46 protein-coding genes and 1 pseudogene (1 of these 47 running past the window's edge) are annotated in these 57,671 nt (G+C 60.7%); 16 read left to right on the top strand and 31 right to left on the bottom strand.

Translation table 11 applies throughout. From position 1 onward, the window contains the following. Positions 1 to 82: 82 nt before the first annotated feature. The 10 genes from OA90_RS00520 to OA90_RS00475 form a co-directional block, all read right to left on the bottom strand. Entirely contained in the window at positions 83 to 859 is a 777-nt protein-coding gene (locus OA90_RS00520) for an aldolase/citrate lyase family protein (protein WP_068405496.1), read from the bottom strand. Positions 860 to 862: 3 nt separating this feature from the next. After that, positions 863 to 2,302, bottom strand: a complete 1,440-nt coding sequence (locus tag OA90_RS00515; protein ID WP_156510338.1) for an NAD-dependent succinate-semialdehyde dehydrogenase — start codon at positions 2,300 to 2,302, stop codon at positions 863 to 865. 151 nt (positions 2,303 to 2,453) lie between these two features. Next, positions 2,454 to 3,275 (bottom strand): SDR family oxidoreductase, encoded by an 822-nt coding sequence (locus tag OA90_RS00510; RefSeq protein WP_068405493.1) that lies wholly within the window; start codon positions 3,273 to 3,275, stop codon positions 2,454 to 2,456. After that, entirely contained in the window at positions 3,272 to 4,273 is a 1,002-nt protein-coding gene (locus tag OA90_RS00505) for a Gfo/Idh/MocA family oxidoreductase (RefSeq protein ID WP_068405490.1), read from the bottom strand. The genes OA90_RS00510 and OA90_RS00505 overlap by 4 nt, the downstream gene beginning before the upstream one ends. After that, positions 4,266 to 4,586 carry a cupin domain-containing protein gene (locus OA90_RS00500; protein ID WP_082836764.1) on the bottom strand — a complete coding sequence of 107 codons (321 nt, stop codon included), beginning with the start codon at positions 4,584 to 4,586 and terminating at the stop codon, positions 4,266 to 4,268. Before OA90_RS00500 ends, OA90_RS00505 begins: the two co-directional genes overlap by 8 nt. Continuing rightward, a complete protein-coding gene (locus OA90_RS00495) occupies positions 4,583 to 5,206 on the bottom strand; it encodes an ATP-binding cassette domain-containing protein (RefSeq protein ID WP_068405487.1) in 624 nt (207 codons plus the stop codon). The genes OA90_RS00500 and OA90_RS00495 overlap by 4 nt, the downstream gene beginning before the upstream one ends. Positions 5,207 to 5,208: 2 nt before the next feature. Continuing rightward, positions 5,209 to 5,904: an ABC transporter ATP-binding protein gene (locus tag OA90_RS00490; protein WP_068405484.1), complete on the bottom strand. Its 696-nt coding sequence runs from the start codon at positions 5,902 to 5,904 to the stop codon at positions 5,209 to 5,211. Beyond that, positions 5,904 to 6,647 (bottom strand): ABC transporter ATP-binding protein, encoded by a 744-nt coding sequence (locus tag OA90_RS00485; RefSeq protein WP_068405481.1) that lies wholly within the window; start codon positions 6,645 to 6,647, stop codon positions 5,904 to 5,906. The genes OA90_RS00490 and OA90_RS00485 overlap by 1 nt, the downstream gene beginning before the upstream one ends. A 1-nt stretch (position 6,648) precedes the next feature. Then, positions 6,649 to 7,680, bottom strand: coding sequence for a branched-chain amino acid ABC transporter permease (locus tag OA90_RS00480; RefSeq protein ID WP_199823545.1), 1,032 nt, complete (start codon positions 7,678 to 7,680; stop codon positions 6,649 to 6,651). 4 nt (positions 7,681 to 7,684) lie between these two features. Then, complete coding sequence (locus OA90_RS00475) at positions 7,685 to 8,605, bottom strand: branched-chain amino acid ABC transporter permease (RefSeq protein ID WP_068405476.1); 921 nt, start codon at positions 8,603 to 8,605, stop codon at positions 7,685 to 7,687. Here OA90_RS00475 and OA90_RS28440 point away from each other — a divergent pair. Beyond that, positions 8,604 to 8,744 carry a hypothetical protein gene (locus tag OA90_RS28440; protein ID WP_156510337.1) on the top strand — a complete coding sequence of 47 codons (141 nt, stop codon included), beginning with the start codon at positions 8,604 to 8,606 and terminating at the stop codon, positions 8,742 to 8,744. The two genes, OA90_RS00475 and OA90_RS28440, sit on opposite strands and share 2 nt — an antisense overlap. Here OA90_RS28440 and OA90_RS00470 read toward each other — a convergent pair. Beyond that, a complete protein-coding gene (locus tag OA90_RS00470) occupies positions 8,714 to 10,003 on the bottom strand; it encodes an ABC transporter substrate-binding protein (RefSeq protein ID WP_068405473.1) in 1,290 nt (429 codons plus the stop codon). The two genes, OA90_RS28440 and OA90_RS00470, sit on opposite strands and share 31 nt — an antisense overlap. Before the next feature lie 174 nt (positions 10,004 to 10,177). Here OA90_RS00470 and OA90_RS00465 point away from each other — a divergent pair, with 174 nt between their 5' ends. Further along, a complete protein-coding gene (locus OA90_RS00465; protein WP_068405470.1) occupies positions 10,178 to 10,990 on the top strand; it encodes a MurR/RpiR family transcriptional regulator in 813 nt (270 codons plus the stop codon). A 110-nt stretch (positions 10,991 to 11,100) separates the two neighbouring features. On the opposite strand, the gene OA90_RS00460 is transcribed toward OA90_RS00465, so the two are convergent. The 9 genes from OA90_RS00460 to OA90_RS00420 all read right to left on the bottom strand — a co-directional run bounded on the left by OA90_RS00460 (position 11,101) and on the right by OA90_RS00420 (position 21,743). Continuing rightward, the gene (locus tag OA90_RS00460) at positions 11,101 to 12,069 is read right to left on the bottom strand and encodes a hypothetical protein (protein WP_068405467.1); all 969 of its coding nucleotides are present in this window, start codon (positions 12,067 to 12,069) and stop codon (positions 11,101 to 11,103) included. Continuing rightward, positions 12,044 to 13,468: an MBOAT family O-acyltransferase gene (locus OA90_RS00455; RefSeq protein ID WP_068405464.1), complete on the bottom strand. Its 1,425-nt coding sequence runs from the start codon at positions 13,466 to 13,468 to the stop codon at positions 12,044 to 12,046. Before OA90_RS00455 ends, OA90_RS00460 begins: the two co-directional genes overlap by 26 nt. A gap of 21 nt (positions 13,469 to 13,489) precedes the next feature. Then, a complete protein-coding gene (locus OA90_RS00450) occupies positions 13,490 to 14,476 on the bottom strand; it encodes a sterol desaturase family protein (RefSeq protein ID WP_068405459.1) in 987 nt (328 codons plus the stop codon). 103 nt (positions 14,477 to 14,579) lie between these two features. After that, complete coding sequence (locus OA90_RS00445; RefSeq protein WP_068405456.1) at positions 14,580 to 15,977, bottom strand: FAD-dependent oxidoreductase; 1,398 nt, start codon at positions 15,975 to 15,977, stop codon at positions 14,580 to 14,582. Beyond that, on the bottom strand, positions 15,958 to 16,824 hold the full coding sequence (locus tag OA90_RS00440; protein ID WP_068405453.1) for an isocitrate lyase/phosphoenolpyruvate mutase family protein: 867 nt from the start codon (positions 16,822 to 16,824) through the stop codon (positions 15,958 to 15,960). The genes OA90_RS00445 and OA90_RS00440 overlap by 20 nt, the downstream gene beginning before the upstream one ends. Then, the gene (locus OA90_RS00435) at positions 16,821 to 17,426 is read right to left on the bottom strand and encodes an isochorismatase family cysteine hydrolase (RefSeq protein WP_068405450.1); all 606 of its coding nucleotides are present in this window, start codon (positions 17,424 to 17,426) and stop codon (positions 16,821 to 16,823) included. Before OA90_RS00435 ends, OA90_RS00440 begins: the two co-directional genes overlap by 4 nt. Beyond that, positions 17,423 to 19,489 (bottom strand): hydantoinase/oxoprolinase family protein, encoded by a 2,067-nt coding sequence (locus tag OA90_RS00430; RefSeq protein WP_068405447.1) that lies wholly within the window; start codon positions 19,487 to 19,489, stop codon positions 17,423 to 17,425. The genes OA90_RS00435 and OA90_RS00430 overlap by 4 nt, the downstream gene beginning before the upstream one ends. Next, positions 19,486 to 21,183 (bottom strand): hydantoinase B/oxoprolinase family protein, encoded by a 1,698-nt coding sequence (locus OA90_RS00425; protein WP_068405443.1) that lies wholly within the window; start codon positions 21,181 to 21,183, stop codon positions 19,486 to 19,488. Before OA90_RS00425 ends, OA90_RS00430 begins: the two co-directional genes overlap by 4 nt. Then, positions 21,180 to 21,743: a nuclear transport factor 2 family protein gene (locus OA90_RS00420; RefSeq protein ID WP_068405440.1), complete on the bottom strand. Its 564-nt coding sequence runs from the start codon at positions 21,741 to 21,743 to the stop codon at positions 21,180 to 21,182. Before OA90_RS00420 ends, OA90_RS00425 begins: the two co-directional genes overlap by 4 nt. Before the next feature lie 141 nt (positions 21,744 to 21,884). On the opposite strand from OA90_RS00420, the gene OA90_RS00415 reads away from it, so the two are divergent. The 6 genes from OA90_RS00415 to OA90_RS00390 all read left to right on the top strand — a co-directional run bounded on the left by OA90_RS00415 (position 21,885) and on the right by OA90_RS00390 (position 27,802). Next, positions 21,885 to 22,688 carry a GntR family transcriptional regulator gene (locus OA90_RS00415; RefSeq protein ID WP_068405437.1) on the top strand — a complete coding sequence of 268 codons (804 nt, stop codon included), beginning with the start codon at positions 21,885 to 21,887 and terminating at the stop codon, positions 22,686 to 22,688. Then, the gene (leuC, locus tag OA90_RS00410; protein ID WP_068406528.1) at positions 22,688 to 24,091 is read left to right on the top strand and encodes a 3-isopropylmalate dehydratase large subunit; all 1,404 of its coding nucleotides are present in this window, start codon (positions 22,688 to 22,690) and stop codon (positions 24,089 to 24,091) included. Before OA90_RS00415 ends, leuC begins: the two co-directional genes overlap by 1 nt. Then, the gene (gene leuD / locus OA90_RS00405; protein ID WP_068405434.1) at positions 24,088 to 24,696 is read left to right on the top strand and encodes a 3-isopropylmalate dehydratase small subunit; all 609 of its coding nucleotides are present in this window, start codon (positions 24,088 to 24,090) and stop codon (positions 24,694 to 24,696) included. The genes leuC and leuD overlap by 4 nt, the downstream gene beginning before the upstream one ends. A 105-nt stretch (positions 24,697 to 24,801) precedes the next feature. After that, the gene (gene dctP / locus OA90_RS00400; RefSeq protein ID WP_068405431.1) at positions 24,802 to 25,815 is read left to right on the top strand and encodes a TRAP transporter substrate-binding protein DctP; all 1,014 of its coding nucleotides are present in this window, start codon (positions 24,802 to 24,804) and stop codon (positions 25,813 to 25,815) included. Between the two features lie 170 nt (positions 25,816 to 25,985). Then, positions 25,986 to 26,492, top strand: coding sequence for a TRAP transporter small permease (locus OA90_RS00395; protein WP_068406525.1), 507 nt, complete (start codon positions 25,986 to 25,988; stop codon positions 26,490 to 26,492). After that, complete coding sequence (locus OA90_RS00390) at positions 26,492 to 27,802, top strand: TRAP transporter large permease subunit (protein ID WP_068405428.1); 1,311 nt, start codon at positions 26,492 to 26,494, stop codon at positions 27,800 to 27,802. Before OA90_RS00395 ends, OA90_RS00390 begins: the two co-directional genes overlap by 1 nt. 95 nt (positions 27,803 to 27,897) lie before the next feature. Here OA90_RS00390 and OA90_RS00385 read toward each other — a convergent pair whose 3' ends face one another. The 8 genes from OA90_RS00385 to OA90_RS29420 form a co-directional block, all read right to left on the bottom strand. Next, positions 27,898 to 28,854 carry a FecR family protein gene (locus OA90_RS00385; protein WP_068405425.1) on the bottom strand — a complete coding sequence of 319 codons (957 nt, stop codon included), beginning with the start codon at positions 28,852 to 28,854 and terminating at the stop codon, positions 27,898 to 27,900. Between the two features lie 119 nt (positions 28,855 to 28,973). Then, positions 28,974 to 29,522 carry an RNA polymerase sigma factor gene (locus OA90_RS00380; protein WP_068405422.1) on the bottom strand — a complete coding sequence of 183 codons (549 nt, stop codon included), beginning with the start codon at positions 29,520 to 29,522 and terminating at the stop codon, positions 28,974 to 28,976. Between the two features lie 519 nt (positions 29,523 to 30,041). Continuing rightward, positions 30,042 to 30,851 (bottom strand): ABC transporter ATP-binding protein, encoded by an 810-nt coding sequence (locus OA90_RS00375; protein WP_068405420.1) that lies wholly within the window; start codon positions 30,849 to 30,851, stop codon positions 30,042 to 30,044. Next, positions 30,838 to 31,824: an iron ABC transporter permease gene (locus OA90_RS00370; RefSeq protein WP_068405417.1), complete on the bottom strand. Its 987-nt coding sequence runs from the start codon at positions 31,822 to 31,824 to the stop codon at positions 30,838 to 30,840. Before OA90_RS00370 ends, OA90_RS00375 begins: the two co-directional genes overlap by 14 nt. Continuing rightward, on the bottom strand, positions 31,821 to 32,870 hold the full coding sequence (locus OA90_RS00365) for an iron ABC transporter permease (RefSeq protein WP_199823543.1): 1,050 nt from the start codon (positions 32,868 to 32,870) through the stop codon (positions 31,821 to 31,823). Before OA90_RS00365 ends, OA90_RS00370 begins: the two co-directional genes overlap by 4 nt. Beyond that, positions 32,867 to 33,787 (bottom strand): iron-siderophore ABC transporter substrate-binding protein, encoded by a 921-nt coding sequence (locus OA90_RS00360; protein ID WP_068405411.1) that lies wholly within the window; start codon positions 33,785 to 33,787, stop codon positions 32,867 to 32,869. Before OA90_RS00360 ends, OA90_RS00365 begins: the two co-directional genes overlap by 4 nt. Positions 33,788 to 33,864: 77 nt before the next feature. Beyond that, positions 33,865 to 36,264, bottom strand: coding sequence for a TonB-dependent receptor (locus tag OA90_RS00355; RefSeq protein ID WP_082836761.1), 2,400 nt, complete (start codon positions 36,262 to 36,264; stop codon positions 33,865 to 33,867). A 527-nt stretch (positions 36,265 to 36,791) separates the two neighbouring features. Further along, a complete protein-coding gene (locus OA90_RS29420; protein ID WP_244274512.1) occupies positions 36,792 to 37,169 on the bottom strand; it encodes a hypothetical protein in 378 nt (125 codons plus the stop codon). Between the two features lie 138 nt (positions 37,170 to 37,307). Between OA90_RS29420 and OA90_RS29415 the strand changes: the two are divergent. Further along, positions 37,308 to 37,478, top strand: a pseudogene (locus OA90_RS29415) (HlyD family type I secretion periplasmic adaptor subunit); the annotation flags it as partial. 226 nt (positions 37,479 to 37,704) lie between these two features. Here the strand turns inward: OA90_RS29415 and OA90_RS00345 are convergent. The 3 genes from OA90_RS00345 to OA90_RS00335 form a co-directional block, all read right to left on the bottom strand. Next, complete coding sequence (locus tag OA90_RS00345; protein ID WP_156510335.1) at positions 37,705 to 47,070, bottom strand: Hint domain-containing homing endonuclease; 9,366 nt, start codon at positions 47,068 to 47,070, stop codon at positions 37,705 to 37,707. 718 nt (positions 47,071 to 47,788) lie between these two features. Next, positions 47,789 to 48,352 (bottom strand): hypothetical protein, encoded by a 564-nt coding sequence (locus tag OA90_RS28435; RefSeq protein ID WP_156510334.1) that lies wholly within the window; start codon positions 48,350 to 48,352, stop codon positions 47,789 to 47,791. 726 nt (positions 48,353 to 49,078) lie between these two features. Continuing rightward, a complete protein-coding gene (locus OA90_RS00335) occupies positions 49,079 to 49,624 on the bottom strand; it encodes a relaxase/mobilization nuclease domain-containing protein (RefSeq protein WP_156510333.1) in 546 nt (181 codons plus the stop codon). A gap of 332 nt (positions 49,625 to 49,956) precedes the next feature. Here OA90_RS00335 and OA90_RS00325 point away from each other — a divergent pair, with 332 nt between their 5' ends. The 7 genes in view from OA90_RS00325 to OA90_RS00295 are tightly spaced (at most 58 nt apart) and all read left to right on the top strand, a layout consistent with a single transcriptional unit that may run on beyond the window. Continuing rightward, entirely contained in the window at positions 49,957 to 50,955 is a 999-nt protein-coding gene (locus OA90_RS00325) for a Gfo/Idh/MocA family oxidoreductase (RefSeq protein ID WP_068405393.1), read from the top strand. A 5-nt stretch (positions 50,956 to 50,960) separates the two neighbouring features. Next, a complete protein-coding gene (locus OA90_RS00320) occupies positions 50,961 to 52,532 on the top strand; it encodes a CoA-transferase (protein ID WP_068406520.1) in 1,572 nt (523 codons plus the stop codon). Then, positions 52,529 to 53,296, top strand: a complete 768-nt coding sequence (locus OA90_RS00315) for an enoyl-CoA hydratase/isomerase family protein (protein WP_068405390.1) — start codon at positions 52,529 to 52,531, stop codon at positions 53,294 to 53,296. Before OA90_RS00320 ends, OA90_RS00315 begins: the two co-directional genes overlap by 4 nt. A 2-nt stretch (positions 53,297 to 53,298) precedes the next feature. Beyond that, positions 53,299 to 54,831 (top strand): aldehyde dehydrogenase family protein, encoded by a 1,533-nt coding sequence (locus tag OA90_RS00310; RefSeq protein WP_082836759.1) that lies wholly within the window; start codon positions 53,299 to 53,301, stop codon positions 54,829 to 54,831. Positions 54,832 to 54,877: 46 nt separating this feature from the next. Continuing rightward, complete coding sequence (locus tag OA90_RS00305) at positions 54,878 to 56,125, top strand: ABC transporter substrate-binding protein (RefSeq protein WP_068405386.1); 1,248 nt, start codon at positions 54,878 to 54,880, stop codon at positions 56,123 to 56,125. A 58-nt stretch (positions 56,126 to 56,183) separates the two neighbouring features. Further along, positions 56,184 to 57,089: a sugar ABC transporter permease gene (locus tag OA90_RS00300; RefSeq protein ID WP_068405383.1), complete on the top strand. Its 906-nt coding sequence runs from the start codon at positions 56,184 to 56,186 to the stop codon at positions 57,087 to 57,089. After that, positions 57,089 to 57,671, top strand: partial view of a carbohydrate ABC transporter permease gene (locus OA90_RS00295; protein WP_068405380.1) — the 5' portion only. Its footprint extends 290 nt past the window's final position; the window shows 583 of its 873 coding nt (coding positions 1–583); its start codon is at positions 57,089 to 57,091; its stop codon lies beyond the right edge, outside the window. The genes OA90_RS00300 and OA90_RS00295 overlap by 1 nt, the downstream gene beginning before the upstream one ends.

Genomic DNA, 57,671 nt, shown 5'->3' with positions numbered 1-57,671 from the left:
TGTGCCGGACTGGTTCCCGGTCCGCCGAGGTGGTCCACACGACGGGATCCGGTGACGAGGGTGCGGCCCGAAACCTGTCGTTTTACCTGGGATTGTCACCGAAAAAAGCGGAAACTGTTTCGGTTGCGCCGGCCTCGATGAAGCGTGCGTCGGAGCTGATGGTGACCATGTTCATGCCACGCTCCGCAGCACCCCTGGCATAGGATGCCGATCCGCAATGGAGGCAGCAGACGAGGTTCGCCGCTGCGGCCGTGCGGCGGATGTGCTCGATGAGTTCGAGCATTTCCGGTTCCTGGCGGTCGAACCCCGGGCCGAACCCGAACGCGGATCCGAGATCAGCCGGACCGATATAGACGCCGGTCAGTCCGGGCACCTTGAGGATCTCCTCAAGCGACTCCACCGCCGACTTTGTTTCGATCATCGCCAGGGTGACGATTTCCTCGTTCGCCCGCGAGGGGTAGTCCGGTCCCCAGGCCAATCTTGCGCGCACCGGACCGAAGCTCCGGTTGCCCTCCGGCGGATAGCGGCAGGCGGAGACGAAGCGCTCCGCATCCGCCACCGTCTCTATCATCGGGGCGATGAGGCCGAGGGCGCCTGCGTCCAGCGCCCGCATGATCGCCGGCTCGTCGACCCAGGGCACCCTGACCAGCGGTGTGGTGCCGGATTTCTCGATCACCGGCAGCAGCGACAGGAGGTCGGAATAATCCGCGGTGCCGTGCTGCATGTCCACGGTGAGCGCGTTCCAGCCGGCCACCGCCATTGCTTCGGCGCTAAGGACCGAGGGCACGGCAAGCCAGCCGTTGACGGCGGTACGGCCGTCCGCCCAGATACGGCGCAGCGGATTGGAAAAATGTGTCATGCCTCAGCCTGCCATAATGTGGGAGAGTTTGGTGTTCTGGTAGTCGCGAATGGCTTCGCGGCCACCCTCCCGGCCCATGCCGGAATGATCGACGCCGCCGAAAGGGGCTTCGGCATGGGCGATCATGAAGGTGTTCACGCCGACCATACCGGCGTGCAGGCGCTTTGACAACGCTTCTGCCTTCGCGTGACTGCCGGTAAAGGCATAGGCCGCCAGACCGTATGGCGTGGCGTTGGCGCGCGCGATGGCCTCGTCGAACGTCTCGAAACGGGCGATCGGGGCAACCGGCCCGAAAGGCTCCTCGCTCATGATCTGCGCCGTGTCCGGCACATCCGCCAGCACCGTCGGCTCCAGAAAATAACCGGTATTGCGGCCGGCTGGACGGGCACCGCCGGTGACCAGCGTCGCGCCCCGGGAAATCGCGTCCGCGATCAGCCGCTCGACCTTTTCCCGGCCGGAGTCCCGGGTCAACGGTCCCATGGTCACCGCCGGATCCTGGCTGTCACCGACCACGAGAGCCTCGGCTTCGGACTTGAAGGTGGCGATGAAACGGTCGGCGACGCTGTCTTCGACATAGAAGCGATTGGGCGCGATGCAGACCTGGCCGGCATTGCGGAACTTGAAACCGGCGCATTGCGCGGCGGCGGCTTCCACATCGGTGTCGGCGCAGACGACCACGGGAGAATGACCGCCAAGCTCCATAGAACAGCGCTTCATGGTCCTTGCGGCATCGGCCACCAGCATCTGTCCGACGCGCGTCGAGCCGGTGAGCGATATCTTGCGGACCTCGTCGGCATCCATGATCCGCGGTGTGATATCCTGCGTTCTTCCCAGCAGCAGTTGGACAACGCCAGAGGGAACACCCGCTGCGACGCAGGCTTCAACGATCAGCGTGGTGGTCATCGGCACCTGCTCGGACGGGCGCACGAGGATCGGACAGCCGGCTGCCAGTGCCGGAGCGATTTTCCGGCAAGGGAGGTTCACCGGGAAATTCCAGGCGGTGAAGGCGGCAGCGATACCGACCGGTTCGTGCTCGATCAGCAAGCGCCCGCCCTGGCGCGAGGGGACCGTCTCCCCGAAGAGCCGTTCAGCTTCGCCGGCATACCATTCAAATTGCTCAATCGCCGCACCGACCTCTCCGGCGGACTGGGTGCAGGGCCTGCCGATTTCAAGGGACAGGGCTCTGGCAATATCGTCTGTGCGCGCGCGCATCTCTGCGGCGATAGACCTGAGCACCCGCGCGCGTTCCCACCCGTGCACCAGTGGCCATGTCTCCATGGCCGCGCGTGCGTGCGACAGGGCCTCGGTGACTTCCGCTTCACCGCAGGACGGTGCCTCCCAGAGCGTTTCGCCGCTGCAAGGATTGATCACCTCAGTCGGCGCGGCGCTCCCGGACGTTCGAAATTCACCCCCGATCAGAAGTTTGGGCTGCATGTCGGTCATCTTTTTACCTGTTCATGATCGTGTGTCAGAGAATAACCGGTTCAGGCACTGCCGTGCCGAAACCGTTTCATGAAAGTCAAAATCGCAGATCTGCCCGGACTGGTTCAGGGCGAGGGGCCTCCGGGCCTGCGTGGACTCCGGAGCTTGACGGTCATTGCGAGGCCGTTACTCCGCCGTCCACATAAACAACCTGTCCGGTCATGTAGCTGCCTGCCTCGGAGGCAAATGTGATCACCTGCCCGGCGACTTCCATCGGGTCGCCGATCCGTCCGAGGGGATTGCGCTCAAGGATGAAATCCCGGAAGGCGGGCTTGTCGAGATGAGGCCGGATGCGTTCCGAGCGGATGAAGGTCGGGGCGACGCCGTTGACGGTTATGCCGTGCGGGGCAAGCTCCATGGCGTGCTGCTTGACCAGCATGGCCAGTCCGCCCTTGGTGGCGCAGTAGGCGGAGTAGCCGCGCCCTCTGAGGGCAAGTTGCGAGCGAACGGACAACAGGTGAATGTGCCGGCCCGAGATTCCGCGGCTGATCTGGTCGCGGGCCACCGACTGGGCCAGAAACATCGCCGATTTCAGGTTTGTCTCGTACATCTCGTCGAAAGTCTCTTCAGTCACTTCCATCAGCGCCTGTTCGCGCTGAATGCCGACGCAATTGACCAGAACGTCGATTCCTCCCATCAGCGAAACGGCTTCACGGCTGCAGGTCTCGATGGCGCTTACCTTTCGGGCATCGAGCACAAGTCCGTGGGCCCGTCCACCGAGAACCGCAATGCGTTCGGCGAGCGCGACGGCTTTCTCCAGCGTGGGGCCGGCGATTACCACTTCCGCGCCCAGCCGTGCCATGGCGATGGAGATCGCCTCGCCGATGGCACCGTATCCGCCCGGAACGAATACCCGCAATCCGGAGATGTCGAACAGGCGGTCCACGACCTTGAGATCGATTTCAGGCGTCAGGCTGCCTGCCGGATGGTTCATGACCCCACCTCCACACCGGCAGCGCGATAGACGCTTTCCATCAGCCGCAATGTCTCCAGATTGTCCAGCCGGTCCGTCTCGAAAGGCGTCTCTTGCTGCAGGCCGGTAACGAAAGCGGCCATGGTCAGATCGAAACATTCCTGATAGCGGCCGAGCAGATCCACCTCCTCGGCGCTGTCTTCCTCGCCGACCACGAAGATCCGGTTCAACTCCATGACGATGGTGCCTGTGGTGCCTATCACCTCGAGCCGGTCGCCATGCAACTGCGGATATCCCGGAGCGACAAGGCAGCCGTCTGCCGTCGCGATGAAACCGTTCTCGCCTTCAAGCAGGATCGAGGCGGTGTCCTCGCCGGGCAGCCCTTCGGCAAGCCGGTTGAGCCGGGCGGCGACCACCTTGAGCGGACCGCACAGGCACCTGAGAACGTCGAGATGATGGATCATCGTCTCGAAGACGAGATTGCGCTTGAAACCGGTCAGGTAGGGCTGCCGCTCCACGAGGAAGGGCACCGTGCCGTCGCGGGCGCACAGGCCGGACCCCCGGCAGGCAATGGCGGCATGACGGACACGGCCGATGCGGCCTTCACCGATCCAGCGCCGGACAGTCATGTAATGGGGACGGAAGCGATAGTTTTCATGCACCATGAACCGCACGCGCTCTCCGACATAATCGACGAGTTGTTCAGCCTCCGCGACAGTTTCCGTGAGCGGTTTCTGGCACATGATGTGGATGCCATGATCGGCGGCCAACCGTGCGACCGGCCCATGCGCACCGACGGAGGCGGCAATGTCGACGGCATCGATGCCACCGTCGCTGAACATGGCGGCAGCATCCGAATAGACCCGTGACACGTTGAATTCCGCCGCGCGGGCTTCTGCCTTGGCCGGATCCGTGTCGCAGAGGGCGACAAGTTCCACTCCGGCCGATTGCCAGGCCTTGAGATGATAGACGCTGATCATGCCGCAGCCGACCACGGCGACGCGAAGGGGATTAGGCATGGGCGCCTCCAAACGATCCGTAACCGTAATGCCAGGTCGATCCGTGCGGAGAAAGGGTGCGCAATGTATGGCTGGCATGCGCAGGAATGGGGACAAGATCCCCGGGCCCGCAGCGGGCGCTTTCCCCGGACACCTCGATGGTCAGCTCACCGCCGGCGACAACGACGAATTCGTCGGTATCGTGGACAAAATCCGCCCACACCTGGCCTGGAGGATCTTCAAAGGTCCCGAACGAGAATCCTGGGAAGTCCTCTCGGACCGCGTCCGCCATGACTGGCAGGGAATAGGCGTTTTTTTGAAAAACTGTGCTCATGCTGCACGCTCCGTCAGTAGATCGCCGAGATAAGCCTGTGCCGGTTCGTGCGCGAGCATGGTCGGGTAATCGGCGAAGGGGGTAACAGTTCCTTTCTCGACGAAGATGAAACTCTCGCAGACCTCCTGCACGATTTCCAGATGGAAGCGCTCGTTGGGATGAACGCACAGAAAGACCAGACGGCCTTCGGCCTGCAGCTTGCGAAAAAAGTCGAGCATGAAACCGATATAACCGTCCTGAGTGTTGAACTGGGGTTCGTCGAACAGATGCAGCATCGGATAGTTCGAACGGGCAGGCTCCATCAGCATGTTTGGTTTGAATGACCTGAAATGGCGCACCTGATAGGATTGATGATAATGAATCGCCAGCCGGTCGCGCTGGTCCGTACGGATCTTGTGAATGTTGCGTCCGGCCACCAGCACCTCACCGGAGGTCGGGGCATTCGAACCGGTGATGAGTTCGAAAAGCGTCGTCTTGCCCGAGCCGTTCGGCCCCATCATGCCCACCACGCGGGGGGCGTCAATGCTGAAGTCGGCCTGCAGACGAAAGGCCGGCGTCCGGTCAAGGCGGCTCTTTGTATAGATCTTCTCAAGACTTCTGACTTCCAGCATCCCGGTCATGGTTACATCCCGATCAATTGCCGCCTGAGCGGCGCATTGTGCAATAGGTCCCGGGCCGGGCCTTCATGAATGACAACGCCCCGGTCCATGACATAGGCCCGGTCGGAGACTTCCAGCGCGGCAAGTGCGTTTTGTTCGACGACCAGGCAGGAAACACCTTCCTGCTTCAGGCGCAGGACAGTCTTCAGAACATCCTGCACGATTTTCGGTGCAAGGCCCTGGCTCGGTTCGTCCAGCAGCACCAGACCGGGAGAGCCCATCAGGGCCCGGCTGATCGCGACCATCTGCAGCTCGCCGCCTGACATGTTCTCGCACTCGCGGGGCAGCAGATATTCGAGCGCCGAAAAGATGCCGCACATATCCGACTGGTTCCAGGAACGGAAGCGCGTCCTGCGGGTGCCGAGGGCGAGATTTCTCCGGCCGGTGAGGGTTGGAAATACCCGCCGATCGTCAGGTACCCAGCCGATCCCGAGCCGTGAAATCTTGTGGGTCGGCAAAGTGGTGATGTCCTTGCCGTCGAATCTGATCTGTCCGCTTCTGGGCTGCGACAGGCCGAGGATCGAGCGGATCGTTGTTGTCTTGCCGGCGCCGTTGGGACCCAGAAGGGCGACGATTTCGGCCTCGCCGACGCGGAGCGAGGGACCGAAGAGGGCCTGGGTTTCGCCGTAGAAGGTTTCTATCCTGTTGACTTCGAGCATCACGCAACATCCCCCAGGGCGGAGCGGGCGACCCATTTATTGGCTCTGAGGGCGGCCGGCGTGTCCTCGGCGATAACCTGACCCCAGTGTATGACGGAGATCGTGTCGGCCAGTTCGAACAGGAAACGCATGTCATGCTCGATTATGACGATTGTGTAGGCCTCTCTCAAATTCCGGATCAGCTCCATGAGCCGGAGGGTCGCCTCTGCGCCGAGCCCCGATGTCGGTTCATCGAGAAAGACGATGCGCGGGTCCGCCGCGAGCGCTACGGCGATCTCCAGAGCCCGCCTGTTGCCGTAGGACAGGGAGGCTGCCTTCTGCCAGGCGCGGTCGGCGAGGCCTACCCGGTCCAGCACCTCCAGGGCCCGGTCGACCAGCGTGATGTCGTCGAAAACGTTCCGGGTGACATTGAAGCTGAGGGCACGGAAGTCAGGCAGCGCCAGGATCACGTTCTCGATGACAACCGTATCGTCGAACAGGTTCATGATCTGGAACGATCGGGATATTCCCAGTCTGGCGATCTGGTGCGGCTTGCGGCCGGTAATGTCATGTCCCTCGAAGGTGATCCTGCCGTCATCCGGTGGGTAGAAGCCGGTCAGGACGTGGAAACAGGTGGTCTTGCCGGCGCCGTTGGGGCCCATGATGCCGTGCACCGTGCCTTCCTCCACCGACAGGGAGATATTCTCCAGAACGACACGGGCTCCGAAGCGTTTTTGTATGTTCCTGGCCTTGAACAGCGTCACGTCAGGCCCTCCCGGGGTGGGCGGCTGGTCCGACCGCTTTGCGGGGTCCGGGCGGCAGGCACGTGCGCAGCACGTGGAACAGACCCGCCAAGCCCTCCGGGCGGACCATCACCATGATGACGAACATCAGGCCGAACCACAAAAGCCACGTTTCCGTCAGGCCGCCGATAATGTCGCGGGCAATGAAGTAGAGAAGCACGCCGAACACCGGTCCCCAGAAGCTGACGAGGCCGCCGCCGACGAGCACCATCATGACGATCAGGCCGGACTGATGCAGGCTCATGACATCGGGATAGGCGCTTTCCTGGGCCATCGCGAACAGCCCGCCTGCAAGGCCTGCGAAGCCGGCTGACACGACGAATGTCAGCCACTTGATGAGCCAGACGTTGTAGCCGACGAAGCGGGCGCGGGTTTCGTTCTGCCGGATTGCCTGCAGGACACGTCCGAAGGGCGCGTTGACCAACCGCCAGAGCGCCAGAACGGCAACAAGAAGCACAATCGTTACGAACCAGTACAGCGTTCTGTTGTCGGAAATATCGAGTTTCAGAGGGCCGACGACAAGGTTGGGTCTTGGAATGCCGAGCAGTCCGTCCTCGCCACCGGTGACGCTGTGCAGCTTGATGGCGGCGAACCAGAAAACCTGTCCGAAGGCGATTGTCATCAGTGCGAAGTAGATGCCCCGGCGATGGGACACGAAGGCCCCGACAATGGCGCCGGCAAGTGTCGCGGCGGCGATTGCCGCCAGCAGCCCACCCCAGAGGTTGAGGGTGACGTTCTGCTGGAACAGCCCGAACGCATAGGCACCGATGCCGAGATAGGCGCCATGACCGAAGGAATGCAGGCCGGCATATCCGAACAGGAGATTGAAACCGAGGGCGAACAGGATCCAGATGGCGATCTCCATTCCGAGATACTGATAAAGGCCGATGGGCTCCAGCCAGAATGGCGCGGTCAGCAGCAGCAGCACGAACAGTCCCATCGATCGTGTGAATGGGGATCCGCCACGCGCGGGAATGTCGGAGAGGGAAATCACAGGTTCAATTCTCCAAGGCGCTCTTGCGACCCAGCAGACCGCGGGCGCGAAATCCGACAACGGCGATGAGCAGCAGATACATCGACATCATCGACCAGGCCGGTGCATAGGCTCCGGTGATGCCGACGGACATTCCGACGAGAAGGGCGGCCAGCACCGCGCCCCAGAAACTTCCAACGCCGCCGATCACGATGATCAGAAAGGCCGGGATCACCACGTCCAGCCCGATATGCGGCCGGAGTCCCCAGATCGGCGCCAGTATTATTCCGGCCAGACCGGCGAGGGCCGCGCCGAAGCCGAAGACCAGAAGCCGCAATTTGGACAGGTCGTATCCAAGTGCCCGCACCATTTCGCTGTCGTGGCTTCCCGCCTTGATGATCGCGCCATAGGGCGTGCGCTCCAGGAACACCCAGACCAGGGCGATGGCGGCAAGCGCGAAGGCTGCGGCGAAGAACTTGTATTTGGAGAAGATCAACCCGCCCATCAGGAACGCGCCGTTGATGGCTTGCGGAACGGAGAGGTTTTGTTCGCCGGTTCCCCAGACAAGGCGGATGACTTCTTCCACCACGAGGGCCGCGCCGAATGTCAGAAGCAGGCCGTAGAGCGGGGCCTTGCCATAAGTTGGCCGCAGGCAGAGTTCGATCGCCATGCCGGAAGCGGCCGCCAGAAGCGGACCCACCGCGAGCGCGGTGGCATAACGTGTTCCGATGGGGAGACCCAGCCACCAGATGCCGAATTCCGTACTCGCGAACCAGTCGCCACCTATGGTCGCCAGGGCGAAATAAGCGCCGAGCGCAAAGAGGGATCCATGGGCAAGATTGATGACTTCCATGACCCCGACGATCAGCGTGAAGCCAAGCGCAATGAGCGCGAACAGAAGTCCGAGGGTGAGGCCGTTGACGATGTGGGGCAGGAGCTCGATCATGTCGCCCGTATCTGAAGGCGTCCCGGAGACCGGACGCGAGGAGGTCTGGATTTCTCCCGGGCCCGAACAAGCGATGGTCCGGGCCGGGGATGAACTGCGCAGTGGCGGTCACGCGTCGAAGGTCGGCGTGTCCTCGTAGCTTTCCAGCTTGCAGGCTTCGAGAGCCCCTTCGTCGCGCACGTCCTGCGGGCTCGACTGCGTCAGGATCTTGAACATGTCGTTCTCATCCCTCGGCTCGTCGTTCGCCGTTGCCAGATAGATAGACTGCTGGACCTGGTGGGTGAGCGGGTCGATCACCGCGTCGTCGTGCTGCATGCGTTCGGCTGCCGGCATGACGTGACCTTCAAGCTCCTTGATGATCGCGATGTTGTTCGTGGATCCGGCGCGCTCAATGGCCTTCAGCAATTCGCTGGTCGCCATGTAGCCGTTGTAGAACACGTTGCCCGGAACACGCATCGAGGTGTCGGGGTACATGGCCTGGTAGCGTTCCACGAATTCCTTCACGCCGGGCAGGTCGAGGCCGTAGTACCAGGTGGTCCCGAACACGCCGAACAGGTTGTCGAGCGGCAGGCCGTAGACATCCGGCCAGTCCTGCTGGTTGTTGATCCAGGCGGGCTTGGCCCCCATGCCGAGCTGGGCGACCTGCTGGCGCAGGGCGATCTGGTCGTCTCCACCGACGGCGGCGGCAACCACGGCCGGGTTGTCCTGCTGGATCTTCAACAGGGCCGCCGAGAAGTCGCGGGTGCCTTGCGGGATCAGGATCTCGTCGACGATTTCACCGCCATATTGCTCGACCAGGGCACGGGTCGATTTCGCGGTGTCATGCCCCCAGACGTAATCATTGGTCAGCAGCAGAACCTTGCCGCCATAGGCGTCGATCGAATTGCGAACGGCGGCCTTGGCGAAGTTGGTTCCATTGCCGTCCCAGACGAATTTCACCCGGTGGCAGTTCTTGCCGCTTTCGGTTGGTGAGGACGAATTGGTGTTCAGGTAGATCACGCCGTTGCGCTGGGCCACCTGGCTGATGGCATTGGCGACGCCGGAACTGACGGCGCCGACCAGGAAGCCGCAGTCCTCGCGGCTGATCAGCCGTTCCGCCACACGCGAGCCGGTTGCCGGGGTGGTCTCCGTATCGATATGCGTGACTTCGATCTTGCGGCCGAGCACACCGCCACGGTCATTGACCTCGGAAATCGCCATCATCATGCCGCGGCGATCGCTCGCGCCGGAATTGGCGTATTGACCACTCGCATCGGACGTGATGCCGATCCTGATCGGCTTGTCTGTGGCTTGCGCCCAGACCCTGTTGTGTTTCCAGGGGCCGGCAAAGGCAGTCAAACCGCCGGCAGCGGCAGCCGTTCCCAGGAGCGCGCGCCGCGATATTCTCGAATTAGACATCTGATCCTCCCATCAGCGGCCCCGCAGGGCCGGGTGCCGGTGTTCGAACTCCTCCTCCAAGCAATTTGAACGCCGTGTCAAAAAGGGTGAAAATATTTTCAATGATTGTCAATGAAATAATTTTCTCCTAATTTGAAAAAAAATTCAAACATGTGAATCAGAGATTTACCGCACATGACCTATATGGCCCCAGAGACGTTCGATGCCCTCCGGCAACGGATTCGAGACCGTTTTTCAGATCTGAGCCCGCATCTTCAACGCATTGCGCGCGCCTCGCTGGAGGCGCCCAACAGCTTCGCGCTCAACACCACGCCGGTGATCGCGGAGTCGCTTGGCATCCAGCCTTCGACGCTGATCCGTTTCGCCAAGGAATTCGGTTACACCGGTTTTTCGGACCTGCAGAAAGTTTTCCGCCAGCGTCTCATCGAGGGCAATGCGGACATCCGCGAGCAAGTGCTGGAACACGACAGGGACGGGGCGCCGGGCGATATAAAGGCCGATCTTGGCCAGTGCATCGCAGCCCATCTGGAAAGCCTGAAGAACCTGGAAAAGGACTGTGATCTGGAGGCTCTTAACAAGGCTGTCCAGATGCTGCGGGGAGCCCGACATATCTATATCGCGGGTCTGCGCCGGTCGCGGCCGATTGCCGACTACCTGCACTATTGCCTGTTGCGGGGGGAACGGTCCTGCAGTTTGCTGGATTTCGCCGGAGGCATGGCCGGACCGCAGATCGCAACGCTTGCCAACAACGACATCCTGTTCGCGATTGCCTTTTCACCCTACTCCAAGCATGTGGTGGATGCGGTGCTGGACGCACATGTCTCGGGCCGCAGGATCGTCTGCCTGACCGACAGGAGCGAAAGTCCGCTTGCCAGATATGCAGAGGTCTCCCTGCTGCTGGGGGCGGACACCACGAGCCGCCTGCAGCCAATCTCCGGTGCTGTCGCCCTGATACAAACCCTCGCCGAAGGCGTGACCAGGCCATAAAGCCCTTTGCGTTCAGGTTGGCGAAGTGAAGGCTCAGGACGGCATCGATCCGATGTTCAACAAGGCTTCCGTCAATTGCGTCAGGTATAAACGCGATGGTTCATTCCGGCTTACGAGTCTGCCGCCGGGATTTCCGAGCATCGACGGTTGATTTCCTTCGAGTAGATAAGAGCGCCTCGTGAATTGAGGTGGTCCACGTCCCGGAAGAGAGCCCGGTCCTGCACCTCTGCGTGCAGGTTCACGTAGCGTCCGCCCACGCGCCTGGCCTCGGCGTCAAAAAATGCGAGGCTCTCGTGCCAGTCCGATCGTTCCTGATCTGAATAGGTCGCCTTCATGGCGCTCCGGTAATCGGGAGAAAGGGGAAAGGTGACGAGGCAGATTCGCGCTCCCTTTTCGGCAAGGTCGTCCAGCAAACGGCTAAAGATCCGCTTTTCCGCTTCGACCTGCTTGCTTGCGCCGGTCCTGTGCAACCTGACGCGGTCGCGACTTGCGTATGCCCGCCAACCGCTGTCTGGCGCGGACAGATCTCCAGGTGACAGCATGGCGCCATTCGGAAGGATTTCGACTTTCGAAACCAGTTCGCCCCCCGATAGCAAATAGCGCAGCCAAAGCTGGGCCAGCCTGCTGCGGTAACGCGGATCCAGGATGAGCAGTTTGTCCCAGGGCGGATCGGCAGAGCTGTTCAACTCGTCGAGATAATCGGGGTGCGGCCGGTTCTCGAGGCGGTAGGACGAAAACAGATGAGGATCTGCGGGGAGGAGGACCGTGGCGGGTGTTTTGTCAGCGAAGTAGGCACGTGCCTTCAGAGCGATATGGGCGATCCCTTCTGAGGGATATGCGAGATTTACGGCACCGGATTTCGGAACCAATCCTCTTGCGACATGACTGTCACCGAATGCGGCGTCGCGCTGGTCTGCGTTCTGGAACAGCCGTTTATGCGCCGAGAAATCGTCTTGCGGCAGAACTTCCCGGCGCAGCAGCCATTCGCTTGCAACAGCAAGCAGCAAACCGGAAAGGAGTACGGTGAAGAACACCGTCAGAGACGCACGGGCATCAGAATTGGAAATAGAGGAATTCATATGTCCCCTTGGAAAAGACGCTGAATACGGAGAGTATCGCAAGAATTGCTGCCGAAATCGTGAATGCCCGGGACTGCAGCCAGGTCATCCGGTTCCCCTCCAGTCTGGAGACGAGTTCAATCGAATTGGGCACGAACCAGACGACGGCAAAGCCGGCCAGCAAATAAGGCACTATCCAGAAGAAGTCCCTGAAAACGGAAAAGCTTATCGCAGGCACCGTTCCGAAACCGCTCATGACCGCAAGGATGTTGGAGGCGCTGGAGAAACTGTCGGCGCGAAAGAAGACCCAGGCAATCAGGACAGCAAGAAAGGTCACCGATACCGCGACCGGGTGCGGTAGAGGCAGCCTCGTATAGTTGCGCCATGCATGATTCACGCAAAGATAAAGGCCATGCAAGCCGCCCCAGACGACGAATGTCCAGCTACCGCCATGCCAGAGACCTCCCAGCAGCATCACGATGAACAGATTGACGTATCGCATCACGCGGCCGTGTCGGTTTCCGCCGAGCGGAATATAGAGATAGTCCCTGAGGAACTGCGACAGGGTAATATTCCAGCGCCGCCAGAAGTCGATGATGCTGCTCGCCTTGTAAGGTGAGAAGAAGTTTATCGGAAGGCGTATCCCGAACATCCTTCCCAGTCCGACAGCCATGTCCGAATAGCCGGAGAAGTCGAAGTATATCTGGAAACTGTAGCAGACCATGCCCAGCCAGGCCTCGGCGAGACTGGGTTCGAGCCCCAGAGCGTCGACGTCGAAAAGACGATCCGCACCATGACGGAAGGAATCGGCCAGTAACACTTTCTTTGCCAGACCCAGCGCGAACAGAAGCATGCCCGCAAGAAGGTCCTGGCTGTGGAACCGTGCGAACGCAGGCAATTGCAGTTGTGGAATGATCTGCTTGTGATGGACAATCGGTCCGGCGATAAGCTGCGGGAAAAAGCAGATGAAGAAGGCGTATTCCAGCACATTTCCCGGACGGGTCTTCCCCTGGAACACGTCAACCAGATAAGCGATCTGCTGGAATGTGAAAAAGGAAATGGCAAGCGGTAGCAGGATATCCGGAAGGTTGAAGGGATGGCCTGTCAGGACAGCCAGCGTTTCCGTGAAGAAAAGAGCGTATTTGAACCAGCCGAGCAAACCGAGATTCAAGCCGATGCCTAACCACAGGAGGGGCTTGCCCGGGCGCGTGGACAGCTTGCGGGCAAGCAGGTAGTTCGCCAGGACCGACCCGGTCAGCAGAAAAAGATATGCCGGGAACATCCAGGAATAGAAAACAAGTGACGAGACCAGCAGGAACAGCAATACCGTGCCTGTGCCCGCGAAGCGGCGCAACAGGAACGTCCCGGCGAGCACGATCGGAAGGAAACCTGCCAGAAAGGTTAGAGAGCTGAATAGCAAGGGGGACCCGACATCCGGCTGTTACCGGTTTGAACTGAAATAGGTCAGCGACTTGCGGATCGGAGACAGGTAGACGCCGCCCAGGGAACGGAAGTCCTCCATTTCATCCTCATCGATGCCGAAGCGGACGCGCTCTTCGTGCCTCGGCAGATAGAGCGTCCCGAACATGGCGTCCCAAAATGAAAAAATGTGCCCGAAATTCTTGTCGTAATGCATCTCTTCGGTGCTGTGATGAATCTGGTGCTGTGCCGGCGAGATGAATACCCTGTTCCAGAAATCGCCGTAGGAAATCCAGATGTGCGAATGGCGCAAATTGTAACCGAGCAGCCGCCAGACATAGATGCCTGCCCAGGCACCGAAAATCGTGATGGCCTCGGTTCCCTTTCCTACGGTCACGAACCAGAGCCCCGTGGCAACGCCAAGCGACAGGGTCGTCACCAGACTGCCGACGAGCATGTCGACCGGGTGACGGCGCAGAGCGGTGACGGGGGTCATGACTTCCGCGCTGTGATGGACCTTGTGAAACTCCCACAACAGCGGAACCTTGTGTTTCAGATAGTGGGCGTAGGTCGCACCGAAGTCCCAGGCGAGGACCAGGACTATCGTGAAGGCGATCCGGTGCGCCAAGGTTGTCTCACCCGTCGCCGATATTCCGCCGAATTCATTTCCCGCCCAGAATATTGTTTCCGCTATGAAAGCCGGCGTCAGCACCAGCGATAGAGTCAGGAAGAACAAAAATCCGTTGTTGATCAGAAGAACAAGGTAATCCATCCGGGCCGAATGGTGGAAAAAGATCCGTTTCGGGAACAGCATCCGCAGCATTTTCACAGGGTTCACGAGCCAGTTGCCCGCCCGCAAGGCCATACGCACGTAAACAACGGCAAACGCGATCAGAAAAGCAACAATCAGCGGTCCGGCACTGAGAAAGCTGCTCGGCGTGACGAATGTGCTCAGCAGACTGGTGAAAGCCGTCACGACGTAATTGTACGTTAGTTCGATGACATTCATAGGACCGGGTCCGGACGCCGATGACAGGAACCGGGCAATTATCGTTGGTAACAATCAAGGAAAAGTTACCTATGTTTGCAATCTTCCGGATCTACCGGATCCTTTAACGCTCAAATTGAACAGACACCTGACTTGCGCCCGCAGCACGTCCCAGAACAATTGCGCTGAGGAGGCCATTGCCGGAGAGGTAGCCGCTGTCGGCGCTGCCCGATACGCCGCTGGCCGCGCCGCCGGCTGCATAAAGGTTCGGAAACAGTGTGCCGTCCGTGCCGCGTACCTGTCCGTCGGGAGCGACGTCCAGTCCGCCCTGGGTGTGGAACAGGGCTCCGGTGACCTTCACAGCGCAATAGGGCGGTGTCAGTGTTGGGCCGGTGAAGTGGCGGCCGAATTTGTCTTGGCCCTCTTTTGGCAGAGAGGTTAGCGTGGCCTCCAGCACGTCGGGATCGAGGCCGCAAGCCCGGGCCAGTTCGGCGATTGTCGCGTCCTGCCTTATGGCTCCCTGGGCTTCGGCGTTCTTGAAATCGGCGAACTGGCGGGCGATGTCGGCGATGCGGCCATCGAAGATCGTCCAGGCAAGGCCGCCGGACTGTGACAGCACCCGGCGCGCGGCTTCGGAATATCCCAGGCTCTCGTTCCAGAATCGCCGTGCGTTGATGTTGACCTGAACACCGCCCGCGGTGATCACGGCCCAGGTGATCAGGATACCGTTCGGATGGGCGACATTGCCATGTCCCTGGTAGGCGCCGAGATGCCGGGTGGCCGCGCCCAGTTGCGAGGCCCAGCCCAGAACCTCGCCCCGGTTGCCTTCGTGGCCGAACCAGAGCGCGTCGGCGATGTCGGGCATGTGCTCACGCACGAGCTTGCGGTTGCCGCCGAAGCCGTTGCAGGCAAGGATCAGGCGCCTGCAGCCGATGCGCTCCTGGCCGCCATCGCCGCGTGTCGCGATGACGCCGGTGATCCGGCGGCCGTCGGCAAAAAGTGTCCTGACGCGCCGCTTGCAGATGATGTCTATCTCCCGGCTTTCGCAGGCGCTGCGCAAACGGTCCACGAGTTCCTGACCGGACCGGGTCGGCAGGCCGTGCATGCGGCGGCGGGAATGGCCCGGATAGTCAAAATCGGAGACGACGGAAAAGGGCAGGCCGTATTGCTCCGCCAGCCACTCTATTGCAGGGGCCGACCCTTGCGCCAGTGCATCGACAAGCGCCTGATCGTTCTCGCCCTTGGCCTTGGCCTGAATGTCCTCAGCGAAATGTTCCGGCGTGTCGCCAATGCCGGCGTCTGCTTGAAAGCGTGTGCCGGCGGCCGGAATCAGGCCGGCGGAAAGCGCGGTGGAGCCGGAGGCGGCCGCGTCGGCTTCCAGAACCAGAACCTCCTGACCGGCCTCTCGGGCAGCAAGGGCCGCGACCATGCCGCAGGCTCCGGCGCCGATGATCAGTGTTTCGACATCGAAGTCCGTTTCCTGCGGCGGCAGGACGGCGGGCTCAGTCTCCGGAGCCGTCATAGCGCTTGCCTGTCTCCAGCATTTTGTCCGTACCGATGAGACCGTTCAAACCTGCAAAATCGAACATCCGGTCGGAGAACGGGCGGTTGGAGCCATGCTGGTGCAGGCTCTCGTAGTAGGCGACTGCGGTGCGCGCCAGGGCCCTGACGATCCCTCCGGGGAAGATGACGATCGAAAAGCCGGCAGCCTCAAGGTCCTGAGCGGACGAGATCGGCGTGCTGCCGCCTTCGACCATGTTGGCAAGAAGGGGTATCCGCTTTGCGAAACGGGCGGCGACTTGCTCCAGTTCCGCGCCTGATCGCGGTGCCTCGATGAAGAGCGCATCGGCTCCTGCCTCCACGTAGCGTTCGGCCCGTTCGATCGCTGCCTCGAAGCCTTCGACCGCGATTGCGTCGGTACGGGCAATGATCAGGGTTTCCTCGCTGGCGCGCGCATCGGCCATGGCCGCGATTTTTCCGGCCATTTCTTCCGTGGAGATCAGGGACTTGTCCGCCAGGTGCCCGCATCTCTTGGGAGAAGTCTGATCCTCGATCTGGAGTGCGTTGGCACCGGCGCGTTCATAAAGGCGCATGGTGCGCTGCGCGTTCAGCGCATTGCCGAACCCGGTATCGGCATCGATGATGACCGGCAGGTCGACCCGGTCGCGGATCAGGGCCATCGTGTCGGCCATTTCCGTGACGGAGGTCAGACCGATGTCCGGCCGGCCCAGGCGGGTGTAGGCGACCGCTGCGCCAGACAGGTAGAGTGCCTCGAAGCCGGCTTCCGCGGCTATCGCGGCGGTCAGCCCGTCGTAGACACCGGGGGCGGTCAGGATCCGGTCCTGGTGAAGTCGGCGTTTGAGACTCATGAGAGCATCTCCACTGCCTGGGCGCAGGTCATGACGTCGGTGACGGACCCGAGGGACACAAGCGTTGCCTCATGGACTTCCTGCCTGAAGGCCGCGCATCCATCGCTTAGGAGGATTGTGTGAATGTTGCGAAGATGCGCATCGCGGACGGTCGACGCGACCCCTCCGTTGGTGACGATCCCGCCGATGATCAGCGTGTCGATCCCAAGTGCTCTCAGGATATATTCCAGACGCGTCTGGTAGAAGGCCGAATAGGCCACCTTTTCGACCACATAGTCGGCCGGTACCAGGGCATCCACCAGGGAGTGGCCGAACGCTCCAGGAGCGAAGTCGCCTTTGCCGAGGAAAGGGCGCAGTTTCTTCAGGTGCGGCGCGATCAACGGTTCGCCGCCGGGTCCGGGCACAAGGGTGAACTGCGCGGAGACAAAGGTTCCTTCGCGCGCCCTCAGGGCATCCACGACGGGGCGGACCCGGGCGGGCAGGGCGGTGATGCTCTCTGCGGTCTGTCCGGCGCGGCCATAGGCCCCTTCGGGATGCAGGAAATCGTTCTGCAGATCGATGGTCAGCAGAGCGGTCCGGGAGGGATTGAGGGTCTCTGTCATGCGCTCTCCTCCACACGGGTGATGATGGTGTTGCCGTAGTCATCGACACGGCCAGTCAGACCCGGTTCGATGAGCACGGTGGTATCCGGCTGTACCAGAATTGCGGGCCCGTCGATACATTCACCGACGGGCAGGGCAAGCCGGTCGTAGATCTTCGTGTCGTGCCATGTGTCACCGAAATGAACGCGGCGGGTGCCGGTGCAAGTCTCTTCCGCGTCTCCGCCGGTAGTTGGGGCCAATGTGGCCAGATCGAATTTCGGACGCCGCCCGATGACCGAACTGCGAAGGTTCATGAGGCGGCGAACCCCATCGGGCAAAAGCCGACCGTAGGTGCCGTGATAAGCGGTGTCGAATGCGCTTTCGATCTCTTTCCTTGACGGGGTGACGACCTTGCCATTCCGGATTGCGACTGGCAGCGGGACGGCCACGGTGTGGGTCTGGCCGACATATGCCATGTCGAGTTCGAACACGGTTTCCCGTGCTTCGAATTTGGTTCCTGCGGCGTCCAGCAGGGCCATGCCGTCGTCCACATGGCGCTGTATGATTTCGGTCAGCGATGCCGGGTCGACCGCCGAGATCAGCGTATTCACCGTCTGGACGAAATCCTGACGCATGTCCGCGATGACGCAGCCCAGAGCGCTCGTGACGCCGGGATAGCGCGGTACGATGGCCCGGCCGATACCGACCTCGTTGAGCATGGCGCCCGCATGAAGGGCCCCGCCACCGCCGAAGGGCATGAAGGCGAACCGCTTCGGATCGAAACCGCGCTCGATGCTGACCAGCCGGATCGCTCCGGCCATGCGGGAATTGGCGACCGTCAGGATGGCTTCAGCGGCTTCCAGGGTGCCCAGTCCCAGCGGCTTGCCGACATGTTCGTCAATGGCTTTCGCAGCGGCTTCCACATCGAGCCGGTCGAGCTTGCCGCCGATCGGGCGATCCGGATCGATGCGGCCGAGGACGACATTGGCGTCGGTCACGGTGGGACGGGTGTTGCCCTGGCCGTAGGCGACCGGGCCGGGTGTCGAGCCGGCACTTTCCGGCCCGATGTTCAGGAGACCGCCCTTGTCGACCCAGGCAATGGAGCCACCACCCGCACCGATCGTGGTGATCTCGATCATGGGCGTGCGCACCACCATGCCGAAGTCGATCGATGTCTGCGGGCTGAGGACGCTGTTGCCACCGGCAATCAGGGAAACGTCGAAGCTGGTTCCACCCATATCCCCGGTGATCACATCCGGAAAGCCTGCCGTCTGGGCGATGTAGCCGGCTGCGATCACACCTGCCGCGGGACCGCTGAGAGCGGTGCGGACCGGCAGGCGGCAGGCCGTGGCCGTGTCCATCACCCCGCCGTTGGACTGGACGATCATGAACTCGCCGGCAAAACCGCCCTTGCGCAGGGCAGTGTCCAGACGGTCCAGATAACCGCTCACTTCCGGCTGAAGGTAGGCATTCAGCGCCGTGGTCGAGAAACGCTCGTATTCCCGGATTTCCGGCAGGATTTCGGAGGAGCAGGACACATGCGGGTTCGGCCACAGATCCCGCACGGCCGCGACCGCGCGGGCCTCGTTTTCCGGGTTTGCGTAGGCGTTGGCGAACAGGACCGCGACCGCCTCGCAGCCCTTGTCCAGAAGCTCGGTTGCGGTGGCACGTACGGCCTCAAGATCGACCGGGGTGCGGATCGTGCCGTCGGCAAGGGTCCGTTCGGGAACCTCCAGCCGAAGATCGCGGGATACGACCGGTTCGAAATTGCCGCGCAAGCCCCAGGTTCTCGGCCGGTCGCGGCGGCGCATTTCGAGGACGTCCCTGAGACCTTCGGTGGTGATCACGCCGATCTTCGCGCCTTTGCGTTCCAGAAGGGCATTCGTTCCGGCCGTCGTTCCGTGAACCACCGCGCCGACATCCGCCAGATCGGTGACCTGTCGGCCGATGCCTTCCAGAAATCCGCCGGACTGGTCCGGCCGCGTGGTCGGGACTTTGGCGACCCGGGCGGCGCCGGTGGTTTCGTCGAGCAGGAAAACGTCGGTAAAGGTGCCGCCGACATCGACTCCGATCATCTTGCTCATTGCTCCGCCTCCTGCCAGGCAGTGCCATAGATCTTGTTGGCCGCTTCGGAGCTGACATAGCCCTGCGCCACGTCGCGGGCGACGGCCGCGGGATCGCGTTTATCGGGCGGTCCGTAGCCGCCGCCACCCGGGGTCATCAGTTGTACCCTCTGGCCCTTCTTCAGCCTGATGCCGCGCATTTTTGAGGCCATGGGCGGGTGATGCCAGCCATCTTCCTGCTCGTAACTGAAGACATTGGTGGCGGCGCTTGCGCCGCCGGCCACGCCTTTGGGAGGGAAGCGTCCACGTTCACCGAACAGGAACGCTTCGGCTTGTTCCTCAAGCAGCTCGATCTCGTAGGTGGCGCCCAGTCCGCCGCTGTGCGTGCCGGCGCCCGCGCTGTCCGGGCGCAGGGCCCATTGCCGGAACATGACCGGATAGGCAGCCTCCAGGATTTCCAGTGGCGGGATGGTCGCGGTCGAGATCGGTGCGTTGCCGTGGTTCAGGCCGTCGCCTTCTGCCGATCCTCCATGGCCGCCGCCATAGAAACTGAACATCACCCAGGGCTGGCCGTTCGCCCGCTTTCCTGCAATCGACAGGGCGTTGATGGTGCCGTAGGCATTGGCGACGACCCGTTCTGGAACGGCCTTGGCGGCAGCGGAAAAGATCACGTCGATCATCCGCAATATGGTTTCCGTGTAGCCCCCGACAGGTGCGGGGAACTTGGCGGCCAGCAAGGACTCGTCCGGGACCTTTATCTCGACCGGACGCATGACGCCGGCATTGGCCGGCAGGTCCGGAAAGATGTGCTTGATGGCGACATAGCAACAGGCCACGGCCGTGGGCAGGGCAATGTTGACAGGCCCGGCGGTCGCCGCAGCCGTTCCCGCAAAATCGAGCGTCAACCGGTCGCCCCGGATTTCCAGGGCGACACGGATCGGAAGCGGTGTGTCCATGATGCCGTCATTGTCGAGGAAGTCTTCCGCCTCCCATCGGCCGTCTGGCAAGGCCGCGACTTCCGAACGCATCAGGGTCTCCGCGCGATCTCCAAGGGCGTCAAGCGCTGCGGAGACGGTGCCGGCCCCATATTCGTCGAGAAGTTCGTCAAGGCGTCGTGTGCCCAGATCGAGCGCGCCGAGCTGACCGTTGAGATCGCCCATGGCGGATTGCGGCAGACGGGTGTTGCGCATGAGGATGTCGATGATGTCCTGCTGCAGGACCCCTTTGCGGGCGATGCGCACCGGCGGCAGGATGAAGGCTTCCTGGAAGGCCTCCGTCGCTGCCGGATTGTAGTTGCCCGGAACGGCCCCGCCCACGTCATGCCAGTGTCCGACGGAGGCGAGATAGCAGAACAGCCGGCCATCACGGAAATAGGGACGCACCAGACGCATGTCGCTCAAATGGGTGCCACCGAGATGGGCGTCATTGAAAATATAGATGTCGCCATCGGCAAGATCGCCGTCGGCGGCGGCCTTTTCGATCACCGCCCTGACCGCGAAGCTCATGACGCCGACGAAGATCGGCAGACCCGACTTGCCCTGTACCAGAGTGTCGCCGGTGGCGGCGTGATAAAGGCCATGGCTCGCGTCATGGGCTTCGGCGATGATCGGATTGAAGGCGGCGCGAAACAGGGTCGCGTCCATTTCGTCCGTTATCTGCTCCATGCGCCCGGCGAGAACCGCCAGCGTGATCGGGTTGATGGCCTGGTCTGTCATGCTTTGCCCTTGGTTTCGGCGATGTCGTTCCACACGTCCTGTCGTGTGATCTTGTTGTCTGTCACCTCGAACCGGTCGATGAAACGAATGCCGGAGAAATGCGAACTGTCCGGCCATTCGCCTGACAGTGTGCCGCGCGTATAGACGATTGCGCCGGTCTCGCCCTGAAAGGCCTCGACGCCCTGGTAGGTCTTGTTAACGAAGCGATAGCGCGGCTTGGCCCAGTCGATCAATTCCGCGATTGTCTCCATTTCTCCGGTACCGGGAAAGACCATCCTGAAGTCCGCGCCGAGATGGGCCTGCGCCTTGTTGAGGTCGCGTGCTTCCATGGCTTTCAGATATTCCAGAACGACCGCCGCGGGATCCTGAAGGGCAGGGGCCGGTGTGCGGTGAGTGCCGCCGCGCATGTAGTCGGAGGCGGGAACCTCGTTCAGGAAAACGCTCACGGCTTCGGGCGCGGCAGGCACCACAAATCGGACCGCTTCACTCAGGGCTTTCATCAGGCGGGTTTTATCGGCAGGTGTGTATCCCGCCATAAGGTGCACATGAACGCTCGGCACGGTCGTCTCCCGTTTATTTGTATTTTTTGTAATACAGATTTTGAATATTAAAAAGACAAATTTTTGATAGATTAATGGTCTTTGTTCTTGCTTTTCCATAATCTGCGGTTACCGTTAGCCCCTGATACGAGGAGATTTTTCGTGAGCGAGCAACAACAGACATGTTTGCCGGAAGGCGGCAAGGCCCGGAGGGTTTACCTGTTGTTGCGCGATGAAATGGCGAGCGGCGTTCTCGCCGAGGGTGCTCCCATTCCGGCCGAGCAGAAGCTGGCGGAAATCCATAGCGTGTCGCGGGTCACCGTCCGCAGGGCGCTTGAAGCTCTGGCCGCCGACGACCTTATAGAAAAACGCGTCGGAGCGGGCTCGTTCGTGCGTCCGCGTTCGCAATCCGCTGCTCCGATCACCGGTGACATCGCGTCCCTGATGCCGCAACTTGTCGAAATGGGGCGCAATACCACGGCACGCCTCCTGTCCTTCGGTTATGGGACTGCGCCGTCCGCGGTGGCTGCCGCCCTCAATCTTGCGCCCGGAGCGCGGGTCCAGACGGCCACGCGCGTGCGTCTGGTCGACGGTTTGCCGTTTTCACATCTGACCACACATGTTCCCGAGGAAATTGCCTCTCACTATGACGAGGCCGATCTGGCGACCACGGCACTCTTTCAGTTGCTGGAGCGCAGCGGTGTGCAGGTGGATAATGCTCACCAGAGCGTCTCTGCCACTCTGGCAGCCCCCGAGGTTGCCGAAGCGCTCGGGGTGTCCGTCGGTGCGGCTCTGCTGTCGTTGAAAAGGGTGGTGCGCGACGCATCCGGTCGTGGGGTCGAGTATCTGTCCGCCTATTACCGGCCCGACATGTTCCGGCTTGAGATGTCCCTGACCCGCGTGGGGGCGGAAGACGCGCGTCACTGGGAGCCGGTCATCGGACCCGATGCGCAGGAAGGGTCATGATGTCCGCACGAGCCACCCTGTTCGACAAGGTCTGGGACCGACATGTCGTCGTGGCGGGCACGAACGGCTTGGCTTTGATTTGGGTGGATCGGCATTTCGTTCACGAAGGTTCACATCACGCTTTCGCGAAATTGGCCGCGCGCGGGCTCAAGGTGGCGGAGCCGGAGCTGACCTTTGGCGTTGTGGACCACTATGCGCCGACACAAGGGCCACTTTCGACGGCTTCCGAGGATATCCAGCGCATGGTGCGCACGGTGAAGGAAAACACCAGGGCGCATGGTGTCGAGTGTTTTGATCTGGATGACCCGCGTCAGGGGATCGTTCATGTGATCGGGCCGGAGCAGGGGCTGACGCTTCCCGGACTGACCATCAATTGCGGCGATAGCCATACTTCGACGCATGGTGCATTCGGGGCGATTGCGTTCGGCATCGGCGCGACCGACGTCGCGCATGTTCTGGCGACGCAGACCATCTGGCAGTCGAAGCCGAAACGTATGCGGATAACGATCGACGGCAAGCTTGGGCCCGGTGTCGGCGCGAAGGACATGGCGCTCAGCTGGATTGCCGAGCTGGGAGCCGATGCAGCCCAGGGCCATGCGGTGGAATATGCCGGCTCAGCCGTGCGTGACCTGACCATGGAAGGGCGCATGACGCTCTGCAATCTGTCGATTGAGGGCGGGGCGCGGTGTGGAATGGTGGCACCCGATGAGACGACCTTCGCGTATCTGCGCGACCGGCCGCGCGCGCCCAAGGGCGAGGCGTTGTCGCATGCAATTGAGGAATGGTTGCGGCTCGCAAGCGACGATGACGCCGTGTTCGACAGGGACGTGGTTCTTGACGGAGCTGAAATTGCGCCGACGGTAACCTGGGGAACAAGCCCCGAGGAGGCCTTGCCGGTGACCGCTTCGGTACCTGACCCCGAGCGCCTGCCGGAACACAAGAGATTCCGGGCGCGTGAGGCACTCGACTACATGGGCCTGGTGCCCGGCCGGCCGATTTCGGGCACGCCGGTGGATCAGGTTTTCATCGGATCGTGTACCAATGGCCGGATCGAGGATCTGCGCTCCGCCGCGGCCGTGCTTAGTGGCCGCAAGGCAAAGGTGCCTGGCATTGTCTCGCCAGGGTCACGCAGTGTGAAACTGCAGGCCGAGCAGGAGGGGCTCGATCGCATCTTCACCGCTGCCGGCCTGCAATGGGTTACTTCGGGCTGTTCCATGTGCGTCGGCATGAACGGAGATACGGTCGGCGCAGGTCAGCGTTGCGCGTCGACGACGAACCGGAATTTCAAGGGACGGCAGGGGCCCGGCGCGCGCACGCATCTCATGTCGCCCGTCATGGTCGCGGCGGCTGCCGTTACGGGAGAAATCACGGACGTGCGTCCCTTTCTGGAGGGGCGATCATGAGCGGATGGACCCGTCACGATGGCCTTGCGGTCGCGTTGCCGCTGGACAATGTCGACACCGATCAATTGATCCCCGCGCAGTTCATGTCTGTTCCGCGCAGTCAGGGGTATGGCCCCTATCTGCTTCACGGTCTCCGGCATCGGAGTGACGGCACGCCGATTGCGGAATTCCCGTTGAACAGGCATCCGCAGGCCAGTGTGCTTGTCGCCGGGCGCAACTTCGGCTGCGGGTCCTCCCGCGAGGGGGCCGTCTATGCGTTGGTCGATCAGGGCATCCGGACAGTTGTCGCGCCGAGCTTCGGAGACATCTTCTTCGCCAATGCGATCAACAACGGTCTGCTGCCCGCCCGCGTGGACGCCGAGGTGGTCGAGGAACTGATGGCCGAGCTCGGCAGCGAAGCGGTGATGGCGAGCGTGGACCTGATGGCCGGGACCATTCTCATTGCCGGCCGGGAGATCGAACTGGAGCTTGAGGCAGAAAAGGGCGCGAAGCTGATCAATGGCTGGGACGACATCGACCTGACCCGGTCGCATGCGCAGACGATTGCCTCCTTCCGGAGCAGTCACTTTCAGCGCGCCCCGTGGGTTCGACCCGCGAATGCATAGAATTTCGCGAACAGATTACGCGCGAATACAAGAGGGAACGGGATCTAACCCGTTTCGCAAAAGTGGGGTTGGCCTTCCAGCCCCGGGGAAAAAGTGGAGAGACCGATGAAGAAACAAGTGATCGGCGTACTTGTCGCCGGATCGGCCCTATTTGGGGCGAATGCCTACGCTGAAGAAACCGTGACCGCAGTGCACGCGTTTCCGGAAACGCTCATCTATACAAAGAGCTTCCTGTCTTTTGTCGACAAGGTCAACGAAGCCGGCAAGGGCGTGGTTCAAATCGAGGTGCGCGGCGGCCCCGAAGCAATCGGCATGTTCCAGCAACCCGACGCGGTTCGCGACGGCGTTGTGGACATGGTCTATACGCCGGGGTCCTTTTACGGAGGCTCGTTGCCTGAAAAGGATGCGATGGTCGCATCAAACCTTACAGCAGTCGAAACCCGCTCCAATGGCGGCATCGAGCTGATCGATCAGATTCATCAGGAAAAGATGGGACTGAAATATCTCGGCTGGTTCGACAGCGGCGTCTGCTACAATTTGTGGACACGTGACGCACCCGATTTCGACGATGACGGTCATCTGAAGGTGGAAGGCCTGAAGCTTCGCGGCAATTCGGTCTATAACGCTTTCTTTTCGAACTATCTCGGCGCGCAGGTCATCGATCTTCCGACCGGTGATGTTTATGCGGGTCTGCAGCGCGGGGTTGTCGATGCGACCGGCTGGACACAGATCGGCCTGATCGACCTGAAGTGGAACGAATTTCTGAATTACCGGATCGAACCGTGCTTCTTCTCAACCGATCTCGGCGTGATCGTCAATCTCGAGAAGTGGAACAGCCTGAGCGACGAAGCCAAGAAAATCTTGCAAGACGTCGCGATCCAGCATGAGAAAGACAGTGTCGAAGCTCTGGGCGCCAAGCGCGACGAGGACTTCGCCAAGCTGGCCGAACAGGGCATGCAGGTGGTGAGCCTCGAAGGGGATGCGAAAACCGAATATCTGCTTGCCGCCCGGGAAAAAACCTGGGAGCGCATGAAGGAACTCATGGCCGAACAGCCCGGCGGCACCGCCAACTATGACACGCTGATCGAGTTGTTCTACGATCCTGCTGCCGACAAGTAACAGGTAACTTCCTGGCCCGGCGCCTTCAGGCGCCGGGCCGTTCCACGTTCTGGAGCACTTTGAAGGAATACGGGAACGCCTGACGGGCGGGTCAGGCTCGTCGAAGACCTGAAAATCGGGTCAAGCGGTTCCGTATTCATTTGGAGTGCACCATCGCTCCCGAGGCTGCGATGCATTTGTTGACGCGTTTGTATAACAAGCTGGTTGAATTCATGGGCCTTGTGGCGGCCTTGATGCTTGTCTGGCTGATGGTGTCGATCGTCATCTCCGTGGCGATGAGAAACATAGGTATTCAGCCCTTCGCCTGGCTGTTCACATCCGCGGAATATGCGCTGCTCTACATGACCATGCTGGGCGCGCCCTGGCTGGTCCGCAAGAAGGGACATGTGCATATCGAACTGGTGACCGCCAAGCTTCCACCAATGGGGAAGGTCGTCGTCAGCCGGCTGGTCGCGCTTCTGTGCGTGCTGGTTTGCCTTGTTCTTGCCTGGAAGGGTTTCGACCTGTTCCAGACCAATATCGCGCGCGGCGATTATGACGTGCGGGCCTATTTCTTCCCCCGCTGGATGCTGACGATTTCCTTCCCGGTCGCCTTCGGTGTGATGGCGATCGAGTTTGCACGTTTCGTCTTTGGTGAAGAGCTCATGCATTCGGGCGAGGCGGGGATACACGAATAATGGAATGGTACGAAGCGCTCGCGGTTCTGCTCGGCAGCATCGTCTTTCTCATGGCCATCGGCATGCCGGTGGCGCTGGCTTTCCTGGCCGCGAATATCATCGGTGCCTGGATCTTCATGGGAGGTGAGCGCGGTGTCAGCGCACTCCTGAACAATGGTCTCGGCTCGCTGACGAAGTTCGCACTCGTTCCGATACCCCTGTTCCTGCTGATGGGAGAAGTCTTCTTCCAGACGGGCCTCGGAGGGCGGATGTTCAACGCCATTGACCGGCTGCTGGGCAAGCTGCCGGGGCGCCTGAGCTATGTGACGGTTCTGGGCGGAACCGGGTTCTCGACGCTGTCGGGATCCTCGATGGGGTCCACGGCGTTGCTTGGCAGCCTGATGGTTCCGGAGATGAAGGCGCGCGGCTACAAGAGCCATATGTCGATCGGCCCGATCCTCGGGACCGGTGGACTGGCGATCATCATTCCTCCATCCGCATTGGCCGTCCTTTTGGCGACCCTTGCCCAGATCGATGTCGGCGCTCTGCTGGTGGCCGGCATAATCCCGGGACTGATACTGGCCGGCCTTTATATTCTGACGATCTGGCTGCAAACCAAACGCGATCCCCAGGCTGCCCCGGCCTATGATGTGGAGCCTATGGGAGCAGGTCAGAAACTGTCGCTTCTCCTGTCCGATGTGGTGCCGCAGATCGGCTTGATGGCCGTTATCGTGGTGCTGATGATCAACGGCTTCGTCACGCCCTCGGAAGCAGCGGCCTTCGGCGCTCTGGGCGTGTTCATTCTGGCCGCGCTCTACCGTTGCCTGACCTGGCAATCGATCAAGGCGTCGGTCTGGGGGGCGTTGCGGGTGACGCTGATGGCCTATCTGATCGTATTCGGATCGGCCACCTTCAGCCAGCTTCTGGCGTTCTCCGGCGCGTCCCGGGGACTGATTTCCTGGGCCACGGGCTTCGAGCTGGAGCCGATCTACATGTTGCTGGTGATGTTCGCGGTGCTGCTCCTGCTCGGGATGTTCATGGAGCAGATTTCGATCATGCTGCTGACCGTGCCGATTTTCTTTCCGCTGGCCACCAGCATCGGCTTCGACCCGATCTGGTTCGGGCTGGTGATGTTGCTTGCGCTGGAGATCAGCTTCACCACGCCGCCCTTCGGCCTGTTGCTGTTCGTGATGAAAGGCGTCGCGCCCCCCGGAACCACCATGAAGGAGATCTACAGCGCGGCGATCCCCTTCATCCTGTGCTCGCTTCTGGTGGTGGTCCTGCTGATCCTCTTCCCGCCCCTGGCCACATGGTTGCCTTCCCGGGGGTAAGCATCATGTCAACCTGAGTGGCTCACCGCATCCGGTCGACATCGGTTCGCGGGCGGGCTTCGGAGGGAGCTTGAACGGTATCGGAACCTGAGCAGTCAGTCTCGCAACAAGATGGCGGGACCGACGCTGATGGATTTCAAACCCAGGGCCTGTTCGAGAAAAGCCAATGCCGTTCGCGTGTCCGAGATCGCCATTGTTCCGCTGATCTTCCTGTTGGCGAGAGCGGCGCCGGAAATGAATATCCGGCCGTGAAAATGCCGCTCCAACTCCTCGACCACATAGGAAAGCGGCGCATTGTCCAGGACGAGCATTCCGTTGCGCCACGCCAGTGCCGCATTCGCATTCGCATCGACCACGTCTCCCAGGACGCCGTCGCTGTCAAGGCCGACCCGCTCTCCCTCGTTCAACTGAAGGTGCGCCTGTTCGGGGTTGTCGAAGGTCAGCAGGACCGAGTTATGGGTGACAGTCACATCCGTTTCGCTATCGCCCAGGCGGACATCAAAGGCTGTTCCAAGTGCTGTGACCTGCATCGAGCCTGCCGTCACGGTGAAGGGACGCGCGGGATCTGCTGCGACTTCAAAGAAGGCTTCGCCTTTCAGCAGGCGTATGGTCCTGGTCCGCTCGGAATAGTCGAAGGCGATAGCCGACTCCGCATTCATGTGGACCGTTGACCCATCTTCAAGTTCAACGACGGGCAGATCGCCGGTGCCGGAAATGACGTCGGCCTGAAAATAAAGCGGCCCATCAAGATAAAGGAACACACCCGCGGCGACTACCAATCCCAACAGCGTGCCCGCAGTCGTTTTTCCGCTTCGGGCGGGTTCGACCTCGAAGCTGTTGAGTGCAGCGTCCGAGCGGATTGCTGTGCTTGAATCGCCCAGCAATTGCTCGGCTGCGTCATAGGCACGCCGGTTGTCCGGGTCGCGCTGAAGCCACTCGTTGAATGTCTTGAGCTCTTCGGGCGACAGCCCGGCTTCACCAATCCGCAGGACCCAGTCCGCGGCTTGCTGATGGCGTTTGCGCTGTGCTTGCGTAAGCCGCCTGTTCGCCATTACCTCTCCCAAGAGTTTCCTGTCTCACCCAATAGACGAATAAGCCGGGCGGATTGGGACCCCAATACCAAAGAACGATGATTCCGGCCCGCACAACGAGTCGTCATCGCTTTTCGCTATTATTCCATTTCCAGCATACGATCCAGACAATGAGCCAGCGCGCGCCGAAGATGCCGATCGACCATATTCCGCGAAATGTTGAGTTTCGAGGCAATCTCATCCGGTGTCTGCTGATGGAGCCGGTGCAGGATGAACACTGCCCGCCGCCGTGCGGGCAACTCGCCGATGGCATCGCGCAGAACGCGAATGCGGGCCTTTGCCTCAAGTCCGTACTCCGGAGTCACGTCGGAGATCACAGTGTGCGTTTCACCGTCGAAATGCGAGAACAAGCGAGCTTCGAACTGTTCGCGCCTGTGCCGGTCGATGCCCAGATTGATGGCGGCCCGGCACAGGAAGGCCCGGATCGATTGCTTGTCGTGGAGCACTTCAGGGTGTGCGGACAGTTTGACGTAGAGGTCATGAACGATGTCGAACGCGCTGCCCTGCGTAGCGCCACGAGCGCCAACGGCTTTCACAACGTCTTTGTAGTAAGCTTCCATGGCGCGATTGAGCAGCTCTCTGCCATCAAGCTCGGAACTGTCGGAGATCGTATTGGACAGGCTTGACATGGACACTAAACACCCGTGGATTACTCCAGCAAAAAACAGCGTTAGTGGCCAAGAATTCGGAAGACCGCCCATTCTGGCGTTCGACCCATCTTTCATGCTTCCAAGTCGCCGGCTTTCGCCGCATCTGAGATCCGGGTTCCTACTGGAACCTGCGGAAGGCCACTTAAGGCAATCTGGAAAAGTTATGCAATAGCAATTGGTTAGAATGTCTCTAAGGTCGAATGGGACTGAAATGACAAACAGGAGTATTAAACTCATGTTTTTAGCCGTTTTTTAATGCACCAATTCCCCTCCGGGGTGCCTTCGGGAAAAACTGGCCGTCGCGGAAACCTTCAGAATTGTGTTTTTTGGGTCACAGTGAAGCCGGGAGAGAAAGTCAGGGGGCAAGACGTGCAGCGGCTCCCATGGTGCGGAGGCTGCTCCATTCCGATCTTCCGCAGCTTGAAAGAACGGGTGTCGTCGTCAAAAGTCGGTCACTCTTTCTTGCGACACACAGGCAAATTTCGACTGGGTTTGTGTTCAGCTTCTGTTTGGCAAAGGTATGCACATTGGTGTGTGCGTCACGGGGTCGGCGATGATTGTCGAGCTGACATCGAAAACCTCCCGGATAATATCGGCCGTCATGACCTCTTTCGGCGGGGCCGACGCAACGATCTTTCCGGCTTTCAGCATGATCATGTAATCGGCATAGCGGGCCGCCTGGTTCAGGTCGTGCAGAACCGCAACAATGGTTTTTCTCCTGTTCCTGACCAGATCTACAGCCAGTTCCATGACTTCGATCTGATGGGCCAGATCCAGAAATGTGGTCGGTTCGTCCAGAAGCAGGACCGGGGTCTGCTGCGCGAGGGTCATCGCGATCCAGGCGCGTTGCCTCTGGCCTCCGGACAGATGGTCGATCTGCCGCTCATGCATTTCCGTCATGCCGGTCAGGGCAAGGGCCTCGTCGCAGGCGGATGTGTCCTCTTCCGACCAGCGGCTGAACAGCGGGCGGTGTGGATACCGCCCTTGCTGTACGAGTTCGCGCACGGTCAGGCCTTCCGGTGCGGCGGGCCCCTGGGACAGGACGCCGACCTTCCGTGCCATTTCGCGTGTCGAGAGCCGACTGATAGACTGTCCGTCCAAAAGGATTGCTCCCTGCGAGGGCCTCAGAAGGCCCGACAGCGTCCGCAAAATGGTCGATTTGCCGCTGCCGTTCGGCCCGATCAGCGCAGTCAGTGCTCCCATGGGCACAGAAAGGTCGAGTTGTTCCACAACAAGTGCGGAGCCATAGGCGACAGACAGGCCGGCTGTCTTGATACACGGGTGCTCACAGGTCTCAGGCCGCAGCATGGCGATGCCTCCATAGCAGAAACCCGAAGAAGGGAGCGCCGATCAGGGCGGTGACGATCCCCGCGGGCAATTGAGCCGGAGCCACGATGGTGCGTCCCAGGAAATCGGCCGCCGGCACCAGAACGGCACCGATCAGTGCCGACACCGGCAGCACCCTGGCGTGCATCGGTCCGACCAGCCGGCGGGCAAGATGCGGTGCGACCAGTCCCACGAAGCCGATCAGGCCCGCGAGCGAGACGGCCGCTCCGGAGATGAGCGTGCAGAGCACAATCATGAGCGCTCGCACAAGAGTCACCCGTTGTCCGAGACCTTGGGCAGTTGTGTCTCCCAGGCGAATGAGATCGAGCTGGCGACAGGACAGGAATGTCAGGGCCAGGGGCAGGGCTAGCCAGAACGCCAGGATGCGCACACCGGCCCAATCGGCATGATAAACGCTGCCGGAAAGCCAGATCAGAGCCCGCTGGACATCCATGATCGCGCCGAAGGCTGTCAGCGTCGTGGTCGCGGCTCCCGCCAGCGAACCGAGGCCGATACCGATGAGGATGATGCGCAGCGAAGACGTTCCGTTGTTCCAGGACAGCGCGTAGATGGCGGTTGCCATCGCACTCGCCCCGAGGAAGCCGACCCAGGGCGTCAGTGAAGCCGGTACGTCGTCCAGCCCCACAATGACGATCATGATCGCAAGAGACGCACCGGCATTGATGCCGAGTATGCCCGGCTCGGCCAGAGGATTTCGCATGACCGCCTGGGCGATGGCGCCGGCGACGGCCAAGGCCGCGCCCACAAGGATACTCAGCAGCAGCCGTGGCATGCGCAGGTCGAACACGATCATGCCGATATGCGGGGGCGCTTCCTGAGGCTTCAGCAACAGGGCAATGAGCTCACCGGGAGGGATCGGATAGTCGCCATGGGCGAGCCCGGCAATCATCAGAACGGTCAGCAGTCCAACAAGCAATACGACGATCCGCGTCATGAGGTCTCCCGCGCCCTGGTTCGCACCAGCCAGATGAAGAAAGGAGCGCCGATCATTGCCATGGTCACACCGACCGGAAAGCTCTGGCTGGCGAAAAGAATGCGGCTCAGGGTATCGGCGGCGAGGACCAGAAGCGCGCCGCCGACCGCGGCAAAGGGGATGATCCACTTGTGGTCGGTGCCGACGGTCAGGCGGATGACATGCGGTACGACCAGCCCGACGAAGCCGATTGGGCCAGCCAGGGACACGGCACCTCCGGCAAGCAGGATCACGATGAGAGCGGCCAGGCCGCGCCATATGACCGGGTTCTGCCCCAGCGACTTCGACACATCGGCGCCAAGGCTCAGCACGGCAAGCTGCCTGGGAAAGAGAAGAGCTGCCGCGAGCCCGGTGAGCATATACGGCGCAATTGTCCGCACCTGGTCCATCGTGCGGCCGGTCAATGATCCGGCCGTCCACAGACGCACGCCGTCGAGCGCGCCCCGGTCGAATATGAGGATGGCCGTTGTCAACGAGGTCAGAAAGGCTGTCAGGACGGCGCCCGCCAGAACCAGTTTGATCGGCGCTCCGTGTGCCGGCCCGACCGAGCCAAGGAGAGAGACAATGCCGGCAGCGCTTGCTGCGCCGGCGAAGGCGGCCCAGACGAAGGTTCCGTGCGCGCCCGCTCCGTAAACACTCATGGTCAGAACAACGGCGAACGCGGCTCCGGCGTTGATGCCGAGCAGGCCGGGCGAAGCCAGAGGGTTGTTGGTGATCGCCTGCATGATCGCGCCGGCAATCGCAAGAGCGCCGCCGGCAAGCAGACCTGCCAGAACGCGCGGCAGTCGTATCGTCGCGATAACCAGATGTTCGCGGGATCCGTCGAAGGAAAGGACGGCATCGACAATGTCCCGCACGGGGACCGGGGTCGGGCCGAGCCTGACAGACCAGATGGCGGCGAACGGCAGAGCGCAGCAAAGTATGACGAGGGCGGCCAGCCTGAGCCTGTCCGCCCTCGATGAAATCCGGATCGCCATCGCGGTGGTGGCCGCTCCTTTCCCGCTCACGGCTCGGCCAGGATGATGCGCTCGACGTCGTCAAGTACGCGGTGCGCCGACGCGATTCCGTGGAAGCCCATCCATGTCGCCCGGTCGATGCGATACGCCCGTCCGGCCTTTACGGCCGGCAGCGTTTGCCAGATAGGGCTTTGTAGCGTTCGTGCTGCCAGGCCCTCGTCCGGACCCGGATCCATGCCGCTGGCGACGACATAGAGAAGGATGTCTCCGTCGAGCGCGCCGAGTTCCTCCCAGTCCGGACGTTTGGTCATCGTGTCGTCCGGCGTCGTTTCATAACCGGTTCGCCGTATGCCGGCCTCGCTCAACACCTGGTAGGGCGCGTAGGCGCCGGGCCCGTCGAGATAAACCTGGAAGCCCTGGGGAGCGATGCGGACCACGGACACCTTCAGGCCCTCCGGCACGCGTTCGCGGATGGCGGCCGCGCGCTTTTCGTAGTCTGCAAGCACTGCCTGCGCGTGTTCGAGCCGTCCGACGATCCTTGCAAGCAGAAGAAACTGTTCCTTCCAGCCCATCTGCTCAAGCAGGAGCGTCGGCGCCACACGCGACAGCTTTTCGTAAATCTGTTCGTGGATATATGCACTGCCGACAATCAGGTCCGGCTGAAGGGCGATGATCCGCTCGATGCTGGGCTGCATGGGATGTCCGACATCGGCGACGGAGGCGTCCTCCACCTCATCGCGCAAAGTCTGGTCCTGTATTCCCAGCACCGGCACGCCGACAACGGGAGCATCAAGTTCGACAAGCGTTCCGAGCGACAACCATGGTTCGAGCGTGACGATCCTGCCGGGGGGAGACGGGATGCAGACCGGATCACCGTGGATTCCTGCAGAGATTGTCGGGCCTTCACATCCCGCGAATGCTGGCGGGGCGAATATCGTCAAGCAAACAATGAAACCGATCAGTCGCACGGAAACCCTCTCTCCTTTGCGGCACTTTTCCCGCATCCGGCCCCTGTCGCGGGCCGGATGCGGGTCATTGGAGCCGATCAGAATTTGGCCTTCACGTTCAGGCCGAACAATCTGCTCGGACCGGCCTGGGCGAAGGTCGGGTTCACGCCGCTTCCCTGCAATTCCAGTGTCGTGAAGTAGCGCTCATCGAGAAGATTTTCGACAAAGGCATTGATCTCCCAGTTGTCTCTGCGAATGCCTGTCTGCATGTTCACGAGGAAGTGGGAGTCCAGCTCCTCAAGAGGCGCGGCGACATTGAACCGGGCATTGTAGTCAGAGACGAACTTGGCATCCCCGCCGACGTAGAAGCCGTTGTCGAAGGTATAGAGACCGCCGAAGGCAAACGTCCATTCCGGCGCTTCCGGGAAGCTTTCCCCGGTGAGGTCTCCATAGATGCGATGGTTGAAATCCTCGAACTCCGTGTGGAGATATCCCAGGGAGGCGAAAACCGACAGATTGTCGTTGACGTTGAAAGTCGGTTCGAATTCAAAACCGAGCGCATAGGACGAGGCCGCATTGCTGACGATGGTGCCGCCGCCTATGCCGGGAGCGATGGATTCCACCTGCTGATCCCGATAGCGCGTGTAAAACACGTTTGCGTCGACCCTCAGTCTCTCGTCCAGGAATTTGCCCTTGTAGAAGAGCTCGTAATTGTCCGCATACTCCGGATCGTATTGCACCGACTGATTGTTCACCGTGTCGACATAATATCCGCCCGTACGGAAGCCCTGTGAGTAGGTGAAACCGGCCGTGTGATAGTCGTTGAATTCCTTGGAGAGACCGATTTTGGGGACGATATTCACTTCATTGATGCCGCCGCCGGTGACGGTGGTCGTGGAACCGGCTCCGATTGTGGTGCTTATGCTCGTGTCTTCCGTCGTTTCCTTGATGTAGTCGACGCGGCCGCCCAGCGTTGCCTTCCAGCCCGGAAGGAACTCATATTTTGCCTCGCCGAAGGCTGCCAGGTTCGTTGTTCTGCGATTGTAAAGGGACCGCTGCTGCAGGCTGAACTCGGTCGCCCGCCAGAACAGGTCGGAATCCTGGTATTCGTAGCTGCCGAAAAGTCCGGCGACCCAGCTCCATCGATCCTGATCGAAGTTCAGGCGCAGCTCCTGCGAGGCAAGGGTATCCTTGTATGTTCCATACCAGGCGTTCGCGACATTGGCTGTGCCGTTGTCCATGGACTCGCGTTCCGTCAGCCCGTAGCTGATACCGGTTTGCGAAGTCAGCCTGAGGGACGGCGAGATGTCATGGGTGACTTCAAGACCTGTATTATGCGTCTGGATTTCCCGGAATTCCGCCAGTGTGGGCAGAAGATAAATGTTGCCGTCCCCTGTGGCCGGGTCGACAAGGCGTTCGTTCGGCCGGTCTTTCGAGAAGGCATAGCTGAACAGGGCACGCGTGTCCGGCAGCTCGGACGGTTCGAACAGCAGTTTGGCGCGGATGTTTGCGCTCAGCTCGGTGCGGAAATCGTCGTAATTGTCATAGACGTCATATGTCGGATAGTCGATTTCCGTTGTGAGCTGCTCGTAGGAGCCGGCGATCCTGAGCGCAATGCCGTCCTCTTCACTGACAGGCGCGTTGACGACGAATGCACCGCCACCCAGGTTCTTGTTCCCTGCGGTTGCCGAGAGCACATACTCCTGTTCGAATGTCGGGTCTTTCGTCTTCAGATAGATCGCACCCGCCGTCGCTGCCCGGCCGCTCAATGTGGATTGCGGGCCGCGGTAAACCTCGACCTGCTCGGCATCCCAGAGGCTGCGCGCGCCGAAGCGGGAATTATACCGGCTCTGCAGAATGCCATCGACATATATCGATCCCATAGGCGCGCCGGCCGGAGAGAACCCTTCGAAGTTCATGCCACGGACGACGATGCCCGTGTTGTTGGTGGCTCCTTTTTCGACGTTGGCGAGACGGCGCAGCGCTCCGGGCAAATACTGTATCTGGCCGTAGTCGATGGCTTCGGAATTCACGATACCGATGCTCGCGCTGGTATCTTCCAGTGTGGTCGCGTCGCGCGCGCCGTAGATAAGAATGGGGTCGAGGAGCGTGCCCTCATCCAGGCTCGTGTCTCCTTGTGTCGCAAGGGCGACCTGGTCCTCACCGGCAAAACTTGCGGTGACGCCGGTTCCGGCCAGCAAGGTATCGAGTGCCTGGTTCGCCGTCATGGTGCCGCTGACGCCACTCGTGCTCCTGCCGTTCGCAAGGTTGGCGTCGAAGATGATCTGCAGGCCGGTTTGCGCGGTAAGTTCGTTGAGCGCGCCCGTCAGTGTGCCGGGCCCTATCGAAATGACCTGTCTTGTCGCCTGCGCGAAAGCAGGGGGCGTCGATACAAGAGGAAACGCCGTGCCAAGAGCCAGCATCGTGCTTGCGAGAATGGCGAGCTTCCGTTTTCCGGCCCGCCTCGTCTGCTTTTTGTCCTGTCTTTCTCTAGCCATAAAGACCCCCGTTCGCCCGGCCCTGGAAGTGCCGCGATGTATTAAATGCAGCGCATGCTTTTGCGCCCGCTCACTTGTGTGACGTCTGGGTTCGGGGGATTGGGACTCTGATCGTTAAAAAAATTAACTTTTTGACTCAGGTTTTTTCGCGGGGTGGGATTTGCATCCGCCTTGCGCGGTGTTTCCAGCACGATGAAGATCGGGAATTGTGTGCCGAAAGACAGGGCCCAAAATCAGTTGCCTCTTTGAACAGGGCTCGGCCATTCCGTGCCCCCTTCAGCAATTCAGCGCCGGAGGGCCATGCCGAAACCATGAAGCCCGCCCGTCAAAGGCAAAAGCAACCACATGGCCAACTGGCTTCACGTCGATGACTTGAGGGGAACGCCGGGAGGGACTTTCCAGGGCGCCAGGTTTTGGCGGTGATCGTTCGGGGCCTTTTTCAACCACCCCAATCTGAAGCCTGGACCGGGATTCCGCCTGAGGTTTGTCGTTGTCTGACAAAACCCAGGCGCCTCAGCATCGAACGATCAGGTAAACAGGAAATCTCCCCGGTCGAGTTCGGACAGATCCACGCCCTGAAGGACGATTGTCGATCCGTCGAACCGGACAAGCGCATCGGTACCGGATGCCTCCAGAACAAGGTCCTCGAAGGTGAGGGCGCTGCGTTCTATCCTGATAAGATCCTCGCCATCGGTGAAATCGGTTACCCGGTCTGTACCGCTTGTCTCGGTGAAGACGAATGTGTCCGCTCCACCTGCGCCCGTGAGGAAATCGTCGCCAGCTGTCCCCGCGATCCAATCGCTGCTCGAAGTCCCGATCAGTTCGGCAAAACCGTCCTGTTGAAATGCGATTTGCGAAAGTCTTGTCCCATCAGCGAATTCGAACCGTTCGATATACTGGCCCATGTGAGCCAGACGCAGAACACCCGAATAACCATCCTTGTTCCAGGACAGTTCAAGCTCATCTCCGTTGATGAAGCCATCGGCATTGTCGATCTCGGTGAGTGTCAGGTCGGAAAGACTTAGATCCTTGAACCGGACAATTACGTTGCGCGGTTGATCATCGACGACGACGAACTCGTCAAGCTGGGACAGCAGACACTGGTTCCCGGAATGCCGGTAGAGGCTTTCATGAAGACAGGTGACCGAACGGTTCTGAGCTACTTGATCAAACCTATCTCCGATCAGATAGCCCATGCGTTCCGCGAGCGGTGAAAAGGGATGACTGGGCCGTGTGGACAAACCGCGGCGATCTCAATCATTGAAAATGCTTTATTCGCAAAAAAACTGCGCGCCATTCGAAGTTGCGCGCTACATCGGTACAGGGAAAGCTCTCTAGATACGCCACGGGGCATCTTAGAGAGTGAACCACACCTTGGATTTGCATTCAGGCCAGAGCGTTCCGTTCCATGACAAAACTATACGCCTGCGCTTGGAAGGTTCAGATGAACAAAAAATCATCCTGATCCAACGCCGACACTAGTACACCTTCCAATGTGATCACCGTGGACCCAAACCGCACCAGGGCATCTGTGCCAGCTGTTTCCAGAACAAGATCCGCAAAGCTGGAAGCCCCGCTTTCGATCTGGATCAGGTCGTCACCGTCCGCAAAGTCGGTGACCCGGTCGATGCCGGCTCCCTCAGCGAAGACGAACGTGTCGTTACCTGCACCGCCCGAGAGGATGTCGTTGCCAAGACCGCCAATCAGCGTGTCATTGCCTCCGCTTGCCTTCAACGTGTCATTCCCCTTGCCACCATTGAGATTGTAGTTGACGGACGCATTGTTGCCGGTGACGGCATCGTTTAGCTCGGCGCCGACAAAGGCTTCGAATCCGTACCAGGAGAGGCCACCTGTGCTGAAGCTGGAACCGGCCTCTACTATCAAGGTGTCATAACCATCTCCGCCAATGTTGCGTGCAATTCCGTCGTTCCAGAACAGGTCGTCATTGTCGAAGTAGATTGTGTCATTGCCGGCACCACCAAAGACATCGTCGCTGCCGACGCCGCCACGGATGATATCGTTTCCGCCGCTGCCCTTGAGGATATCGTTGCCGGCACCGCCTTCCAGGCGATAGTCGACACTCGTGAGATTGCCAATCACGCTGTCATTTTGGTCGGCGCCGACAAACTCTTCAAAGCCGTACCAGGACAGATCGTTTGTGCTGAAACTTGACCCGGTTTCAACGATCAATTTGTCACGACCGTCGCCACCAATGTCGCTTGCGATTCCGTCAACCCAGAAGAGGTCCCCGTCCTCATAATAGATCGTGTCATCACCGGCTCCGCCAAAGACCGTATCTTTGCCGGAGCCACCCCTGATGACATCACTGCCAGCGCCCCCATTCAGAATGTCGTCGCCGGCCCCTCCGAGAAGGAATTCGTCAACATCCGATCCATAGATGAGGTTGTCATCCGAACCACCAGTCAGACCCAATCGACCGTCTGCACGCAACTCGATCGCTTTTAGGCTGGAGCCATCGGCAAACTCGAACCGCTCGATATGCTGGCCGCCATTGGCAACACGCAGTTCACCAACGCTGGAGCCGTCATTCCAGTAGAAGCTCAGCGCCTCACCGTTCAAATCGGTCCGTGTTCCACCTTGCGTATAATCGTAGATGCCGATGGTCAGATCCGACAGGATAAAGTCCTTGAATCGGATCGTATCCGTGCCATCACCTGCACCCTCATGATAGTTCACCAGAACGTGGCCGCTGTTCTTGCCATAGAGGAACACATCGTCCCCGCCATAGCCGAACAGGTGCTGCCAGTTGCCGGCAGTGCCGCCAGCATCCAGAACATCGGCACCTGAGCCGCCAAAGACATAATCGTCATGGGACGTACCGGTGACAATCCGGCTGCCGTCAGCATTGGCCGCGCCATAAATCTGGTATCGGCCATCGTCGCGAATGATGATCTGATTAAGGGCTGCGCCATCGGCAAACTCGAAGCGCTCGATATGATCTCCCATGTCAGCAAGGCGTAGCTCACCGGAAGCCCCATCCTTGTCCCAGGAGATTTTCAGTATCTCACCCTGCCCATCGTAAGCTTCACTGTTGAAAGCAAGGTCAGACAGCGTCAGATCCTTGAAGCGGACCGTATCATTGCCGGACGCCTCGCTCTCCCGCATGATCCAGACATTGCCGGCTTCGGAGCCAATCAGATAGGTATCGTCACCGCTCTGACCACGAGCGTGCTGCCAGAAGGAAGCCGCGCCGCCGACATCAATCGTATCATTGCCAGCACCTCCGTATATCTGGTCATCCTTGTCGGTGCCGACGATCAGATCATCGCCGTCCGTTCCTTCAAGGTGCATTCGGTCGTGGCTGGAGAACGCAATCTTACCCAGCGTTGTGCCGTCGGCAAATTCGAAGCGCTCGATATGATCTCCCATGTCAGCAAGGCGTAGCTCACCGGAAGCCCCATCCTTGTCCCAGGAGATTTTCAGTATCTCACCCTGCCCATCGTAAGCTTCACTGTTGAAAGCAAGGTCAGACAGCGTCAGATCCTTGAAGCGGACCGTATCATTGCCGGACGCCTCGCTCTCCCGCATGATCCAGACATTGCCGGCTTCGGAGCCAATCAGATAGGTATCGTCACCGCTCTGACCACGAGCGTGCTGCCAGAAGGAAGCCGCGCCGCCGACATCAATCGTGTCATTGCCAGCACCTCCGTATATCTGGTCATCCTTGTCGGTGCCGACGATCAGATCATCGCCGTCCGTTCCTTCAAAGTGCATTCGGTCGTGGCTGGAGAACGCAATCTTACTCAGCGTCGTGCCGTCGGCGAATTCGAAGCGCTCGATGTGCTGGCCCATATTGGCGATGCGTAGTGTACCAGGCTCAGAGCCGGACAGATTGAATTCGAGCCCTGTCCCGGCTGGCGATTGCACCGTACCGCCGTGGGTGAAGTCGTAGGTGCTGAAAGAGAAATCGCGTAAATTCAGTTCGTCAAAGACGATCGTATCCGTGCCGGTATTCGTTGTTTCAGTATGATCGATATAGACTTTGCCGTCTTCTTTCCCATAAAGGTAGGTGTCGTTGCCCTGCTGACCATAAAGATACTGCCAGCCACCGGCAGTGCCCCCGGCATCGAGAACATCATTCCCGTCGCCTCCATAGAGCCGGTCATCCCCCTCTCCCCCGAGCAGTGTGTCATGGCCTTCTTTGCCATAGATGATGTCGTTTCCTGCGCTTCCGACGATGATGTCGGAGCTTCCCTGATTGCTCGTATGTGCATCAGGTGCGCGACCGTCGGAGGTGAAGGTGTCATTGCCGTCTGTCAGGCGGTAGTAGAGGTTATAGTCGACGCCAGAACCGCCGAAATTCCTGATGTCGCCGATCCAGACCCTTTGACCGTTTTCGAATGCAAGCCACTCAATGGGTCGTGTGTCGGCGTCGTTCCAGTTGTGGATGGTTATGGAGCCAGTAAGCGGTGCAAGACCTTGCGCCGCAGCAGCAGATGCATCCGCCGCGCTTTCGGAATAGAATTCCAACCTGACTTCGTTTCTGCTCACATGATAAAAACGAAGGTCTTCTATGCTGATGCCTTCTCCGAAGAGAAGCGTGTCGCCAATTGAGCCGCTGCCGCTATCGTCGATGACATCATTGCCATCGCCACGATTGTAAACATAGGTATCGTCGCCCGTTCCGCCTTGAAGCGTGTCATTGCCCTTGCCGCCAATCAGGAATTCGCTGCCTGAGGTGCCGTAGAGCGAGTCGTTGCCGGCCTTGCCAAAGACAATGCCACCGCTTGCGGCCGTGAGCGTGTTGCCTGCGTCGGTTCCGACCAGCACCTTCGCCTCATCGGTGACGATATCGATACCGCTGACGCCGAAGGAGGCCCGCAGATCGTCTTCCGCGACCACCGGCAGCAGGAACACATCGTGGTTGTTGGTCTCGCCATGGCCGTTGCCGACGACGAGATGCTCGGCGCGTTCCGACAATTCGGCGATGATCCCGGCCCTTGTGGTGCTGCCCGCCAGTTCGGACAGATGGCCGCCGAGTTCCTCCAGCGTCGGCTCGCGGCCGAAGGTGTTCTGGTAGGCCCGGGCGATGAAGCCGGTGTCGGTCAGGGAGCCGTAGCGGGCGGAATATTCGTCTGAAGCGAGCAGGGCGGTCGCCAGGCTGACGAGATCGAGCTGGCTGTTGTGGGCATGGCGGACCAGCACTTCGATCTCGGAGGCGTCCATGTCGCGGTCGAGCACGCTGTCATAGACACGGGCTGCCTCGTCCATGAGCCGGGCCCTGGCGGCCGCATCGAGGCGCGCGCTATGGGTCGTCGTCGTGCCACCCTTTGTGGAAGCCATCTCCCAGGTCTCGATGCCGGTCGCATCCACCTTGTGGGACACGGTGATATGCGTGGCGGAGCCGGATGCGATCACGCCGTTGTCCCAGTCGTAGCTGCCGTTGCCAAGCTCCGAGCGGGTGAAGGTCTGGGTGACCCCGTCCCGCAGGACCGTGGTCGTCAGCCCGTCGGACGAGGTCGTGGTGACCGCCCGTTTCTGGGCGCCCATCTCCGCGTAGCCGGTTTCCGTGACGACCTGGCTGCCGTCCGCGGCGACAACGCTCACCCGGGTCTTGTCGGTCACATGGTCGCCGTCGAAGTCGAAGACTTCCGTGACCGTGCGCCCGTCCGCGCTGACGGTCTCGGTGTAGCTGGAGCGCAGCGTGCCGTCTTCATGCCAGTCGCGGCTGGTCGTGGTGCTGCTGCCGTCGGCATGGAACACCGTCTGCGTTTCCGCTCTGGTGTCCATCTCGCCGTCACCGTCGCTGTCGGTCTCGGTGGTTGAAGTCAGGCCATTGGCGGAGGTCACGGTGGTCGACCTGAACGCGAGACCGCCGACCGCCTCCGTTTCCTCGAAGACCCGGATCTCGTTGCCCGAGGCGTCATGGGTGACGGTGGTCTTCCGGGTGATGTCGGTGGACCCGTCGCCGTCGATATCGAGCTTGTAGACATCGCTGGTGCCGTTGGCGGCGGCCTGGCGGGTGACGATCGCTTCCGTGGAGCCGTTGGCAGCGAGATCCTTCCAGGTGCTGGTCTCGTTACCACTCAGATCGATGCTGGTCTGCGTCCGGATGTCCGTATCGCCGTCGCCGTCCCGGTCGATGTTCGTCGTCCGCTGGCGTTCATCGGCGCTGATCACGGTGGTCGCGGCGCGCAGCAAAGTCGTGCCGCTGCCGTAAAGGCGGGACGTCTCGGTGCTGCCCCCGGAGGCGCCAAGCTCCAGCGCGGTTTCGCGGTCGATGTCGCCGTCGCCGTCGAGATCGCTGTCCGTCGACACCTTCAGACCATCGTCGCTGGTCGCGCGGGTGGCGCTCGCCTTCAACCCGCCCGGTCCACGTGTGGTCCAGGTCTCCCCGGTCGAGCCGTCATGGCCAAGTTCAGTCACCCTGGTGGTGACAAAGTCATTGCCGCCGATGCCATCCAGATCGAGCGCCGTCGTCACGCTCAAGCCGTCATCGGAGCTGATCACCTGTTCGCGGGCCAGCAGCCGGCCGCCGCCGGTTTCGTGGGTCAAAGTGCGGCTTGTTGTGCCGTCCGCGGCAATCTCCGTGATGTCCTGCAGCGTGCGCTCGGCAAAGCTGTTGCCGTCAAGGTCGAAGGCAACGCGGGTTTCCAGGCCGTTGCCGCTTTCCGTTTCCGTGACATGGGACAAAAGCACGCCCGCATGGGAATAGGACGACACCGTGGTCGTCGTCACGCCGTCCTCGCCGACCGTGGTGAAGGTCACTCTGTCATCGGTGCCATTGCCGTCGGCATCGAAGGCAAGCGAGGACGAGCGGCCGTCGCCGCTGACTGTCTCGACGGACCTGGACAGCAGGGAGCCGTCGCGGGCGTTGACCGTCCCGGTGGTGGTCAGCGTTCCGTTGTCGGCAATCACCGTCTGGCGCTGCGCGACCTCGTCCACATTGCCGTCGCCGTCAAAATCCTCACTACGGGTTGTGGTCAGGTCGTCGGCGCTGACGGTTTCCACCGAGCGGCCCTGCAGCGTGCCGTTCTGGCCCTTGTGGCTTGTGGTTGTCGTCGTCGAGCCGTCGGCGTTCAGCACAAGGGCGGTCTCGGTCCGCGTCTCATAAACGCCATTGCCGTCGGCGTCCCGATGGGTCGTGGACGTCAGGCCGTCGGCGTCGGTCACCGTGCGGCTCTGGTGCTTCACCGCGCCGCCTACGGTTTTATGCTGGACATGCGTCGTCTCGACGCCGCTGTCGGCCACCATTTGCGTGATCCGGATATCCGTCTTGCCGTCGCCGTTGATATCGCTCTCGGTGATGTTGGACCGGCCATTGTCGGAGACGGTCTGGCTTGTCGTGCCGCGCAGGGCCCCGCCTTCGCGGGTCTCCGTCGTTGTCACCGTATCGCCGTCGGCTTCCAGAGCCGTAATCGAGGTTTCAACCAGATCGAATGTGCCGTCGCCGTCCCGGTCGGTTTTCTGAACCCTCACCAACCCGCCGTCGCTGACTTCGGTCTGCGTGCTGCCAAGCAGCTGGCCGCTCTGGGAACGGGTGTCCACCGTGCGCGTGGTGCCGCCATCGGCGTCCAGCACCGTTTCGTCGGTGACGGTGCGCTCAAAGGTGCCGTTGCCGTCCGCATCGGTTTGCGTCACCGTCTTCAGCCCGTCATCACTGACCGTCACCGTGCGCGCGCTTTGCAGCGAGCCGTCGGCATTCTCCACCTGCGCGACTGTCGTCCGGCTGCCATCCGCGTTGAGCGTCGTGGCGCTCCGGCTGATCACATCGGCGGCCTGATCGCCGTCCAGATCGCTGGCCGTGGAGGACGCCAGGCCGGTGGCGCTGGTCTGGCTGACCGTTTCGCCCAGAACCGTGCCGTCGGCAGCGGTCTGCGTGGTTGTCTGCGTCACCGCGCCGTCCGTGCCCTTGACCCGCACGGAGGTGCTGTCCGCCCGGCCGTCGCCGTCAAGATCCGTGCTGACGGTCGTGGTGCGCCGGTCGGCGCTCTCGGTGGTGGTGGTGCGCGACAGCAAGGTCGTCTCATCGCCGGCATAGGCCGAGGCCGTCTGCGTTGTGCCGTCATCGGCTTCCAGCACCAGCGTGTTGTCGGTCTTCTTCTCGAAGTCCCCGTCGCCGTCGACATCTTCCCGTGTGGTTCTGGCAAGGCCGTCCGCGCTGGTCTCGCTCACCACGATGCTGCGCAGGGAATTGTCCTGGTTGCTCGTCGTCACCGTGCGGCTGGAGGAACCGTCGCCGTTCAGAACCGTGACATCGCTGACCCGGACATCGATGTCGCCGTCCCCGTCAAGATCAGACACGATAGACTTGCTGAGCCCGTCCGCCGAGGTAACGGTGGTCGAGGTTGCCGTCACCGTGCCGTCCGCCGTCCGGCTATAGCTGGTCGCCGTGCGGTCCCGGGTCGTGGCATCCACGGTGACCGAAGACATCAGCTCGTCTGCGGCGAATGTGCCGTCCTGGTCGAGATCGGCCCAGACCTCCTGGCCGACCTTGTCCGCGTCCAGCACCTCCTTGCGCATGGCACGCACCGAGCCGTCGCCGTTGGTCTCGGTGACAATCCTTTCCCGGCTGCCGTCGGCATTTACCAAAGTGGCATCGACGGTGGTCAGATCGATATCGCCGTCGCCGTCGCGGTCAAGCTCCGTGGTCTTGGTGAGCGCGTCGTCCGAAGTCACGGTGGTGGATGCGGATTTCAGGGAGCCGTCGCCGTTGCGGATCTCAAGCCGCGACGTGCTGCCGCCCGCAGGCGTCACCGTGATGTCGAGGATTTCGCGCACGTCCACGTCACCGTCGCCGTCGAGATCCCGGGTGATCACCTTGGAGCGGCCATCGGACCCGACCTCCTCGATAACCTTGGAACGCAATGAGCCGTCCTGGTTGCTGACCGCCACCGTCTCCGTGCGGCTGTCATCGGCATGGGTTTCGACTGTATGGGTTTCGGTGCTGTCCGCAGCCCCGTCGCCGTCCGCGTCCAGGCTATCGACGCGGCTCGCGCCATCGGCGGAGACGCTCTCGCTGCGGCTCATGATCACCGTGCCGTCCTGGGCCAGATCGCTGACCAAGATGGTCAGGCTGCCGTCGGCGGCTTCGTCACGGGTCTCGCGCTGATCGAACCAGCCGCCTCCAAAAGAATCCCGCTCGATGGTCTCGACCTTGTGGTCGGCGGATTTGGTGGTGACTTCGCGCGACGTCAGAACGTCGGTCGCCTGATCGCTGCCGGCGAGATTGCTTTCCGTCTCCGTGCGGCTGCCATCGCCATTCACCACCGTTTCGATGGTCTGTGTCCGGTCGATCACCCCGTCGCCATTGTCGTCGTAGCGGTTGACGATCGACAGGCCGTCGGCGCTGGTCACCGAATGGATCTCATAGGCCTTGCCGCCATCGGCCGCATAGGCGGTGGTGGTCAGGCTGCGCGTGCCCGTGCCGTCGACGGATTCCACCTGCTCCACCCGGTGGCCCTCGGCCTCGGCGGCCAGCAGCATGTCGCCAACCGTGCCGGTGGTGCCGTCCGCACGCTTAAACGTGGTCTTGCCGGTGATCACCGACCCGTCGCTCAGCTCAATGTTGCTCGCATCCGCTGTCAGGTCGATCTCGGTGATGCCGAGCTCGGCCAGCGTCCTGGACACCGTCGAACCGTCGGCCAGGGTGACCATCACCTTGAACTGGCCGAACGCGTCGTCGCCCGCGCTCAGGACGCCGTCGCCGTTGCTGTCGAACACCGAAGCCAGGGCCTCCAGGTCGCTGGTCGATGTCGGGTCCCATTCGGTGAAGACGAACTGGCGCTTTTCGGTGATCTCGTCCCGACCGTCCGGGTCGAAATACAAAACCCCGTCGCCTTCGCCCGCCCAGGCCGTGCGATGCAGAAAACCGTCGCCGCCCGTGTCCATGAACACCGTAGACCGGTCCAGCGCCGTCACCTCAAGACCGTCGCCGTCAAGGTCGAGCATCACAGGTTTGATGTTGTGGACGCGGAATCCCGCCGCGACATAGGTGTGCAGGCTTTCAACGGTGAAGTTGTAGACCGTGTGAAGACCATCGACTTCGGAGATCGTCTCAATGGTGTGCGGCGAACCATCGGCACGAACGATCTGGTCGCCGATTGAAAGCTTGCCGATTGGCTGATAGCTGCCGTCTGGCAGCAGAAACGGGTGCTCCGGTGTGGTCAGAACGCCGTCGACATCCAGCACCTTGCGCTTGCCATGAATGAAGAGGTCAGTGACTTCACGCGGTTCCAGCGCGCCGAGCCCGTCAAAGCCCATGACAAGGTCTTCGAGTTGGACCTGTTCAATCGGCTTTTCCGTGCCGTCCGCCATGAGAACAAGCGTTTCGGCGACGAAGCAGCCGCCCATATTGTCGCTGAAGCTTTCTCCCGGCCCGCTACCGCTGTAGCCGTGACCGCCGCCGCCATTGTAACTGTCAGAGTAACCGCCCTGGTTGCCACCGGAGCTGCTACCGCCGCCTTCGTAGCCGGGGTTCGTATCGCCTCGGTCGCCGCTGCTGTTGCCTGAGGAATTGCTGCCAGAAGTGCTTGGTTTGGAGCGTGGTGTCGGCACGGAGGTGCTGCCTGAAGATCCGCTGTAGGGTACCGCCTCGTTTGAGTAAGGATGACCGCTATTGGAATAATCAGTGCCGCCTGTGTTGGAGTTGGATTGTGCCGCGCTGGCATCGCGATCTGTGCTGGAAGCAGCATTTCGTTGCGGAGCTGAATAGTCGATGGCGGTTTCAGGACCATTCAGGTCGTAGCCGTCAAGGATGCCTTTGGCGATTTGTTCGTTTGAAAACCCGTTTGCCTGAGCTTTTCTTATTTGAGTGTTTAGCCTCGTGGCCTCTTTCGAAGACATCGACGGAAGATCGCCAGGATCGGAAAATACATGATACCCGGGAGTATCCCTGCGAGTATGGTTGAAGCCAAAAATAGGGCCAATATCAATGTCTGAAAGCTCTTTGACAGCGTCTCTAATTTCTGTGGGGTAGGCAGGATATCCGGAACCTTGGTTCGCTAGCGCTGCGTACCAGCCCCACCCACCCTGATCACCTAAAACATCAAGTGCGTTGGTCTCAAATCCTTGCTCAACTGGACCGATTTGCCCGGGGCTACGCATGGAAGACACTGTCCCCGCCGGCAGTGTTGGTCCAATTGGATCTCCATTCGCAAGAAATTGGTTTAGCTGGTCTTCAACAAAGCGCTCTCCGTAGAACCCACCAGCAACTGCCCCACCGATACCAAAAACGGCCCCTCCGATTCCGGCGCCTACCACCCCAAATGTCAGGCCACCTAGCGTTGCTCCAACTTCAGTCGCCAGATAGCCACCCGCCCAAGCACCAGCTAGTGAACCGCCAATACCTAAAGTTTCGACCGCAGCTTTTTGATAATTTTGATCAAGCGCCGCATCAAAAACATCAATCGTTCCAAACGTGACAGCCCCTGCGGCACTCAGGCGCGCGGCCGCAGCTTTTGAAAGTCCAGCCGAAACGCCGGCATCGAGGGTGGCATTATGCGTGACTCCAACGAATGCAACAGTCACATCTTTAACTGTCCAATCGTACGCACCAACAATTCTAATGTCCGCCATTTTGCCTCACAAAAAACCTGATCAATGTCGCTAGAAATGGGACCGCTGCCATTGGGAGCATCACAGAGATGCCTGAAGCCAACACTGGAAAAGCTGGACCAAACAAAATCTGTAAAAATGGAAGGCTTGCCTTCTCACCAAGCGGCAACGGCACAAATAATAGAAAATAAAATGCACCGCACAATATGGTCACGTATAGAGAGGAGCCAAAAACCTGCTTTAATTCAATTTTTCCTACTATTTTACTTTCTCTCCAAAATGAATAATATGTCTTTGCATAGATACAAGAGATAATGACAACTGATGGCAGTAACATCACTAGTGATAAAATGTACCAGAAAGAAACAAGCCCCCCCATCTCCAGCAAAGATTGGTACCTTTGTAGAGCCAAAGGAAACGAAGAAACTACTGAAGAAGAAAACTTCCCTAAAATATCTTTCGACAAAAATATCGGCAAAGCGTAGGTGGTGACAACGAACAAAGGTATATATATTTTAGAAAATCTTGAATATTTCTCGGTCCATTTTCTGTGTAGTTCTGAGCTTTCCATTACCGATCCGATAATATATTTTAAGAGAAATTCATTTCTTTTTTTTAGATATTCATACTCTTTATGACTGGGTCCCACTTTTCTTACTCCGGCAGGTAAAAACTATTACTATCCCGCAACTGTCTTGAGTTTCTCGTAGCCCTCGCGATCAACGTGCCGGTACTCAGGAAATGCTCGCCCGCATTGACCGAGGCAAAACCCAGAAGACCGTCCTCGGCCAGCGGCGCGTCGCCACCCGGCACCGCATAGATCAGCCCGAACCGCTCCGGCTACGCCACGGCCTTGGCGTACATCGCCTTGGCCTTTTTTCGGAAAACGGAATGTCCTTGAATATCGTGCACCCGTTCGCCACACGCGCCAGATGAATCCCCGCCCGCCAATCCCCCTCCGTGCCATCCACCAGCCGGAGTTTCACGCTGGTCCTCGCAGGTTCACGCGCGTCCGCATCACCGGCCGCCTTCCGGCCCGCAGATTGCCTGCCCGCCGCATCGCCCGGCGTTTTCATCTCGTTTGAAGAGAGTTTGCCCAACACCTGTTCGCCCTTGAAGAGACACCTGCCAAGTGACCTTCTTCCCGGCACCAACTTGCCGGATCTGCTTCGTTACCTTGCCCCCGGAACGCCTTCTTCCGGTTGCACCACCAAGCTACCGATATGCGAATATTTAACAAGCCACTTGGCGACAGCCCGCCCGCGAACCGCACAAGTTCCCTCGCGGACTCAACGCTTTATTTTAAGGAAAAAGCTGGGGACCCGGGGAAGTGCCGAAAGTGACCCAGGAGCCGAGTTAGCGTGTGCATCCGGAAGATTTCCGGGTGGAGGAGATTGAACTGGATGTGCATGTGGAAATTCTCGGTGTTGGTATGCGTCCCAACCACACGCTGATGATCTTCCAGGCCCAGGGCTTTGGCGAACTCCAATTCAATGTCTTTCAGGACATCCGTGTCCGGCTTTTCGCCCTCGGCGAAGGAGACAACGAGGTGGTAGTTTGGATCCGCTTTGCTGCGCTGGTTCATGCCTTGCGTCGCGCGGACCTCCGCGATGGCCGTGTCGAGGGCCTCAAGGCGATCACCGGCCTTGCAGTTGGACAGCCAAAACTGATCGAGCTTTTCGCCCTTCTCCTTGGCCGCGGCAATATACTTCGCCAGCGCTTTTGCGCCCGAGGAACGCTTCAGTGCGGTTTTCTTGGCGATCATGGTCTGAGCCTTGCAACCTTCGCTTTGATCTGGCCCTGCGTGCGGCGAACATCCTTCAAAACCGGTCAGATGGGTCACAATAACGTTCTTTGGTATTATTCGGCAGGGGCGGGGTTCTGTGTGGCAAGTGATGATCGTCGTCAGCCGCGATCAGAAAGTTCGCGGCCGGGAGCTTTTCGCGAACAGCCCTGGCGGCGGCCGCCGGATTGTCACCGTCAAAGGCAACAAAGGTCGGCAGGTTGGCCGCCTTGTGATCATCGGCGCACCATTCCATGAAATCCGGCGAAGCCCGTATGGGGCCTGTCGCGAAATTTTCGGAACAACCGTGTCTTGACAAATTTGGAACGATCCAATTATTAGTATTTATAAATTGGAACGATCCAAAAATGAAATCTTGATGGGGAAGTAGAATGCGTTGGGCTCTGATAGGTGCGAGTCGGATTGCCTCGAGCTACATGATTGACGCTCTCCGGGCGCAGGACGGTGCCATCCGGTCGGTGCTCAGTTCGGATGCTGTCCGCGGTGAGAGGTTTGCCCGCGAGCACGGCATCGATCGGAGTGTCTCCGATCTGGGCGAACTGCTCGAGGACGACGGCGTCGACGCGGTCTATATCTCCACGACCAACGAAAAACACCATGCGCAGGCCTTGGCGTCCATTGCGGCTGGCAAGCATGTTCTTTGTGAAAAGCCGCTTGCTATGACATTGGGCGAGGCCTGCGAGATGGTCCGGGCTGCGAAGGACAAGGGTGTCGTCTTCGCGACCAATCACCATCTGCGCAATGCCGGGTCGCATCTGGCCATTCGCGACATGATCAGGTCCGGCCGCATCGGCAAGGTCCTGAGCGCGCGGGTCTTTCACGCCGTGAACCTGCCGGAAGCCTTGAGGGGCTGGCGGATCAACGATGCTGCTGCCGGCGGTGGCGTCATTGCCGATATCACGGTGCATGATGCGGATACCGTCCGCTTTCACCTGGGCGAAGATCCTTTGGAAGTGGTTGCGAAGGCGGCCGCGTCCGGACTGGGGCAGGGGGTTGAAGACAGCGTCATGTCGGTCTGGTCGATGCCGTCTGGCGCCATGGTCGAGAGCCATGAAAGCTTCACCCACCCCTTTGCCGGCACGGGCATTGAATTCCACGGCACCAAAGGATCGGTATTCGCCCGCAATGTGATGACCCAGGAGCCGGTCGGCGAGGTCGTTGTTGTCGATGCCGACGGTGAACACGCGGTCCCGTTCGAAACGCACAATCTCTATGAATACGCGCTTGGTCTCTTCAAATATGCGGTGCAGGGCAGTGGCCCTCCGGCAGCGGACGGCGTCGACGGGGTCAAGTCGCTCGCGATTGCGTTGGCCGTGCGCGAGGCCGCCCGGTCCGGCCGGGCCGTCGCCGTCGATTACGGAGGCTTCTGACCATGGTGTCCAAAATCGTATCCATGAAGGAAGCCGCCGGCCGGATCGCGGACGGCGCGGTCGTCACGGTTTCTTCTTCCTCCGGCCTCGGGTGCCCCGACAGGATCCTGAAAGCCATCGGCGACAGGTTCGACAGGGAAGGGCACCCGAGGAACCTCACGACACTTCATCCGATCGCAGCCGGCGACATGTACGGCATCAAGGGCATCGACCATCTGGCCAAGGACGGGTTGCTGTCGACCATCATCGCCGGGTCCTATCCGTCAGGCCCCTCCTCGCTGCCGATGCCCGAAATCTGGCGCATGCTCGTCGACAACCGTGTGGCCGCCTACAACGTGCCATCCGGCATCCTGTTCGACATGCATCGGGACACCGCGGCACGGCGCCCGGGCGTGATGACCAAGGTCGGTCTGGATACGTTTGTCGATCCGATCCGCGAGGGCTGCGCAATGAACGAGGCGGCGGCCGCCAGGCCGATCGTAACCCGCCAGGATTTTGCCGGCGAGACCTGGCTGCATTTTCCGAACATAGTGCCGGATGTCGCCATCGTCCGGGCGACAACGGCGGATGAAGGCGGCAATCTCACCTACGAGCATGAAGGCGCCTATCTCGGAGGTCTGGAGCAGGCCATTGCCGTGCGCAACCACGGCGGTCTGGTCATCGCCCAGGTCAAGCGGGTTACTGCTTCGGGATCCTTGCGCCCGCATGACGTGCGCATTCCCGGCCATCTGGTCGATCTGATCGTCGTTGATCCCGACCAGCGCCAGACGACGGAAACCGACTATGATCCCGCTATTTCCGGCGAAATCATGCGGCCCTGGAACAGTTTCTCGCTGGCGGAGCACAGTGTTGAAAAGGTTGTCGCAAGACGGGCGGCCATGGAGCTGCGCATCGGCCAGACCGCCAATCTCGGTTTCGGCATTTCCGCGATCGTACCCCGTGTGCTTCTTGAAGCCGGCCAGGAACAGGCCGTCACCTGGGCGATTGAGCAGGGGGCGACGGGCGGCATGCCGCTGACAGGCTTTGCCTTCGGCTGCGCCTCCAACGCCGATGCCTTCATGCCGTCGCCGCAGCAGTTCACCTATTTTCAGGGAGGCGGCTTCGATGTCTCCTTCCTGTCATTCCTCGAGGTCGACCTTGAAGGCAATGTCAATGTCTCCAAGCTCGGCAAGAAACCCTACCTGACCGCGGGCTGCGGCGGCTTCGTCGACATCACCGCGAATGCCCGCAAGATCGTCTTTTCCGGTCTGTTCGCAGCCGGGGCCGACATTCACCTGACGCCGGATGCCCTGAAGGTGAAGTCGCCGGGCAAGTTCACCAAGATGGTCGACGAGGTCGAACACGTCACCTTCTCCGGACGCCGGGCCCGGGAGCTGGGGCAGGAGGTGCTCTATGTCACCGAGCGGTGCGTCATCGAGCTGACCGGGAACGGTTTGACGGCAACGGAAATCATGCCGGGGATCGACGCACAAAAGGACATTGTCGACGCGTCCATGGGGCGGGTGAAGCTGGCGAAGGATCTGCGGGCGATGCCGACGGAGCTGCTGCGCGAGGGTGCCATGGAGTTGTCATTGTGAGCGCGCTGCACCTTGTCCGTCACGGAAATGTCGCCGAACTGCGGCTCGACAATCCCTCGAAGCTGAACGCCTTCACGCTCGAGATGCTCGAAGCGGTGGAGCCCCATTGTGTTGAGATCGAGCGGGATGACGGCATCCGTGCCGTGGTCGTCAGCGCGGAAGACAGCCGTGCCTTCTGCGCGGGCGCCGACATTCTCGCGTGGTCCGAGCTCGCCCCCCGGGAATTCGCCCGCAACTGGGTGCGCTACGGTCACCGGATCTTTGACCGCCTTGCACGCCTTGCCAAACCGACGATCACGGCGATGAACGGTCATGCCTTCGGTGGCGGGCTGGAGTTCGCCGGCGCAACGGACCTCAGGATCATGTCACCCGGGACAACGCTTGCCTTGCCGGAGGCTGCGGTCGGGATCGTGCCCGGCTGGTCGGGAACCCAACGGCTGATCCGGCTGCTCGGTGAGCCGCTTGTCAAGGAAATGGCCCTTTTCGGCCGCCGGATATCGGCTGAACGGGCACACGCGGCGGGGTTCGCAGCGGAGATCGTGGAAGATCCAAGGGCGAGGGCCTTCGAGATCGCGGAGGAGCAGGCGACCAGGTCGTCCTGCGCTATCGAAGTCGCAAAATACATGATCCACGCAGCTGTCGAAGAAGACCGCGGCGCCATGATCGAAGCGCTTGGCGCGGGCATGATCGGGCCGACGAAGGATCGAGAGGAAGGCGTGACCGCCTTCCGTGAAAAACGCAAACCGAACTTTCCTGGAAAATGACCATGAGCGACCTGAACGTTGTTTCGATCAGCGAAGCAAAGATCCCGAGCGAGCCTTTCATCGCCTGTCACCTGATCGACGGGAGCTGGCGCGAAAGTGCGGACGGCGAGACGTTCGACCGGGTGTCGCCGTCGCATGCAAGCCTGGTTACGCGGGCAAGCAGGGGCGGCACGCGGGACGTCGATGCGGCTATTTCCGCAGCGAGGCTGGCCTTTGACAAGGGGGGCTGGTCATCGACCAGCGGCAAGGACCGGGCCACGATCCTCCTCAGGGTCGCCGACCTTGTCGATCGAGACCGGGAACGCATCGCGCTTCTGGAGACGCTGGAGTCCGGGAAGCCGATCAGCCAGGCACGGGCGGAAATCGAAGGGGCGGCTGACCTCTGGCGCTATGCCGCATCCCTTGCCCGGACCCTGCATGGCGAAAGCTACAATTCGCTCGGCAACGACTTTCTCGGCCTGGTCCTGAAGGAACCGGTCGGCGTGGTGTCCATCATCACGCCCTGGAACTTTCCGTTCCTGATCGTTTCCCAGAAATTGCCCTTCGCGCTTGCCACCGGCTGTACCGCGGTGATCAAGCCCTCGGAAATGACCCCGGCCACCACTGTCGTTCTGGGCGAGCTGCTGATCGAGGCGGGCCTGCCGGCCGGTGTGGTGAATATCGTGCTCGGATACGGCGATCCGGTGGGAACGGCCATGACGACCGACAAGCGTGTCGACATGGTGACCTTCACGGGCTCGACGGGCGTCGGCAAGGCCATTGTCAAGGCGGCGTCCGGGACCCTGAAGAAGGTGTCGCTCGAACTCGGGGGCAAAAATCCGCAGGTCATCTTTCCGGACGCGGATCTCGACAGCGCGGTCGATGCCGTCGTGTTCGGGGTCTATTTCAACGCCGGTGAATGCTGCAACTCCGGCTCCAGGATTATTGTGCACGAGGACATCGCCGAGGACTTCATTGCGCGCACGGTAGAAGTGTCGCGCAAGGTCCCCTTTGGCGATCCGCTGGACCCGTCGACCAAGGTCGGAGCGATCATCACGCCAGGCCACCAGCAAAAAATCGACGCTTATGTCCAGGACGCCGCGAAAGCCGGGGCGCAGGTGCGGCTTGGTGGCGCTGCCCTGGAGGTTCCGGGCCTTGCCGGCCAGTTCTACCAGCCGACAGTGATTGCCAACGTCAAGGGTGAGATGCCGATTGCCCGTGAGGAAGTGTTTGGCCCGGTGCTGACGGTGCTGACCTTCAGGACGCTGGAAGAGGCGATCGAGAAGGTTAACGACGCCGATTACGGTCTCTCGGCCGGGGTCTGGAGCGAGAATGTCCATACATGCCTGGAATTCGCGCGGCGCGCGCAGGCCGGAACCGTGTGGACCAACACCTGGATGGACGGCTTCGCCGAATTGCCCTTCGGCGGCGTCAAGGAAAGCGGCCAGGGCCGGGAACTGGGCACATACGGACTGGAGGAGTTTCTCGAGGCGAAGACCGTGACGATGCGGATCGGCCGCACGCGCGCGCCTTGGGTCGACCCGGGGGTGGAGTGAACCCGCGGACTGGAAGGACGAATATACGCACCTAGGGAGGAAATCTATGCGTAAGTACACGACCATGATAACAGCGGCCACCGCGCTTCTTGCGGCAGGCTCAGCGGTAAAGGCAGAAGACGTCGAGGTCCTGCACTGGTGGACATCCGGTGGCGAGGCTGCGGCTCTCAACGTTCTGAAGGAAGATCTGGAAAGCCAGGGCATCGGCTGGCAGGACATGCCGGTTGCCGGTGGCGGCGGTTCCCAGGCCATGACCGTTCTGCGCGCCCGCGTCACGTCCGGCAATCCGCCAACCGCGGTGCAGATGCTTGGCTTCGACATTATTGACTGGGCCAAGGAAGGCGCGCTCGCCAACCTGAACATTCAGGCCAGCCTGGAAGGCTGGGACGATGTTGTTCCCGAAGCCCTTCAGTCCTTTGCCAAATACGACGGCAAGTGGGTATCCGCGCCGGTCAACGTGCATTCCACCAACTGGGTCTGGGCGAACAAGGCTGTGCTCGATGAACTCGGCATTGCCGTCCCGACCAACTGGGACGAATTCGTCGCGGCACTGGAGAAGGTGAAAGCCTCCGGCAAGACCGCGATCGCCCATGGCGGTCAGGCCTGGCAGGATGCGACGGTGTTTGATGCCGTGGCGATGTCGACCGGCGGTCCTGAGTTCTACAAGAAGGCGTTCATCGATCTCGATGAGGAAACGCTCGGCTCGGACACCATGAAGGAAACCTTCGACCGGATGGCCGTGGTTCGCTCCTATGTGGATGACAACTTCTCCGGCCGCGACTGGAATCTGGCGACCGCCATGGTCATCAACGGCGACGCCGCCTTCCAGATGATGGGCGACTGGGCCAAGGGCGAATTCCTCAATGCCGGCAAGAAGCCGGGCGAGGACTTCCTGTGTTTCCGCTTCCCCGGCAGCCAGGACCAGGTGACCTTCAACGCCGATCAGTTCGCGATGTTCGCGCAAGGGGCGGAAGTCGGCAAGGAACAGGCCGCGCTTGCGACCGCAATCCTGTCGCCCAGCTTCCAGTCCGCCTTCAATGTGGTCAAGGGCTCTGTTCCGGCGCGTACCGATGTTTCCGACGAAGCCTTCGATGCCTGTGGCAAGAAGGGCATGGCGGATCTGAAGAAAGCGGCCGCAAGCGGCAATCTCTATGGCTCCATGGCCCATGGCCATGCCAACCCGGCCGCAGTGAAAAACGCGATGTATGACGTCATCACCGCTCATTTCAACGGCGAGTATGACAGCGAGACCGCTGTCGAGGAACTCGTGACCGCGGTGCAAATCAACAAATAAACTTGCCCTGGAGAGCGGTGACACGTCACCGCTCTCGAACAAGGGTCGGGGATTGACAATGTCTTTTTCTGAAAAGGCGAACCCGCGTGGTTCCGTTGGTGACAGACTGCGTGATGCGTTGCCCAGGCTCGTGTTGAGTCCGTCCGTCGCCATCGTGGCGATCTTCGTCTACGGCTTCATATTCTTCACGCTCTACCTGTCCTTTACCGACAGCCGGATCCTGCCCAGTTTCGGATGGGTCGGCTGGCACAATTACGACAACCTGTTCCGGATACGGGCCTGGGACACAGCCGTTTCCAACCTGGTCGTCTTCGGCGTGCTCTATATCGCCATCTGCTGCGCACTGGGGCTTCTTCTTGCGATCCTGCTCGACCAGCGCATACGCGCTGAGGGGTTCATCCGGACCATCTATCTTTATCCGATGGCGCTCAGCTTTATCGTCACCGGGGTGGCCTGGAAATGGTTCCTGGATCCTGGCATCGGGATCGAGGCCGTGGTTCAGGGGTGGGGTTGGACGGATTTCAAGTTCAACTGGATCAAGGACCGCGAGATGGCGATCTACACGATCGTGATCGCCGCGGTCTGGCAGACTTCCGGTTTCGTGATGGCCATGTTCCTGGCCGGTTTGCGCGGCATTGACGGCGAGATGATGAAGGCGGCCCAGATCGACGGCGCCTCGACCTTCGCGCTCTACCGGCGGATTGTGATCCCCCAGCTGCGACCGGCCTTCATGTCCGCATTCGTGGTGCTCGCCCACATGGCGATCAAGTCCTACGACCTGGTCATCGCATTGACCGGAGGCGGGCCGGGCACGGCGACCGAACTCCCGGCAACCTTCATGTACTCCTACACCTTTACCCGGAACCAGATGGGCATCGGCGCCGCCTCCGCGGTGATCATGCTCATGACCATCGCAGCGATTATCGTTCCTTACCTCTGGTCGGAACTGCGGGAGAAAAAGTGATGGTGACGGCTTCGAATTCACGGGCCTCAAGTTTCGGCCGGATCGTTCTCTATGCGGTGCTTGGACTGTTCTGCATCTACTATCTTCTGCCGCTCTACGTGATGCTGGTCAATTCCCTGAAACCCCTGTCGGAAATCACCGCGGGCGGGATGATGTCGCTGCCGCGGGACTGGACGTTCGCCCCCTGGCTGAGCGCCTGGTCGAGCGCCCAGGTCGGCGTCGAGGCAACGGGCCTGAGACCCTATTTCCTCAACTCGATCGTGATGGTCGTTCCGGCGGTCGCCCTGTCGACGCTTGTAGGTGCGCTCAACGGCTATGTCCTGACCAAGTGGACGTTCCGGGGCTCGACCATTGTCTTCGGCCTGCTGCTGTTCGGCTGTTTCATTCCGTTCCAGATGGTGCTGATCCCGATGGCGCGCATGCTGGGCCTGATGGGGCTTGCAGGGTCTGTCGCCGGTTTGGTCTTCGTACATTTTGTCTACGGCATAGGCTTCTCGACGCTCTACTTCCGCAACTACTATGCTGCATTCCCGACCGAACTGGTCAGGGCTGCGCAGATCGACGGGGCCGGTTTCTTCAGGA

It is taken from the genome of Labrenzia sp. OB1, from assembly GCF_001624695.1.
Lineage (GTDB): Bacteria > Pseudomonadota > Alphaproteobacteria > Rhizobiales > Stappiaceae > Roseibium.
Note: the sequence above shows the minus strand (reverse complement) of the source record. Positions and strands in the feature narration are given on the sequence as shown.

Coding starts and splice junctions, on each gene's coding strand:
- OA90_RS00430 (WP_068405447.1), bottom strand. CDS start 19,489: ATGAGCAAGATGATCGGAGTCGATGTCGGCGGCACCTTTACCGACGTT.
- OA90_RS00520 (WP_068405496.1), bottom strand. CDS start 859: ATGACACATTTTTCCAATCCGCTGCGCCGTATCTGGGCGGACGGCCGT.
- OA90_RS00310 (WP_082836759.1), top strand. CDS start 53,299: ATGAGCGACCTGAACGTTGTTTCGATCAGCGAAGCAAAGATCCCGAGC.
- OA90_RS00505 (WP_068405490.1), bottom strand. CDS start 4,273: ATGCCTAATCCCCTTCGCGTCGCCGTGGTCGGCTGCGGCATGATCAGC.
- OA90_RS00435 (WP_068405450.1), bottom strand. CDS start 17,426: ATGACAGAGACCCTCAATCCCTCCCGGACCGCTCTGCTGACCATCGAT.
- OA90_RS00375 (WP_068405420.1), bottom strand. CDS start 30,851: ATGCTGCGGCCTGAGACCTGTGAGCACCCGTGTATCAAGACAGCCGGC.
- OA90_RS00450 (WP_068405459.1), bottom strand. CDS start 14,476: ATGAATGTCATCGAACTAACGTACAATTACGTCGTGACGGCTTTCACC.
- OA90_RS00465 (WP_068405470.1), top strand. CDS start 10,178: ATGACCTATATGGCCCCAGAGACGTTCGATGCCCTCCGGCAACGGATT.
- OA90_RS00355 (WP_082836761.1), bottom strand. CDS start 36,264: ATGGCTAGAGAAAGACAGGACAAAAAGCAGACGAGGCGGGCCGGAAAA.
- OA90_RS00490 (WP_068405484.1), bottom strand. CDS start 5,904: ATGCTCGAAGTCAACAGGATAGAAACCTTCTACGGCGAAACCCAGGCC.
- OA90_RS00395 (WP_068406525.1), top strand. CDS start 25,986: ATGCATTTGTTGACGCGTTTGTATAACAAGCTGGTTGAATTCATGGGC.
- leuC (WP_068406528.1), top strand. CDS start 22,688: ATGTCCGCACGAGCCACCCTGTTCGACAAGGTCTGGGACCGACATGTC.
- OA90_RS00325 (WP_068405393.1), top strand. CDS start 49,957: ATGCGTTGGGCTCTGATAGGTGCGAGTCGGATTGCCTCGAGCTACATG.
- OA90_RS00380 (WP_068405422.1), bottom strand. CDS start 29,522: ATGTCAAGCCTGTCCAATACGATCTCCGACAGTTCCGAGCTTGATGGC.
- OA90_RS00385 (WP_068405425.1), bottom strand. CDS start 28,854: ATGGCGAACAGGCGGCTTACGCAAGCACAGCGCAAACGCCATCAGCAA.
- OA90_RS00345 (WP_156510335.1), bottom strand. CDS start 47,070: ATGTCTTCGAAAGAGGCCACGAGGCTAAACACTCAAATAAGAAAAGCT.
- OA90_RS00495 (WP_068405487.1), bottom strand. CDS start 5,206: ATGACCGGGATGCTGGAAGTCAGAAGTCTTGAGAAGATCTATACAAAG.
- leuD (WP_068405434.1), top strand. CDS start 24,088: ATGAGCGGATGGACCCGTCACGATGGCCTTGCGGTCGCGTTGCCGCTG.
- dctP (WP_068405431.1), top strand. CDS start 24,802: ATGAAGAAACAAGTGATCGGCGTACTTGTCGCCGGATCGGCCCTATTT.
- OA90_RS00460 (WP_068405467.1), bottom strand. CDS start 12,069: ATGAATTCCTCTATTTCCAATTCTGATGCCCGTGCGTCTCTGACGGTG.
- OA90_RS29420 (WP_244274512.1), bottom strand. CDS start 37,169: ATGGGCCAGTATATCGAACGGTTCGAATTCGCTGATGGGACAAGACTT.
- OA90_RS00300 (WP_068405383.1), top strand. CDS start 56,184: ATGTCTTTTTCTGAAAAGGCGAACCCGCGTGGTTCCGTTGGTGACAGA.
- OA90_RS00370 (WP_068405417.1), bottom strand. CDS start 31,824: ATGACGCGGATCGTCGTATTGCTTGTTGGACTGCTGACCGTTCTGATG.
- OA90_RS00445 (WP_068405456.1), bottom strand. CDS start 15,977: ATGACGGCTCCGGAGACTGAGCCCGCCGTCCTGCCGCCGCAGGAAACG.
- OA90_RS00510 (WP_068405493.1), bottom strand. CDS start 3,275: ATGAACCATCCGGCAGGCAGCCTGACGCCTGAAATCGATCTCAAGGTC.
- OA90_RS00475 (WP_068405476.1), bottom strand. CDS start 8,605: ATGATCGAGCTCCTGCCCCACATCGTCAACGGCCTCACCCTCGGACTT.
- OA90_RS00390 (WP_068405428.1), top strand. CDS start 26,492: ATGGAATGGTACGAAGCGCTCGCGGTTCTGCTCGGCAGCATCGTCTTT.
- OA90_RS00470 (WP_068405473.1), bottom strand. CDS start 10,003: ATGTCTAATTCGAGAATATCGCGGCGCGCGCTCCTGGGAACGGCTGCC.
- OA90_RS00440 (WP_068405453.1), bottom strand. CDS start 16,824: ATGAGTCTCAAACGCCGACTTCACCAGGACCGGATCCTGACCGCCCCC.
- OA90_RS28440 (WP_156510337.1), top strand. CDS start 8,604: ATGTCGCCCGTATCTGAAGGCGTCCCGGAGACCGGACGCGAGGAGGTC.
- OA90_RS28435 (WP_156510334.1), bottom strand. CDS start 48,352: ATGGAAAGCTCAGAACTACACAGAAAATGGACCGAGAAATATTCAAGA.
- OA90_RS00515 (WP_156510338.1), bottom strand. CDS start 2,302: ATGACCGACATGCAGCCCAAACTTCTGATCGGGGGTGAATTTCGAACG.
- OA90_RS00425 (WP_068405443.1), bottom strand. CDS start 21,183: ATGACAGACCAGGCCATCAACCCGATCACGCTGGCGGTTCTCGCCGGG.
- OA90_RS00500 (WP_082836764.1), bottom strand. CDS start 4,586: ATGAGCACAGTTTTTCAAAAAAACGCCTATTCCCTGCCAGTCATGGCG.
- OA90_RS00305 (WP_068405386.1), top strand. CDS start 54,878: ATGCGTAAGTACACGACCATGATAACAGCGGCCACCGCGCTTCTTGCG.